This is a genomic window from Bradyrhizobium betae (assembly GCF_008932115.1).
GTDB classification, from domain to species: Bacteria; Pseudomonadota; Alphaproteobacteria; order Rhizobiales; family Xanthobacteraceae; genus Bradyrhizobium; species Bradyrhizobium betae.
The window spans coordinates 112996-170188 of the sequence record NZ_CP044544.1; the positions used below are offsets into that span (position 1 = coordinate 112996).

A 57193-nucleotide genomic window follows, 5' to 3' on the forward strand; every position below is an offset into this window, starting at 1 on the left:
ATATCGGTGCGGCGTTCTTGGGTGAGTTTCGCCGTTTCTATATCAATATTGTGGAGGACCCCTTCAGCAGCCCACATACCTAGCAAGCCTCGCTCCCGAGCGGTGACGTTCTCGACGTAAGCCTTCAATGCTTTCGTGAGCGTGGGCTCCTTCATCCCCGGATGGAAATGGGCTCTCGGCTGTTCGGCGAGAATCCGCCAACTCTCTCGTAAAGCATCGACCGCGTCGGTTGCTGGTCGGATCGGGAAGGCAGAAAGCCAATCATGTCCGGTTGTCACGCGACCTCCGAACGGATCACGGGCGACAACCGGCTCTGAACAGATATCACGATGTGCTCGGCATCGCGAAGCGCTTGCCGTACGGTCCAACTGCGTCGAGACAACGGGCGCACCAGATAGAGCGACCCGTCGATCCAAACATGTGCATCGGGGACAAGTTGAAGCGCATCGCCCGATGAAATCGCCATCAGCCCCGCTGCGCGAAGCTGAGCGAGCGTCGTGATGACCAGATCGTCATTAAGCTGAGCGCTGGAAGTGGCCGGCGCAGTTGTCTCTTTGGCGTAGCTCACCCGAACGATTCCCGACGGGCCTTGGCGAGCCGGATCACTGGCGACAACGGCGACATGAAACCGTCCGCCGCCACCGGTCCGTTCGCGCCAAGTGGTCAAGGAGGCAGCCAGCGCGTCGCCGTATGTCCGAAAATCCTCCAGATGGGCGGTGGCCTGAGCCGGCGTGTCGAGGCTTTTGAAACTTCGCGGCCGGATCGAAGGCATCAGGATGTCGACGGTTTCGCGAACCAGCGCCTGCTCGCTCTCGTGCAGGCCAAAATATTTGAAGACGGCCTTGTCGAGGGCAATCTGGATTTCGCCGTAGCGGCGGCGTTGATCGAGTTCCGGCAAATCGGATAGCTTTTGCATATAAGTGCCGACCCTCGCGAGCGCCGCTTTAGCGGCCTTCGGATCGGGTGCCGCGTCGACGTCAAAGAACGGGAAGGTTTCGACATCTGACAGATGGACGCCATTGCGTTCGCAAAGCATCTTCCAGCCGCGCATCATGAGGAAGTAACGGGCGAGCTTCGATCGCAGATAGACCGCGGCGAACTGGAGCAGCGCCGCATCTTCGCTCGACCCGGAAATGACGCCGATGCTGTGCGTGAAAGTGGCCGGGCCATCGTAATAGACCGCGCGGACTGTATGTTCGAGTTTCGAGAACCCGTCCGGGAAAAGCACGCGGGGACCGTCGAAAACCGCCATCACCTCGTCGTTGAGGCCAACGACTGTCGTCTGCGTCCTCGGCCACGGCTTCAAGAGATCGGGATGCAACACGGGCGACCCCGCGCTGAGCGCGGGCACCGGCACGAACGGCATCTTGCGCAACCGGCCGGCGCTGACTTCCGTGCGGCTCTTGTCGTTAAGATGAATGCCCTTGCGATTGACCCATCGCCGGAATGGTTGCGGCCCCTTCCAGAAGTCGCTGAACGTTCCGCGCGCCGTCAGGCGCGTCCACAGAGTCATATCGTTGGCGTCGCCCCACATCAGCGTGACGAGAAGCTGCGGATCCTGGGCGACGGAGCGGGTTTGCAAAACGTGTCGATCGGCGGACTGCATGGTGAGGCGGCCGAAGGCCAGGCTCATGTCCGCTTTCGGGACGCAGTAATCGAAAGTCTCGCCAAATGGAATTTGCGCCTCGACGGCGCGGCGTTGCCCGAGGAATACATGGCAGGTGTTCTCGGCGGTCGGAAACAGCAGTCCCTGAAGATCACCGAAGTTGATAAGACGCGCAGGCTGGAACAGGCTGAACAGGCGCGCGACGAAGGATGCGCTGGACGGTCCTAAGAACTGTCCAATCGGCAGGATGAGGCAGACGCGCCCTTGCTCGGCAAGAAAGTCGCTCGCTCTCAGCGCGTATGCGCCGGCGATCTGGCGTCGAACGAATGGGGCGCCAGCGCGCTCCGCCCAAACGTCGGCCGACGTGACGTCTTCGCCTTCGGGCTCCGACCATGGCGGATTGGAGATAATGAGGGTGAAGCGCTTGTCCGCAAACCCGTGCTTGGGTCCGAAGAAGTCGGCCGTTGGGCCGTGGCGCAGATTGCTGCCGTCCAGCGGTGGCAGCTTCTCGTTTTCGCGCTCCTGCGCCTCCATGATATCGGCGGGGTTGAGACCTTCCAGCAACGACAGATAGAGGCTGAAGGCCGTGACGCGGCAAGCCATCAGATTGATGTCGGCGCCGAATATGCGTTTGACCAGAAGCTCTCGACGCTGTTTGAAACTGAGTTGGCGGCCGTCGCGCGCCTCCGATAGCGCGATGAGACGGCGGTAGGCCGTGGTAAGCAGAATTCCAGATCCGCAAGCGCCGTCGAAGATCGTCTCGGAAAGAGGATCGGCCGAGGTGACGAACGCTTGATCAACCGCCAGCATCGCGAGGTGACGCGGCGTGTAGTAAGCGCCGTCTTTTGCCTTCTGGTCGGGAGACAGGAAAGATTCGTAGAGGCCGGATAGCAGCTCAACCGGGATATAGCTGAAATCGTAATTCCAGAAATCGCCCTGCCCGGTGGTCATGTCGGTCCGGCGCAGGAATTGATCGAGCAGCGCGAACCCCTCTGTATTCAACGCCGCCCAAGGATCGTGCCGATCGCCCCCTAAGAAATCGCCGTTGAAATCCTGACGAAGCGCGTCGATGAGGCTGCGGACACCACTGCGGTTGGCTTGACCGACGAGCGCATGGAGTTGATCGACCTCACGTCTCTGACGATAGGTCGCACCGACAATGTCGCGATGTTCGAGATATGAGATGAAGAGCACCTGCCCCATCAGCAACTCGGCGTGGCGCCGCCGCAGCGATGCGTCGATGGCTGCCCGGAATCCGACCTTCGACATCTTGAGTACGGTGCTCGAGAGATTGGCGAGCAACTTGCGATCGACACGCGCCTTGATGTCAAACCATTTGGGTGCGCGGCGGGAGAGATTGGCCGAAGCGATGTCGAACGCCGAGAACGGCCCATCGGGACGCGCTTCGCCGAGCGTCAGCCTTTCCTCCGCGTTGCGGAGCTTTCGGGCCGGCACGGCAACTGCCGTCTCGCCCTTGATCTCGATCACCACCGTGGCGAGATTCTGGTTCCATATCCGCTTGCGGATCTCGTCCAAAGCGGCGGCGGTGAGTGGCTCGTCCGTATCGCCGACAAAGACCACCGTCGGGACGCCCTCAACCTCAAAGACGGCCTGGGCGCGAATCACCCCATCCGGCTTGAGAAGGGACTTGATCTCCAGTGCATAGGGGTGAACTTCCGGAACGTCCTCACCCCGGCGATGCAGCACGGCGGGCTCGGCGGCATAGCCGAGCCTTTCAAGCCAGTTCTGCAGGGCCGAAATTGTCACGCTGGTCCCTTCCGATATTCATGCCCCGAGAATGAGAACATATCATGAACATTTGTTGGTGGTGAAGCGGTCTGAGGGCGAGCAACCCGGGTTGTCCCGGTCAATGGCGCGCCTCATGCCGAACGCCTCCGTGCCAGAACGGTCAGTTTGCTCGGGGCTCGCCGCCGCACTTGTTTGACTGGCAAGCCAGCGACGGCCTGGACCGGGAAGAGATCGAATTGGCCGGGAACGGTAGCCGGACTTGGCAATGCGAATCCCGCCGACAACACATCCAGGTGAGCGTTCAGGCGAAGGAGCAGCACGTCGCCTGCCGGAAGTTGATCGGCTGCGTCCTCTACGAATGTCCATCGATCGCCGCCGAGGAGCGCCACGTTCTGTCCCCAGAGGGCGATAAACGACTTGGTGCGCAGCTCCCGTCGCAGGCTGTTGAAAAGGCTCTTATGAGCCTGGAGTTCGATATGAAATTGCTCCCGCAGGGTCACTGCGAGCCTTAGAATAAGGATGGTTTGCCACGTATACTCGGCCGGAGACCCCTTCCGTCTGGGTTTCACGTCGGCTGGAATCAAGGCGCGGCGGCTCGTCCATTCCCGAAGTCTTTCGGTGGAAAGACCGGTGAGCTGGCAGGCGTGAGGCGTTGTGACGTAGCGCAAGATCGCTCCCTCAGATCGGGTAACGTACCCGATCTTGTTTTAAGAAATGGCTATCAGACCTTTCGCCGCGTGTCGATCAAGTGCTCCTTGGAGCGCGCACATCGCGCGTGGGAAACCCATCTCGCCCGCGCGAGCTTCCGTCGCTACAGGATTCCCCAGGCACGATATCTTCCTCTTCCAGTCGCCTCACGCAGGCCGAGCTCAGCGACCAGATTCTGGGCGGCGCGTGGCGTGATCTTCAATTCCTTCGCGATCATGGCCGCTGAGACGATCGGCCGGGTCAGCACATAGTCGATCAGCGCCGGCAGCCGGGAGGTCGAGCGGCGGCCGTCGAGCTTGCGGGCCAGCAGCGTGCGGGCGGTCTGCCAGCGGTCGTGATCCTTGAGCCCGGCCTCGGCGGCGGCCGCAATCGCCTCGAGCTGCATGGCAAGCCGGGAGGCCGCTTCGCGCGGCCGTCGCCGCTCGCGCGGAATGGCTTTGAGTCCGTCATGGATGCAGGCCAGATGCCAACGCGTCTTGGCGCGCTCACGCAGCACGGCGGCCGAAAGCAGGCGTCCGAGCCAGGGCATGTGCTGCAGCGGTTCGATCCGGTCCCAGGCATCGGCGGTGATCGCCGCCGCCAGCGCCGGCGGCAATGTGCGAGTCTGATCGGCGACACGCTGCCAATCCTCGATCCTGGCGTCCTCATCCCAGTCGGGATCGTAGACCAGCGGATCGCGCTCGGGCTGGCGCAGGGTTTCTCCCGCGAGGGTGCGCTCGGTTTGTGCCACGGCCGCGTCGATGGCGGCGAAAGCGTCCGCGAAAAGCGCGTCGGGCGCATCGGCCGGAGCAGTGTCGATGAACTCTTCATCGTCGGCGAGTTCGCTATTCTCGCCAGCGACAGATCCATTTCTTTCCCGGTTGCCCTCCCCGCCCCCGCCGCGCAGGCTATCGAGGCCAGCCGGCGACAGCGCCCAGTCCGGCTTGGCCTCGGCGATCCGGCGCCGCGTTCGCAGCACGGCTGTCGAACTGCCCTTAAATCTGCAACATAGGATCACGTCGTTTCAGCGGGTTACGGTCGCCTGATGCGTACAGCACTGTCCTCGAGGCTGCGACATCGCGAGGGTGGCCTGTCGCGGTTGGGTCACAAGATACCCCAGGCCTTGTAGCGTTCGCGGCCGGTCAGTTCGCGTGGTACCGAGCCGATTTCCCGCATCATGAGGTCGACCGCCCGCGGCGTCACGCGCAAGGCCTTCGCCGCCATGGGTACCGTCACGACCGGGTGCGAGATGAACAGATCGACCAGTTCCCCAAGCCGCGAATTCTTCCGCCTGCCCTTGAGTTTCAGACTCATGACCCGGTGCGCGAGCGCCAGCCGATCGAGCTCCTTGTAGCCGGCGCTGGCGGCGGTCTCGATCCATTCGAGGAATCCGACGATCCGCTCGTAGGGTTGATGATGGGGCGCGCGGCGGTATTTTGCGTACCGTGCGCCGAAATCGACCGCCGCCAGATGATACTTCGTCTTCTCCTTTGAACGCAGAATGAGTGCGGCCATGAGGCCGGCCCGCCAGTGACCGCGCTGGATGGGTTCGAGCCGCAGCCACTGGTCCCAGGCGACGGCGGCCGTGATGAGGGCCGGCAGTTTTTCGACCTCGCTGATGGCGGTGCGCCAGGCGGCAAGTCGCTCGGATTCATTCCAGCCGGGCTCATAGATAAACTCGTCGCGTTGGCGGCTGTCGGCCTCGCCTGCCCGCTCGCCTTCGAGACCCAGGATGCCTTCGTCGGAGAGCGGCCAGTCGATGGCGCGCCGCGCGACCGTGCGCCGGGCCCGCAGCACCATCCAGGCATGGCTCGTGGCTTGATCGACGATCTTGTGGTTGGTGTTGGCGTCGAGCAACACGAGATCTTCGAGATCGACGAGCTCGCCCTGCATCCAGAGGTTGGCGCAGGCTTCGCGGAAGTCGCTGCGGGACTGGTATCCCTCGCGAAACGGCGACGATTTCAGGCGCTCGTCAAGCCGCAGCAGCGCTTCGTTGGCGCGCTCATAGGCCGGGCTGGCCGCAACCTCGGCGCCGATCTTCAACGGGGCAATCATCGCGCCACCCGTATTTCTGTTGATGGGTTGTGACATCCAGATGATTGGGCTCGACTTGCGTGCCCGGTGGGGCGAGCCTGTTGCGGGGGCGTTGACGGCGAGCGACGCCGATGTCCGAGCCCGACAATAAGGTCGATTCGGAGGTCGATTGGCAGGTGGCCTGCGAGCGGGCAGCGATCCTGCGGCGAACCTTCGCGGGCCCCGATGGCCGGTGCGAGCTCAGGCTCTCTGAGGCGGCCCGCCTGCTCGGCGTCGACCGAACCACGCTCTACCGTTGGCGCAAGCGCTATGGTGTCGAGCATCGCGCATCGGCCCTGATGCCGCGCGCCAAGGGCCGGCGGTCGGGCACGCGGATTCTTCCGCGGTGCCTGGAGGAGCTGATCGCGCGCGCCATCAAGACCTTCTATCTGACCGCCGAGGCTCCGAGCCTTGCGGCGCTGGTGTGGCGCATTCAGGCTCAGGCGCGCGAGGCGGGCCTGCGCAAGCCGGCCTGGCGCACGGTGCGGCGCCGGGTCGAGGCCATAGATACAAAAGAGCACCTTCGCCGACGAGAGGGAGCCGCCGCCGCTTCGGCTCGTTGTGAGCCGGTCGTCGCCAGTTTCGACGTCAGTGAGCCACTCGCCGTCGTCCAACTCGATCATACGGTCGTCGATGTCGTTGTTGTCGACGAGGTCGATCGCAAGCCGCTCGGCCGTCCGGTCGTGACCTTCGCCATCGACGTGGCGACCCGCATGGTGACGGGATTCTATCTTGGCTTCGACGAGCCGTCGGTGCTGAGAGCAGGTGTCTGCCTTTCCCAATCGGTGTTCGAGAAGGAAGCGTGGCTGGCGGCGCGCGGCGTCGCCCTGGCCTGGCCGGTTGCCGGCTTGCCGCGCGTGGTTCATGTCGACAATGCCGGAGAATTCCATGCCAGCGCTTTCACCCGTACGCTGCAGGATCACGGCATTCAAATCATCTACCGGCCGATCGGCAAGCCGCGTTTCGGTGGCCATGTGGAAAGGCTGATCGGAACACAGATGGGCGCGGTGCATCTGCTGCCCGGCACGACGTTCTCGAACCCGGTTGCGAAAGGGGTTTATCCGTCCGAGCAACGCGCCGTGATGACGCTCAGGGAGCTCGAGCGCTGGATGCTGCTCGAGATCCTCGGGGTCTATCATCAGCGCATCCACGCCGGCTTGTCGCGACCGCCGATCGCGGTCTGGCAGGAGCGAACCCGCGGGTTGGCGCTGCCGGCGCCCAGGAATCGCATGGCGTTCTTGGTCGGTCTGCTGCCGGCTGAGCGACGCATGGTCCGGCGCGACGGGGTACGGTTGTTCGGCATCCGCTATTGGTCGGATGCGCTCGGCGACCTTCCGGGCCGCGGCTATCAACGGCTGGAAGTCCGCTATGATCCCCGTGACCTGTCGCTGATCTATGTTCGCAGACCGCAAGGGCAGTTTGTCGAGGTGTCCTACCAGAATCTCGGCCGGGCCCCGATCTCGCTCTGGGAACAGCGCCGGGCGGTCGGCCGCTTGCGGGCGCAAGGTCGCGCGGAGGTGGACGAAGCCCTGATCTTCGAGACCATCGCGGCGCAACGGGTGCTTGAGGACGCGGCCCGGCGTGGCTCCAAAGAAGCGCGCCGCCAGATCGTCCGCCGTCCGGCCCCGATCTCGCCGCCGCACGATGAGGCTCGCGGGATCGGCCCGATCGACACCAATGATGCTCGGTTGCGCCTGTTCGACGTGGAGGTCATTCATGATAAGCATCGCCCCTGACGACGCCCTGCGGGCTCGCTTTATTGCGACAGCGAGCGAGGAGGCGCGGATCTGCGACGCCAGAGGCGATCGCTGGATCACCTACCCGAAAGCGGCGGTCGTCCTTGGCCAGATGGAGCGCATCCTGGCGCACCCGCGCAACTGGCGCATGCCGAGCCTGCTGATCCTCGGCGAGGCCGGGATCGGAAAGACCCAGATCGATCGGAAATTTGCCAGGTTGCATCCGCCCGAGATCGGCCGCGAGCGTGGCCGCACCACGATGCCGGTTGTCTCGATCCAGATGCCGCCAGGCGTCACGCAGCGCATTCTCTATCTGACGCTGCTCGAAACGATCGGCGTGCACGGCCCTGCCCGCGCGATGTTCGAGACCAAGACGCAGGTGCTGCGGGCGCTGCGCGATCTGGAAGTGAGGGTCATCGTGTTCGACGAGGTGCACAATTTGCTCGCCGGCGGCTTCCGGGAGCAGCGCAAAATACTCGCCGAACTGCGATACCTGTCGAACGAACTGATGCTCTCCTTTGTCTGCTTCGGCACGCACGATGCGCGAGAGGCCTTCGCCGGGGATCCGCAATTGGCCCGTCGCTTTGGTCTGTCGGAACTCGGCGCTTGGGACCTCGACATGGATTTCGCGGCGTTGATCGCGACCGTGTTGAAGAGCTTGCCGCTGCGCGTCCCGTCGACGCTCGGGGCCGAGGCCCTGAAGGCTGTCATCAGGCTTACGCGCGGCAACACCGCCCGCATTTTCGAGATGATGGGCGATCTGGCCGTCGAAGCCATCCGGTCGGGCGAGGAGCAGATCACGGATCAGCATGTCGAGCGATGGCGTCCGAGCCTGTTCGAGCGCACCATCGTCGCGTGAGGTGGTCTGGTGCCGCATGCTCCCGCTCCGTCGACCGCGTGGCGTTGTTGTTGCACATCAATGGCAGCGCGGGCGATGTTGCGGATTGAAGGACAGCGCGACAGCGATGGCCGCCCAAGGCAGCGGATCAGGAATCTGGTAGCTGGAGTGCAAGGCTTTGATAACCTTAACAGGAATCGATTAAACGGAAGCTATCACGCCTTTCACTTCCGTCATAGCGATGCCTTTTGGCGCATCCTCATCACTATCGATAATTACCTCTTATCGATAGTGTTGGACACCGAATCGCAAATCAGCGATTCTGAGAGCCCAGAGCCCGGAAAATCATCCCCGCCGGGCCTCCGATCGACGCGAGGACGCAACCCTGACAGCCCTCTCCCCTCCTCCGGATGCGCTCGCTTGGCGGCAACGACGGCGCGGCTTTGGCCAACATCCGCGTCGGCCGAGCTCAACTGTCGTCGTAGAGGCTGTCGCGAAACGCCTTGTCGGCCGGCCGCGCCTTGATCCCGTTCCCCCGCTGGCCGAGTTTTTGGACGAACCGGGCGCCCTCCTCCGTCAGCGCGGTCGACTTTGGCTCAAGCTCCGCGTCAAGCTGCTCGAAGCCGGGCGCCATCTCGCTGGCCTCGATCGCCGCAATCTCCTCCCCGGTCAGATCGACGGTGCGAACGGCCCGACGATCATGCCCGGTCGCGCTGGCTTCGTCGGTCGGCGCCGGCGGCGTGTGGTTTTGTTTCGCGTGACCGCCCATGACGCTCCCTCCGTTCGCCTCCGATACTAGCGCAAGGACGTTTTCCCCGCACACCGCCCGTTGAAAGCCGCCGCGATTCGCCATATAGTCACGATAGTCATTATGGTCACAGGAGCAAGTCGTGACAATCCCCCGAAAAACCCCTGCTCACGAATCGGATCACTGGACGGTCGCTGGCGCCAAGGCGCGGCTGTCCGAGGTGATCGAGCGCGCTCAAACCGATCCGCAGATCATTACCCGCCACGGCAAGCCGAGCGTCGTCATGGTCTCGGCCGAGGAATGGGCGCGCAAGACCGTCCGCAAGGGCACGCTGGCCGAGTTCCTGATGGCCTCGCCGCTGCGCGACGCCGATCTCGACCTTGATCGGGTCCGCGATCAGTCGCGCGACCTCGATCTATGAACGTCCTGCTCGACACCAACGTGCTGTCGGAGGTTCGCCGGCCGGCGCCAGACCCCAAGGTGCTCGGCTGGCTCGATACGATCGATGAGGACCGGGCCTTCATCAGCGTGGCGTCGATCGCCGAGCTCCGGCGCGGCATCGTCCTGATGGACGATGGCCGCCGGCGCGCGGCGCTGACCGCCTGGCTCGCGGAGGATCTCCCGGCGCGCTTCGCCGGCCGGATCCTGCCGATCGACCCAGCGATCGCCGAACGCTGGGGCGATCTGATGGCGAAAGCCCGCCAAAACGGCTTTGCGCTTTCGGTCATGGATGGGTTTTTTGCGGCGACGGCGCTGGCCAAAGAACTCGTGCTCGCGACCCGCAACACCAAGGATTTTGTCCCACTGGGCCTGCCGGTGTTCAATCCATGGGACTGAGGCGCGAGACCCCCATGCCCGCTTCTCGGAATCGCGGAAACGGCGCGAAAAAATATGCTAGACTGTTAATCGAGGTGACCCAATGACCGATTTTGCCCGCATCAGCCAAGACCCCGCCGTGATGGGCGGCAAGCCCTGTATTCGTGGCCAGCGTGTAACCGTTGGCATGATTGTCGGCCAAATTGGCGGCGGCCGCACCATCGAAGCGCTGCTCGCCGACTATCCCTACCTTGAGCGCGAGGACGTGCTGGAAGCCCTACGCTATGCGGCCTGGCGCGCCGAAGAGCGGGAGGTCGATCTTCAGCGCGCGTCCTGATGCGGTTCCTCATCGACATGAACCTGTCGCCAAACTGGGTTTCTTTTCTGCAGGAAGCCGGCCTTGAGGCGACGCATTGGTCGAGCGTCGGCGCGGCCAACGCGCCAGATCGCGCGCTAATGCAATGGGCCGCCACGCATGACCATGTCGTCCTGACCAATGATCTCGATTTCTCGACAATCCTGGCGGCCACGGGCCGCCGAAAGCCGAGCGTCATTCAGATTCGCGCTGACCTCCTGACGCCGACGGCGATCGGCAGCGCCCTCCTCCGCGCAATCGCACAGACAGAGCACGAGCTCGCTGAGGGTGCGTTGGTGTCGATCGATCCGCAGCGTGCGCGCGTGCGCATCCTTCCCTTCGGTTCGTGATGGTCGACCTCCTCACCGATCACCACCCCCACTTTGACTCCGCGACTCGTCGCGCGCTGCAACTCGACGCGCTGTCGGCGATCCTGCCGATGGAGCGGCGCGATCGGCTCGCCGAGCTCCTCACCGACGACGACGTCGCAACGCTAAAACATCTCGCGCGCGAGGGCATGGGCGAGAACACGCTGCGCGCGCTCGCCTCCGATCTGGCTTACCTAGAGGGATGGGCGAAGGCGGCAACCGGCTCGCCGCTGCCGTGGCCGGCGCCGGAAAGCCTCACCCTGAAATACGTGGCGCATCACCTGTGGGATCCGGCCGAGCGCGAAACTGATCCGCACCACGGCATGCCGTCCGAAGTCGCGGCCGAGCTACGAGTGGCCCTGCTGCTTCGTACCGATGGGCCGCATGCCCCGTCGACGGTGAAGCGCCGGCTCGCGAATTGGGGCACCCTGCATCGCTGGAAAGGGCAGGAGGGTCCGTTCCATTCGCCCAGTCTTCGCACGGCGGTCAGATTGGCGGTGCGGGCCAGCACCCGACCGCGGCAGCGCAAGAGCAGGCGAGCCGTCACCCGCGACGTGCTCGACCGGCTGCTCGCGACCTGTCGCTCCGATCGTCTCGTCGACACCCGGGATCTCGCGATCCTGTTGCTGGCGTTTGCCTCCGGCGGCCGCCGGCGCAGCGAGGTGGCGCGGCTCCGGGTCGAGCAGATCAGCGAGGAGCCCCCGGTCCCGCTCGATCCCCGAGACCCGCACTCGCCGACCTTGCCATGCGTAGCGATCCAGCTCGGCCGGACCAAGACCGGCATCGCGGACGAGGCGGGCAGGGTGCTCCTGGTCGGGCCGCCGGTCGAGGCGCTGCGCGAATGGCTGGAACGCGGCGACATCTCCAAGGGGCCGATCTTCCGCGCCATCGACCGCTGGGAAGCGCTGGAGGAGCGGGCCCTGACCCCACAGTCGATCAATCTCATTCTCAAGCGGCGCTGCGCGATGGCCGGGTTAGAGCCGAGCGAGTTTTCGGCGCACGGGTTGAGGTCCGGGTATCTGACCGAAGCGGCACGCCAGGGCGTGGCCTTGCCCGAGGCGATGCAGCAGTCGCAGCACCGGTCGGTGCAGCAGGCGGCGAGTTACTACAATGACGCCGAGCGAGCCCAGGGCAGGGCATCTCGCCTATATTCGGTTGAGAAGTGAGGCGCCGGAGGAACCAAAGGACGTTGTCCGCAGACAACGTCCCGTCTGAAGTCGGATGTTGTCTGCGGACAACAAATGCCGTCGACCTCGCGTGGTCTATTGGACGTTAAGTTCTCGTTAACCCTTAATTTGTTGCGGCGACTCGGGATTTGTGTCTTCTCTCAAGACGGACAATTACCGTCTGACGCAGAGAAACCGTCTTGAGTTGCCATGATGAGCATCGTTGACGAGGGAAATGAGACGGCGAGCGCGCGGATCACGCGACACGCGGGCATCCTTTCGGGTCAGCTCCGTTCGCTGAGCACCACGCTGTTCCCTCCAGCAGCCAGCAAATCACTCCGCTCGTTCACCTCAGGCGAGGTCGCCAAAATCGTCCGCGTATCGGACGGATATCTCAGGCAGCTCTCGTTGGACGGCCTAGGCCCGATCCCCTCTACCGGTCATGGCGGGCGGCGGTCTTATACACTGGCGCAAATAAATGAGCTGCGCGCCTACCTTGCCGAGGCGCGTCCGCGGGAACGGCTTGAGTTTTTTCCGCGCCGCCGGGACGGCGAAAAGTTGCAGATCATCACCGTTGCGAACTTCAAGGGTGGCTCAGCGAAGACGACAACAGCCCTGTATCTTTCTCAGTATCTCGCACTGGCGGGCTTTCGGGTCCTGGCTCTCGATCTCGACCCCCAAGCCTCTCTCTCGGCCATGTTCGGCTATCAACCCGAATTCGATATCGGCCCAAACGAGACGATCTACGGGGCCATCCGTTACGACGATCAGCGCCGGCCCCTGCGCGAGGTTGTTCGCCCCACATATTTCGAAGGAATTGGCTTGGTGCCCGGAAATCTCGAACTCATGGAGTTCGAGCACCATACGCCCCGAGCGATGATCGAGCGTCGGGAGCGGGGACATGACCTATTCTTCCGTCGATTGGCTTCCGCGATTGATCAAGTGGCAGACGATTATGATGTCGTCGTGATCGACTGCCCGCCCCAGCTCGGATACCTCACGATGGGCGCGCTGAACGCCGCCACCGCGATGCTCGTAACAATCCATCCCCAAATGGTGGATGTTGCTTCGATGAGCCAATTTCTGCTCATGACCTCCGATCTGATGGCGGTCATCGAGGAAGCGGGCGGCCGCCTCGACCATGATTTCATTCGCTACGTCATCACGCGCCACGATCCAAATGACGTGCCGGAGGCCCAGATCGTGGCGCTCCTGCGAAACTTGTTCGGGGCGGACGTACTGCAAGCGACGGTGTGGAAGTCGACGGCAATCGCCAACGCAGGCCTAACCAAACAGTCACTCTACGAACTCGATCGCGGATCCGTAGGCAGAGGGGCATACGACCGAGCCCTGGAATCGGTGGATGCTGTCAACGGTGAGATCACGCAACTCATGAAGAAGGTGTGGGAGCGATGAGCAAGCGCACTGACACAATCAAAAGCCTCTTCACCGCCCCTCACACGGTCCCGTTGTCTGCTGACAACAAAACTTCCGCAGCGCCAGCGCGAGTCTCAGCCGGCGCCGTGCGGTCGCTGAAGGATTCGTTTTCGGAGGTCGAAAAGGAAAACCAAGAACTCCGGGACAAAATTGCCGCGGGCGCGATGATCATCGAGATCAACCCGCTCCTTGTCGATCCTTCTCCGGTCGCTGATCGTTTTCGAGACGACGACGCCAGCTCCGACGAGGTTCTAAAGCAATCGATTGCACAAAGGGGGCAGGAAGTACCGATCCTCGTCCGTGAGCATCCGACAACGCCCGGGCGATATCAAAGCGCGTATGGCCATCGTCGCGTTCGTATTACGCGTGAGCTAGGCATTCTCGTGAAAGCGATCCTCAAGCCCCTCTCGGATGAAGAGCTCGTGGTAGCCCAGGGCCTTGAGAACGGTCCGCGCGAAGATTTGAGTTTCGTCGAGCGCGCAATGTTTGCGATGCACATCGAAGACGCCGGACACAAGCGCTCGGTGGTTCAAGATGCACTCGCCATCGACAGAGCTGAGGCGTCGAAGCTGATCACCGTTGCGAAGGCGATCCCGCACGACATTGTCGACGCGATTGGCAAGGCTCCGAAAATCGGTCGTGGCCGATGGCAAACCTTTTCGGAACTGCTTGCGGACCCCGCGGCGGTCAAACGCATCAGAGCTGCAATCAGCGACCCGGCATTTGCCGGCCGAGATTCGGATGGGAGATTTCTCGCCGCATTTTCCGCGGCTAGCCGCCCTGCCGCGAAACATGCCTTCCAGACCGAACGCGCAGCTGCGGTACTGGCTGCTAACGGACAGCGTATCGCTCAAGTTCAACGTGCAGACCGCGAATTGAAACTCTCCATCGACAAGAAGGTGCCCGCCTCATTCGCGGACTTTCTCGTCGAACAGCTCCCGCACTTGTTCGACACCTTCTCCAAATCGAGCGAGCGTCAGGAGGCCAACGAGGCGTAACTGCCTCATCCATCAACCACCTACTAGGAGCAACACGGCAAAAGAAAAAAGGCCCCCGAAACGGAGTTCCGGAAGCCTTCTCTTCAAGTTTGGCGACTGAGAGAGAATCACTTTCGCGAATCGCAGTCAAGAGTCTCAACGCGATTTAATCGTCGTTTCGACGAGCAGATTTTCTTTGCCCTAACTGAGGCAAAGACATGCAGTCACACTCTCCAACGACGCCCTTTGGGCGGCGATCGCTGACGCTTGCCCACGTGGCAAGCCAGATGGGCGCAAGCGCGCGGCCGCCTGAGAAGGTCGTGCACAAATGGAAGATCTTCCACGCCATCTGCACGGCGCGGCCGCGTCTTGGCGTGTCCGAGCGTTCGCTCTCGGTTTTGAACGCGCTTCTCACCTTCCACCCTGAGACTGCGCTCACGGGAAAGGACGATCTGATTGTCTTCCCGTCGAATTATCAGCTGTCGTTGCGGGCGCATGGGATGCCGGCATCGACATTGCGGCGTCACCTTGCTGTACTCGTCGACGCCGGCCTGGTCGTTCGGCGCGATAGTCCAAACGGCAAGCGCTATACGCGGAAGGGCAGCGCCGGTGAGATCGAGCTGGCCTTCGGCTTCGATATCTCGCCACTGGTTGTCCGATCGGAGGAGTTCGAGAGCCTGGCAGCCGACATCGCGGCAGAAGCGCGGGCGCTCAAGCTTGTCCGTGAGCGGATCACGCTGTGCCGGCGAGACATTGCCAAGATGATCGCAACCGGTATCGAGGAAGCCGTCCCGACCAGTAGGGGAGGGCAGGGACCCGCCGACTGGCAGGAGGTTCACGGTGCCTTTCGCTCCATCGTTGACCAGATTCCGCGAACGGCGACGAGGCAAGAACTCGAGCCGATCGCCGAAGAGCTGTCACAGCTCGCCGATGACGTTCTCAATCTTCTGGAAACACATATCAAATCCACGAATTCAAGCGCCAATGAGTCCCATTCTGAGCGCCACATACAGAATTCAAATACAGATCCCCTTATTGATCTTGAACCTAGCCTCCGAGAAGGCAGGGCGGCGAGGGCGGAGCCAAAACCTGAAACGCCGAGGGTGGCGGAAGGGACCTATCCGTTGGGAATGGTGCTGAGCGCCTGCCCCGATATTGTCGATTACGCCAAGGGCGGGATTTTGAACTGGCGGGATTTGCTCGCGACCGCCGCGGTAGTCCGATCGATGCTGGGGATTAGTCCAAGCGCCTGGGAGGAGGCGCAAACGGTTCTGGGTGAGACGCCAGCCGCGATTGTCGTCGCGTGCATTTTACAGCGCGGCACCGCGATCAGATCCGCCGGGGGGTATTTGCGCGGTTTGACGCGAAAAGCCGAGGCCGGAGAGTTCTCGCTCGGCCCGATTTTGATGTCTCAGATCAATTCGCGTCTCGACGAAAAGCGCCGGGCATGACGCGATGACGGCCTCATCTCCACATCCCTGTTTTGCCCTGCGTTCTCGAGCTTGGACCATGGGCGCACCTGACTGCGAACGGTTGATCGAGCGCCCCGACGGCCGCGGAAAACTGAAACTGCGCGGCCGTTCCGCACTGTGTGGTCTCGCCGCCGACAAATCGCACGCTGCCTGGGAATCACCGAGCCGATCGTACCAACCCGTGCACGTCCGTGCTTCCTAAATGTCCTCCGCCGGGGATGCGCAAACTGCCGCGATAACGAATGTCCGTGCTTTTTTCTCGCACCGACCAAGGTGCCCGGTGCGGGCGACGATCGCAGGTCTTTCGTCCGGCCGGGCTGTCGCTCCCGGTTGCATGGCTGGAGTCCTATGGCCGTCGACGGCACGTCGGCCCCTGGATGCCCAAGAATTTTCCCCTGCCGTACACCCCGCAAGCGGGGACCCCGACCGGCATTCCTCGCGCACGCGCCTACGGCGCCAAAATTCGTGGGCTCCGGCCGGGGCGCAGCGCTGCGCTTGCCCTCCGCTCCGCCTCTGGCGGGCTCCGGCTCTGTTTCGTCTTCCCGGCCATTACGGAAAAGCCATCGCAACGGGGCACAGCCCCACAAGATGGAGAAAGACAATGCGCAATATCGCCGAATTCACCCTCATCGGTCGGGTCGGAACCATCAAGCAAGTCGGCAAGACCCTTCGCGTCAGCATCTGCGCCAACTACCCCTTCAAGGACGACAAAGGCCAGTGGAAGGACGACGCGCACTGGAACGAGGTCACGATCTTCACGAAGGCGATCCAGTCCTACGTCAACGAGCACGTCAGCAAAGGCGACCTGGTCCACGTGCGGGGACGGCTTCGGCAGAACAGCTTCGAGCGCGACGGCCTGCGGGTGTACACCGTCGATCTCATCGCTCTGGAGCTCGGCCGGTTGGCGCAAGCCAGCGAACGCGCCGCCGCCTAGCGAATAGCGGGGAGGCTTCGGCCTCCCCATCGCTCTCGCGTGTCGGCCGGCGCCGGACGAAAATCTGGATCGCTACGAAGGAAGCTTTCGCGATCGAGTCTGGCGCGCGAGTCCGCGATCGGCCCGATTTTTCTTGCCGATCGCCGAAACCAGCTCGTCGTAATTGACGCCGCTTTTCTTGAGAGCGCGGCGGGCATCTCCAACTTCAAAGCCGAGAAGCTCAAGCACGCTCATGTTCAGGCTCGAGGCGATCCGCTCCATCGTCCTCAGCGTCGGATTCCCGATACCGCGCAGGATCGTGTAGTAGGTGCCGCGCGCCAGTCCCGTCTTTGGCAGGAAAGCTTCCATCCCGCCGTTTTCGATCTCGAGCTGTTGCAGTCGAATCGCCAGCATCTCATTCAGGATCGAATGATCGACGGGCAGCGGCTTGCGAACAGGCGGCATCGTTTGACTGGCTTTCGGGTCCAAGGCGAGGAAACGACCGACAACATACACGAAGCCCGAGGTCCAGTATATTGGACGTTAGAAACTTTAACAGGCAAGTGCTTGAAACGACTCACTTTGCCGGTCGGTCATCCCTGGCTTCAGGGCGACGGGTGGGCCGATCGACGAAGCAATCTCAGCGGATCGACGCCCGCTCGCTCGGCAATGAGCTCGATGTAGTCGAGGCTGGGATTGGCGGCCGCCGTCATCAGATGAAAATAGCTCGACCGTGGTATGCGCAGGTGCTCGGCAAACTCCCGTCGGCTCAAACCTGATTCCAGCCGGAGTGCTTCCAGCCCCGCCTGGAACGACTGTCGCAGTGTGCTGCCTTGCGCCGCGTGAGCTGCCTTTCGGCGGCATTGCATTTCGCTCATCGCTCATTCCTCGCACTTCCCAACGCAGACGGACCCGACGATCCGCTGGCCAAAACCTACACGTTGGACGGCCGGTCAACATTCAATATAATAGACGGATTCGATTCAACCAGCAGAGGTGCGTTCGGACAAAGAAAAACCCGGCAGAGCCGGGTCTCTCGTGAGGATGAGCGGGCTGGCGACGCCAATCGCCAACAATGCCCCAATCGCTTGACGGCATATTAGCCCGCGCCATCCGACAGTTCAAGGAGATCCGCGTTTTTACGCCACGGACTTTGTTTGCCCGCGCTCTCGATAGTGAGAGGACGCGAATGGAGATGCTTGACCAAAACCCCGTAACGCCGTTTGGACGGCGACCGCTATCTCTCAACACCGTCAAGACGCAGCGCGACGTCAAAGAATGCCGCCCGGGCAAACCCGTGCACAAATGGCAAGTGTTCCGAAACGTCTGCGAGGCGCGGGGAGCGCTGCTGGTTTCCGACCGCGCGCTCGCGGTTCTCAATGCGCTTCTCTCTTTCCACCCCGACACGGTGTTGACTGCCGGCGCCACCGATCTGGTCGTATTCCCGTCAAATCGGCTTCTCAGCCTGCGCGCCCATGGAATGGCCGCCTCGACGTTGCGCCGCCACCTTGCGGCGCTCGTCGACGCCGGGATCGTTCTTCGGCGCGACAGCCCCAATGGCAAGCGCTACGCGCGCAAGGCGACCTCAGGCGATATTGAACAGGCCTTCGGTTTTGATCTCGGACCGATCGTGGCCCGGGCCGACGAATTCGCCGCTTTGGCCGAAGCCGCGATCGCCAAACGCCGGGCGCTCGGCATTCTACGCGAGCGGGTGACCCTGGCGCGGCGTGACATCGCCAAGATGATTGCCGCCGGCGTGGAGCAGGACGTCGCCGCCGATTGGGCATCCTATCATCGCATTTTCCGCGACATCATGGCCCGGCTTCCTCGCGTCCCGACGAGCGAAGTCCTTGAGCCCATCGTCGCCGAACTGGCGAGCCTGGCAGCGGCGATCGTCAACGTTTTTGAAAAAGACCTTGATCCGATCGAGCCTGCGCCTCCAAACCCGCCCGCGGATCAGATTCAGAATTCAGCGCCGGAGCGGCCGAGCGCATCCGAACCGGCCCTGGGATCAGCCGACCCCGAGACGGCCGACGCCGAACGTTGCCGATCGGCCGGTGCAATCCCCATTCGTATGGTTGTCGAACTCTGTCCTGACATCGTCGACTACGCACGCGGCGGTATTCGCACCTCTCAGGATCTTGTCAGGACAGCATCAACCGTGCGCCCCTTGCTCGGCATCAGTCCCAGCGCCTGGGACGAAGCCTGCACCGCAATGGGCGACGGACAAGCCAGCGTGGTGCTCGCCGCCATCCTGCAACGTGGCGCCGCCATCAAGAATCCAGGGGGCTATCTGCGCAACCTGGCTCGGCGCGCCGCGGCTGGTGAATTCTCGGCCTGGCCGATGCTGATGGCGTTACGCCGACAAGAGTGCGCGGCGCGTGACCGTGACCGCCTCCCGTCTTCCCTCCCGGACGATTGTTAGTAAAGGCGATCCTGCTCGTCTCGCTGCTATGATTTCGGCCCGCCAGAAGACGTCGCTGTCAAGTTTCGCGTGGAGGCGGCAGGCGGCCGATTCGTTTGAGGTGGTCGTAGACAATGCGGTCGATGATCCGAAGCGGCTGTGTTCGCTCCTCGGCGGCCATCTGACGGATCACAAGGTCGATCGCATCGGGAAAGCGCAACGCATAAGGCCGAGACGACGATCGCTCGCCGTAGGCATCGAATGGGTTTCGATCGCGGGCTTTCTGAACGCGTGGCTGCTTGCGGACGGACCCACTATCCGTGTGGGCGGAGTGGGCCACTGGCGTAGTGACCTGATCTTCATACGCCGGCGTCACGACAACCGGCTTGGCAGGGAGAGTATCTGGCTCCGACGGGTTGACCCGATGGGCGCGAAACGCGTCGCGGGGCAGGGGAGGACGATCCGGTTTCTGTGCAGAAGCGGGATCCGTCATGCCGCGCTATCGCTCTGGTCGGCGCCCTGGCTTGCCGCGAGCAATTCGCGCACGACCTGGTCGGCGTTGTAGCGGGCCTTCCTGATCGATTCGTCCTTGTCGCTCATCTGGTACAAGGTGCCATGTCCGCTGGTCATGGTGCGAAAGGTGACGCGCCGGTACAGCGCATTGGCGCAGACGGGAACCTTTTCCGCATCGAGATAGGCGACAACCTCCTTGAGGGGCCGGGTATTTCTGTCGAGGCCGTCATATTCATTGAACAGAACGCGATGCTGGCTCATCGGTAACTTTGAAGCCGCTGCATGTTGTTCGAGATTGCGGATCGTGCGTACGACCTGCGAAGCATCGAAGGTGTGCACCTTGCAGGGCAAGACGACGAGGTCGGCGCGGAGTGCCGACTGGATCAAGACATCGCCATAGTAGCCGGGAGTGTCGATGACGACGACGTCATAGCCATTCAGCCGATCGATCGCCTGGGCGAGGACTTTCCCGTCAGGCGCGCGCACCAGGTCCACGCCCTGCGGGCTCAAGCCACGCGCGACCGACGACGCATGCCATTGGTAGGATGACCCCTGCGGATCGGCATCCACGATGGCGGCCGAGTAACCGTGTTTGGCGAACTCGCCAGCCAGGATGATCGCGACGGTCGTCTTGCCACTTCCGCCTTTCGGGTTCGCTACGGCGAAGATGCTCGGCAACTGGTTCCTCCGTCGGCGATATCAATGGCCATAGGCGAATGGCAACATACAACATAATGAACATGCGGCAATCCCGCATTGTGCCATTCCGGTAGTCCGCGATCGCGGTCTCGATGCAATACGTTGTTGCGGAGATGCGCGAATGCGGGTGTACAGCATTGCTGCTGTCTTGCGATGCGGTGTTACGAGGTTCCGGCATTGTGATTGTGCGGTGTTGAGGTGTTATCTGCTTGCCGCTTTGCGGCATTCCGTTTGTGCGGCAATCGCGACATGGCGCAACACGGCAATACGGAATTACGGTATTGCCGCAATCAGTTGGTCATGGGAGGCACCTGCGGTGATGCTGTTGAAGAATCCATACGGACAGATCTTTCGGACGCGAGCGCTCTTCATGTGCTGAGCTTCTAACATTCAATGTATTAGATATTAGTTGACAAGATATCGGTTTGTGGGCCAAACCGGGGAACGGCTGCTGGGCGCAGCCGGAGGGCGCTGACGCGCGACGCCGGCGTCCTGTCGGGACGCCGGCGTAGTCGGCTCCGGTCTCACGACCGGCGAGCCGAGCGAACGGGAGGAGGAGGGGAACCTCGATGGTCCGCTCTGCAAGAGCCCTGCGACGCAAGCCGAGGCTTCGGACCGAGCTGTCCGATGCAGATGAGCAGCGTCTGCAGGAGGCTGTCGCGTTGTTCGGCCTGCCGAAAGCGGAGGTGGTGCGGCGATTGATCCGAGCGTCTGTTCAGGCGGGACCGGCCTTGTCGGCCGAGAACACGCGCGCTGTCGTCGAACTCGCGCAGCAGGTCCGGATGGTCGGCCGCAATCTGGCGCAGGTGCTTAGAGCCATCCATCGCGGCCAGGCCGTGCGGATCGAGGACACGGAGCCCGTGTGGCGAGGTCTTCATGAAGTCGTCGCCGCGATTAATGATGAGCTGACCGAAATGACGGTCGCCTACGGGTCGAAGTTGCGGCGAGAGGCCAAGTTGACGTTGCACTTCGTCGCCGATGAGGCCGCCCCATGAGCCGCGCAGCACAGATTGTCTGGTGGCTTGAACAGGTCGAGGCCGCGCGTCGGGCGGTCGCGGAGGCGCGAGCGGAACGTCGGCGGCCCCGCCGGCCCGGCGCGTTGGACGAGGACGTCCGCGCGAGGCGAGCACGGGTGGCGCCGCTTCCCAAGACGCCGCCGGCACAAGACATCATCCGTGGCGCGACCATCACGGGTGAGTGGGATGAGGAACGGGCCCGCTCGATCCCGGCCGCGAGCGGGGGTGGCGGCGCAGGACCTGGGACCGCGCCTCTGCGTGGCGCGCCGAGCCCGATCTCCGGAGGATTCGGCGCTAGCGGGACCGCAATGAGTTCCGGCGGGGCAGGACAGGGCGGACCCCTTGGCCGAGCCCGGCAACTCGCTGCCGGCTACCAGCCTGCTGTCATCAAGGTAGTGTCCTATGCGCGCGGCGTCACGCGCGCCACGGCGACCGGCCAATATGTCCAGCGCGAAGATGTTCCGCTCGAGACCCATGACGGGCGGTTGTTGACGAACCGCGAAGCCGTCGCCGACGAGATCAAGGCCTGGTCGGCAGATTTTTCGAAGCGTGCGGAGAGCCAGGACGTTGGCGCATTCCGTCTGAAGTTTGAAGGTGTCTCAGACAATGCCGAAGGCCGAGCGGCCTACCAGAAGGCGATCGCGGCCGGCTTCTCGGGACATCGCTACGCGGCTCGCGTCGACGTCGACGACAAGGGCGCGCTCGAGGCGCACGTCGTCGCCGCGATGGCCGGGAGCGGCAAGGAACGGTTTCGCATCAGAGAGGCCCAGGCTGCCGATCGGGATCATGACGCCCGACCACGCCGTCTTGATTCAGTGTCCGCCGCCGCTGTCCGCGCCAGGATCGAAGCGGCCTCGGCGATCGACGGGCAGGCGGTGTTAATCCGACCCGGGGCGACCAGCCATGGTCGAGACGGCGTCACCTACAGGCTCAATAAGCTGATCGAGAAGGACGCAGCACTCGACGACCGCGGCAAGAGCTTGTCCAACGTGGCAGATGCGCGGGTCGCCGCGCGCGAATGGGGTCCGTCGCTCCGGTCGCAATCCGCGCGCGATACGATGCACCTGATCATTTCGGCGAAGGCTGGAACGGATGTGGCCGCCTTCACCGATGCAGCGCGTGCGTTCCTGCACGATCGCTTTGCCGATCATAAGTTCATGTTTGGCGTTCATACGGACAAGGAATCGGCCGGGCACATTCACGCTCACGCCGTCATCACCGTGAAGAACGAATCCGGCCAGAAGATCCGTCCCAATCGGGATACGTTCGCGGAATGGCGCGAGGTGTATGCACAGCACGCTCAGGCACAAGGCTTGAAGATCGTCGCGACCACCGCGAAGGAGCGGGCTTCCTCGCAAAGTTACGGCCCGAAGGATAAGGCGATCGTCGAAGCGGCGGATCGGCCGCGTCCGGCGCGAGAAGCCCGAGATCGCGCCTATGCTGCCGATCCCGCCAATCAACGTCTTATCGACAATGCGCGGCAGCGGATCCGGGTGGCGAGGACCAATCCCATCCGCTTGCCGATGTCCGCGCCTGACCGCAAAGTCGTGAACGAGAGCATCGTGGCCTGGAAGGCAGTCACGGTGGAGCAGCCTTCAAACCGGATGGCGAAGGATATGCTTGAGCGGCTGTTGATGGCGCAGACTGTTGGAGCCATTCTTCACACGATCGGCAAACGGGTGGAATTGTTGAGCAAGGAGGGCGACATGCCAATTACATCGGAGCAGATGGTCCAGGATCTGCGACTCATGAACGAAGCGGTTTCGCGAACCAGCGACCTGTTAGATGGGGAGACCAAGCAGCAGTTCCGTGAGACTTCGGCGCGCTACCTTGAAACGCTTGCCAATCGGATTGATCTCCAGCGGATGCAGGAACGCGGTGTGCAGCAGCTCGCCCAGGCGGAGGTCGAAGCCATCGTCGGCGTGAACGCCGATCGGCTTATCGAGCGCGCCCAGGAGATTCGGATCAAGGAAGAGTTTGAGGCGACGTCCGATGAATATCTTGCAAGTAGTGCAATCGATGCGGAGCGACGGCAGGAGGGCCGCGGGGGCATTGATCAAGCCTCGCAGCAGGAATTGCGGGCGGAAAGGGCTATCGTTGCCGGTTCGCAACAATCGGCGGCCCGGGAAGCGCGCGAGGCAGCCGCTGCTGCCGAGGCCGCGAGATCAATCGCCGAACATCCAGCACAGCCACTGCCGGCTGCCTTGATCCAGACCGATGGCTTGGCAAAGCTTCGCGCGGAACAGGAAAAGATCGTGCGTGAGCTCGAGGCGGAAAAGCCAAGCTTGCAATCAATCAAGGGACAAAGGCTTAGATGAGGAGCAAACATCACCAGCGAAATCTAAAAGGTACCGCAAATAGGATTACTGCGCGTTTGAGAATATCGTAACGGCATATTACAATGAAGCTGCTCGCCGAGGATGATTGAATTGTTCCTGGAGCGTGCGAGGGAGATTTTAGCATAAAATCTTTAGACGCATGGCGATTGCAATCGCGTGGGATTTGCTAACAGCATCAAGTTTCTCGCGTGCTGAAGCGATGTGCTTCGTAACTGTTGACCGAGAAATACCGAGAATGACAGATATTTCCCAATCGGTTTTTCCTTCCGCGGCCCAGAGAAGACAGTCAAATTCGCGAGGCGAGAGCGGTTTAGAACGTGTTAAGTTCGGACGGCGCAAATATAACCAATGGCCGATGGCGAAATGTGCGAGAAAAGTAAGTGCTGATCGGTCACGATTGCTGAGGTCGTCCCTCGCGCCGCCGAATGACAATGCCGCCGTCCGCTGGTCTAATGTGGTGATAGGGATCACAAAGCCCTCCACTAGCCCAAAGTCGGCGGCCTCACCTCCGATAATCCGCACATTGTCTGGGTCGGGACAGGATCTATAACCGTCTGACCAGGAAAATGCATTTCGATCTTTTTGGAGCCGAGCTAAAATCGGATCTCGGGGAAGATAATTTTGATCGACGTATCTGGCTCCCCAGCCTTTAGGGAAATATTGTACTACCGCGCGAGCTTGGATTTCGGTCTTTGAATTTCGCATATCACCCGGTGGTACGATTCCGCCAAACACCGAAGCAAATCCGTAAATTTTAGCGATGTTTATAAGACAGTCTTGAATAGCGTTTTGGTCAGCTGCCTGCTCTATCAGCGAGATAATCTCCCAAGTGCTCCAAAATAAGTCTGTCATTCTCAAGCCATTTGCGACTGATTGCATTCCGATTCGATCTGTCTCAAAAACCTGATGAGAGATCGTCGCGCGGGGCGCGCGATTTAGCGGTGCAGAAGTCGTTGGTATAGCGGTCGGGCGGCGCGAGAACCAAGCCAAAAATTCCTGCTGTATTTGGCGAAGGCAGAGTGTGATATTTTCCGTTTATACTCGGCTGTAGAAGCTTGTTCTCGTGCGACTATTTAAGCGGTGACTGTCGGCTCGATGTTTCTGCGGACTTGTGTAAATGGAATTGGAGTCTTCGTTTCAGAACTTAATCTGAGAACGAACGCGACAACTCGAGACCTGAGAACAAAACAATGCGCGTTCTGCCTTTGGAAGACGATGCCATGATCGGCGAGGGCCTCTCCCGGACGCTTGCCATGGAGGGCATGTCGGTGGATTGGGTGCGTCGCAGCCGGTCAAATACCAGAAGAGGAATGGCATAAATTGCCATGGACACATCTATAATACATGCTTATAACTTCTCCAGCCGTGAGTAATAACGTTCCAATCGTCACAGGAATCAATTGCAATCAACAGGCATATGGTCCGAGCACGCGATCTTTGGCCGGGCGAATGCTTGGGTAGCAGCAAACTCGCAGGGAAAAGAACGGGCATGAACTCCAGTGCCTCTGCCAGCAAATTCGATCGAATCGCGGATAGCGTGGGAAAACTGAACGATAAGGGACGCGGTAGCACCGAACACTCACACTTCTCTTCATTTCCATAGAGCCTGGCGTACTATCCAAGCAAAAGTCGCTCACTGTTGAGAGTTCCTAACAATGCCCCACAACTATGCGATCAACGATGACGTCCACCATCAAGTGCAGGCTCCGCAGGGCAGCGCCGTCGTCAAGGAACGCAGCGTTTACACAGTCATCTCCCGTCTGCCGATCGAAGCCGACGGTCGTCCGCGCTACCGGATCAAGAGCAAGACGGAAAAACTTGAACGCGTCGTAACCGAAGAACAACTCAGTCGCCTCAGCAAATAACTGTGTAGGCTATCAGCGTATTGGATGCTCTGGTCTCGCCTCGGCACCGGTTGTGCGCCCGCAATCGGTGGCCTAGCGGAGCGGTAGATCTCGTTTTAGGTGAGTACGCCTGCGATTTCTTTCGCGAGCCATACTCGCCGCTTCTAACGGAGACAGAAAAATGCGTGAAGCCGTTATCGTTTCCTATGCACGTACCGGGCTGGCAAAATCCGGCCGCGGCGGCTTCAACATCACCCCACCGATGTCGATGGCGGCCCATGCCATCAAGCACGCCGTCGAGCGCGCCGGCGTCGACAAGGACTATGTCGAAGATTGCTATCTCGGCAATTGCGCGCATGGCGCGCCCAATATCGGCCGTCAGGCCGCACTGCTGGCCGGTATGCCGAAATCCACCGCCGGCGTCTCGGTCAACCGTTTCTGCTCGTCGGGACTGCAGACCATCGCGATGGCCGCTAACTCGATCCGTTCGGACGGCGCCGATTGCATCGTAGCCGGCGGCGTTGAAAGCATCTCGATCCCCGGTGGCGGCTCGCCCAAGGAATCGATCGACCCGGACCTGCTGAAGGCCGCGCCCGACATTTTCATGGCCATGATCGACACCGCCGATATCGTCGCCGAGCGCTACAAGCTCAGCCGTGAATACCAGGACGAGTATTCGCTGGAATCGCAGCGCCGCATGGCCGCGGCCCAGCAGGCTAACAAGTTCAAGGACGAAATCGTCCCTATGAAGACCAAGATGAAGGTGGTCGACAAGGCGACGAAGGCCGAGAGCATCGTCGACTACACGGTCGATCGCGACGAGTGCAACCGGCCGGAGACCACCATCGAAGGCCTCGCCAAGCTCGAGCCGGTCAAGGGTGTCGGGAAGTTCGTCACCGCCGGCAACGCCAGCCAGCTTTCGGATGGCGCGGCGGCAGTGGTGCTGATGGAAGCCAAGGATGCCGAGAAGCGCGGACTTCAGCCGCTCGGTCGCTTCGTTGCCTGGGCGGCGGCGGGTTGCGAGCCGGACGAAATGGGCATTGGCCCGGTATTCGCGGTGCCGAAGCTGCTGAAGCGCCATGGCCTCAAGGTCGGCGACATCGACCTCTGGGAATTGAATGAAGCCTTCGCCAGCCAGTGTCTGTATTCGCGCGACCAGCTCGGCATCGACCCCGAGAAGTACAACGTCAACGGCGGCGCGATCGCAATCGGCCATCCTTTCGGGATGACGGGCGCGCGGCTCACAGGCCACATCCTGCTAGAAGGTCGTCGGCGCAAGGCGAAGTGGGGGGTCGTGACGATGTGTATCGGCGGCGGCCAGGGCGGCGCTGGCTTGTTCGAAATCTATAGCTGAGCTCGTCCGCATAAACCGACGCGGAGATGCCCCCTTTTACCCGCTGGGATACGCTATGATTGTTATCCGCATAATAGCATGGCTACGCATAAAACTGACAGGAAAGCATCCGACGCTGCCCGAAGCGCCTGTCGATCGGTTGGTGTTAGATCTTGAGGAGTTCGGGAGGCTGTTAAACAGTGGAGATCCGACGGACATGAAGACGATCGCCCGCTCTATGCACGTGCCTATTGACCCCAAGTTTCACACCGTCAAAAAGCTCTGACTGACCGAAAGGTCGCCTATTCATCCTTGTCGCTTGCGAGTTTGCCAGTCTTCCGATTTATGAAATGAAAATTCCTGCAAGCGGGGCATGTTACCATCTCATTTGTCTCCGCATCGGCGTCTTCGGCCAACCGCACTCGCACGGTGAAGCCGGTCCAAGGACATCGATATAATATCAAATTGGCCATTCCAATTTCTGGCATCACCGAAAGCGGACTCCTTGATCTAGATCAAAAGAGATCAAACCGGCTTGAAGCAGCAGCCGGACGTCAGGAGCTGATCGATTCTTGATGTTCGAAACTGCCCCGAGCAGCCTTGAGCTCGGCCCAGGGTTTGCATACGACGAAGACCGTCGGATTGCCGCATGCGCGCGGGCACGGCGAGCTCTATGATGGCGTTGCGTGATGGTCAGGCGGCCTGCTGATCGGCGGGCTTGTCGGCCTGGCGCAGGAGCTTCCATTCCCAGGGCAGCAGTTCGTGCAGACGCGATGCGGGAAGATCGGCGATACGGGCGAGGACGTCGGCGAGCCAGGCCTTGGGATCGACGTCGTTGAGGCGACAGGTGGTGATCATCGTCAGCATGATGGCGGTACGGTCGGCACCACGCTGGCTGCCGGCGAAGGTCCAGTTGCGCCTTCCCAAGGCGATGCCTCTCAATGCGCGCTCGGCACAATTGTTGGTCAAGCAGATCCTGCCATCGTCGAGGAAGCGGGCGAAGTCGTTCCAGCGCCTGAGCATGTAGTTGATCGGCTTCAGGACATCGGAGGATCGCGAGAGGGTTTCGCGCTCACGCAGCAACCAGGCATGCATGTCTTCGAGAAGCGGCTTGCTCTTTTCCTGGCGCACGGCGCGCCGCTCGTCGGCGCCGCGGCCATTGATGGCGCGCTCGATCTCGAACAACGCATCGAGGCGTCTGACCGCCTCCAGCGCGATCGGAGAGACCGGTTTGCCCTTCTGGCCTTCCCGAGCATTCTTCTCGATGTCAGCCAGCTCGAAGAAGCCCCGCCGCGCATGGGCAAAGCAAAACGCCGGCGTAATCGGCAGCATCTTCTTCTGCGGGTCGAACAGCGGCTCGAAGCCGTTGTAGCAATCGGCTTGCAGGATACCGGCGAAGGCGGCCAGATGCTTCTGGGGATGCTCGCCTCGTCGGTCGCCCGAGGCGTAATAGACCGCCGCCGGCGGCGCAGGCCCGGCGAACGGCCGGTCATCCCGCACATAAGTCCAGATCCGCCCGGTCGTGCACTTGCCCTTCGCCAGGATACGGATGGTGGTGTCGTCGCCATGAAGGCGCTCGGCAGCGAGCACATGGCGTTCGATCAAGTGGAAGAGCGGCATGACGGCGAAGGTCCCGTGGCCGACCTGGTCGGCCAGCGTCGACAACGGCAGGTCGATCCCCTCGCACTTGAAGCGCGCACTCTGGCGGTTGAGCGGGATATGCATGCCGAACTTGTCGAACAGGATCGTCGCCAGCAATTGTGGGCCGATGAAGCCGCGCGGCGTGGCATGGAACGGCGCCGGCGGCTGGCTGATCTTCTCGCAATCGCGGCAGGTGAACTTCTCGCGCACCGTCTCGATGACCTTGAAGCGACGCGGGATCTCCTCCAGCGTCTTGGTCACATCCTCGCCGATCTTCGCCAGCCGCGATCCGCCGCAACAGGCGCAGCTCGTCGGAGCCTCGATGACGACGCGCTCGTGTTCGATGTCGTCCGGCCATGGCTTGCGAACCGGCCGCTTGCGCGTGAAGGCGCGGACTTTCTGCGTCTTCGCCGCCGCGGCCTGCGCGGCAAGCTCATCCTCGCTTGCCGTGGTGACGAGTTCTTCAAGTTCCAATTCCAACTGCTCGATCAGCCGTGCCGTGCGCTCGGAGCGCTGCCCATACAGTTCGCGTTTGAGCTTCTCGATCCGCAGCTCGAGATGCGCGATCAGCGCCTCGTTGTCCGACAGCTCCGCCCGCGCACTGGCAGCCACCGCCTCGGCTTGCAGCCGCGCCTCACGCTCGGCCTGCAGCGCCGCTAGGGCACTCACAAGGTCCGATGGAAGATCGTCCGGCTTCGATATTGACCTGACGGATATTTTGGACCAGCGGGATGGAGATTACTGCATCGCCGCGTTCCGTTCCAGATGCAGTATTTCCGGCGATGACGTTTGCGGTGCGGGCGGTCGATAATGCAACGATGAGTGCGGTCGGATCGTGTTATAGTGCTTGCGCCATTGCTCGATGACGACGGTGGCCTCCTTTAAGCTGTAGAAGATTTCTCCGTTGAGGCATTCATCTCGCAGCTTGCCGTTGAAGCTTTCGCAGTAACCGTTTTCCCAGGGGCTGCTAGGTTCGATGTAGAGCGTTTTTACTCCCAGCCCTGCAAACCAACTGCGCACGATCTTGGCCGTCATCTCCGCGCCGTTGTCCGACCGGATGTGGTCGGGGACACCGCGTTCGAGCATCACATCGGCCATCGTGTCGATGACGCCAAAGCTGTTGATCCGGCGCGCCACTCGGATGGCCAGGCACTCGCGGGTGAACTCATCAATCAGGGTCATCAGCCGGACCTTGCGGCCGTCGTGGGTCTGAGCCTCAACGAAGTCATAGCTCCAGACATGGTTGCGATGCTGTGGTCGCAGCCGGATGCAGGATCCGTCGTTGAGCCACAGCCGGCCCCGCGGCTTTTGCTTCCTGGGTACTTTAAGCCCCTCCCGGCGCCAGATCCGTTGAACCCGATCACACCCGACCTGCCAGCCGGCGTCGACAAGCAGGGATGTGATCCGGCGATAGCCATATCGTCCGTATTGGGAGGCTAAGGAGACAATCGCTCTCGTCAGCGCATCTTCATCAGCACGGACAATGGTGGTGTATCGCTGCGTCCCGCGGTACTGGCCGACGATCCGACAGGCATGGCGCTCCGAGAGCCTGTACTTCTCCCGGATGGCTTCTACCGCCTGTCGGCGCCGTTCAGGGCTTACAAGTTTCCCGAGGCAACGTCCTTGAGCACCTGTTTCTCAAGCGATAGATCGGCGACCAGCCGCTTGAGGCGCACGTTCTCGCGCTCGAGATCCTTCATCCGCCTGGCCTGATCAAGCTCCAGCCCACCGTATTCCTTCCGCCAGCGGTAGTAGCTCTGCTGCGAAATCCCGGCTTCCCGACACGCTACCGGCGCTCCTTTGCCCTGCGACATCAACACTTCGATCTGACGGAGTACCACTACGATTTGCTCCGCGCTGAATCTCTTCTTCGGCATAACCAAAGCTCCTTTCCAAGCTCATTTTCTCACAAAGCTTGGTCCAAAAAACCCAGGTCAGGTCAGGTCAGCGAAGGCGGTTCCGCTGTTACACGTAAGTTGACGCGATCGAAGATGCGAGATTTCTTTTCGAAAATCGAGCCTTGCCGCATCGGCCTGGAAGCCTGCGGCTCAGCACATTATTGGGCCCGCGAGCTCCAAGCGATGGGGCACGAGGCATTTTTGATGCCACCGGCTTACACCAAGCCTTACGTCAAACGCGGCAAAAATGACGCCGTCGACGCGGAAGCTATCTGCGAAGCAGTCTCCCGCCCCGGAATGCGCTTTGTACCGATCAAGAGCGCGGAGCAACAAGCGTGCGCATTTCGCTGATCGTGAGCAGCGATTTCAGTCGATGGTGAGCGCTCGTTTCATTTGATCGTGAGCAGGTATTTCAGGCGATCATGAGCAGGCGCCTCGGCCGACATGGTGATTGTGTTCAGGGGTTTAAGTTTGCGTCAAGAGCCTGGTTGCGGGCGTTCTGCTTTCGCATGCTTTCTCCGGTAAGTTGAAGGCGGTGAGCGTTGTGAACGAGACGATCCAGGATGGCGTCGCCCAGGGTGGGGTCGCCGATAACGTCGTGCCAATGTTCGACGGGGATCTGGCTGGTGACGATGGTCGAGGCGCGACCGTGGCGATCATCGAGGATCTCCAGCAGGTCGCGCCGTTCGGGCGGATTGAGAACCGACAGACCCCAATCATCGAGAATGAGGAGCTGAACGCGCCCGAGGGTTTTGAGCATGCGGCCATAGCGGCCGTCGCCCCGAGCCAGGGCGAGGGCCTCGAACAGGCGCGGGACGCGATGATACTGGACCGAACGATTGTCGCGGCACGCCTTGTGGCCGAGGGCGCAGGCAATCCAACTCTTGCCGAGCCCGGTCGAGACAGCGTCACAATGCCGGGTGTCCGGCGTTCGAGGTTTTGATCCTCTATCCGTTCCATCCTCGGGCCGGGCAGATGGTGCAGGTCGAGCACCGCAAGCGCTTCGCCGGCGAGGACCATCTGGTCGTGGTGCAGCCCGACGGGACACTCGCCCTGATCCCGGCCTGGATGAGCGAGGATATTGCTCGCTCTGCAACGCTCACAGCAAGCCCTCGGTTGGCTGTCGAAAGGCTCGTCGAGCTGCGGGCGCGAATCGATGTGCTTATCGCCTCTCAAGGCGGGGCATGGCCCCCGCGTGAAGGAGGGGATCATGCAACCAAGACGCCACTTGCAACGGGGCCTGTTCGAGGAGGATCGCCAGACGCCGGAGATTCCGGCGTCGCAGAGAAGCACTCTCGTCCGCCTGATCGAGGGGCTGCTGGTCGAGGCCCTCGCCGACGGCGCCAATATCGAGACGGGCACGCCAACCACAGAGACGAGGGAGGCCGCTGATGAGCAAGATCACGCCTGAGCACCTCGCCCGTCAGGCCGTCGTCTACATCCGTCAGTCGACGCCTGATCAGGTCGTCCACAACCTGGAAAGTAAGCGCCGTCAGTACAATTTGCCGGAGCGCGCGCGACAGCTGGGCTGGAGCGATGTTGCCGTCATCGATGACGATCTCGGCCGCTCCGGCGGTGGCGTCGCGCGGCCCGGCTTCGAGAAGCTGCTGGCCGCCATCTGTGAGGTCCGCGTCGGGGTCGTGGTCTCGATCGAGGCGTCGCGGCTCGCACGCAACGGTCGTGACTGGCACACGCTGCTTGAGTTCTGCGGTCTCGTCGGCACACTGATCGCCGACGAGGACGGCGTCTACGATCCGCGACAGCCCAACGATCGCCTACTGCTCGGCATGAAGGGCACCATGAGCGAGATGGAGTTGTCGGTACTGCGCCAGCGCTCGCTCGAAGCGCTGAAGCAGAAGGCGCGCCGGGGCGAGCTGTTCATGACGGTCGCCGTCGGCTACGTGCGGGTCGGCCACAACCGCATCGAGAAGGACCCGGATCGGCGCGTCGGCGAGGCGATCGCGCTCGTCTTCGCCAAGTTCACCGAGATGCAGTCGGTGCGTCAGGTGCACCTCTGGTTCAGACACGAGCGCGTTCCGTTGCCCGCCGTCACCTATGGCGCCGAAGGCCGCCTGGTCGAGTGGAAGCTGCCGGTCTACAACACGATCCTGCACATTCTGACCAACCCAATCTATGCCGGCGCGTATGCATTCGGGCGCACCGGCAGCCGCATCAGCATCGAGGCCGGCCGCAAGAAGGTGGTTCGCGGCTTCAAGAAGGAGCGCAAGGATTGGGAGGTGTTGATCCCGAACCATCATGAGGGTTATCTGAGCTGGGCGGACCATGAGAGGAACCTCGGCCTGATTGCGGACAACGCCAACGGCAAGAACCCGATGAGCCGCGGTGCCCTGCGCCGAGGTGAGGCTCTGCTCGCCGGCCTGCTGCGCTGTGGCCATTGTGGGCGCAAACTTCACGTCGCCTACTCCGGCAAGAACGGCAACACCGGTCGCTACCATTGTCGGGGCGGCGCCAACAATCATGGCGGTGACCCTTGCATCTCGTTCGGCGGCATGCGGATCGATCGTGACGTGGCCGCCGAGGTGATCGAGCGCCTGCAGCCGCTCGGTATCGAGGCGGCACTCGCCGCGCAGGCTGCGCGCAGCCGTGCGAACGAAGACAAACGCGGCCAAGTCGAGCTGGCGCTGGAGCAGGCTCGCTATGAGGTGGGGCGCGCGCGCCGCCAATACGATGCCGTCGATCCCGACAACCGCCTCGTCGCCGCCGAGCTGGAAAAGCGATGGAACGACCGGCTGGCGGTCGTGCGCAATCTGGAGACCGAGCTGGAGGGACTGACGGCTTCGCCCGCTGTTGATCTCACACCTGCTGACAGGGAGCGGCTGATGACGCTAGGCGCCGACCTGGAGCGTGCTTGGTCAAGTGCCGGCGTGGCACCCGAGACGCGCAAGCGGATCGTGCGAACGCTGATCGACGAGATCGTCGTCCGCGTCGAGGACAACGCGCTCGATCTGGTGATCCGCTGGCACGGCGGCGACCACTCCGCTCTCAAGGTCAAGAAGAATCGCTCCGGCCAGCACCGCTGGAGCGCAACGGGAGAGACAGTCGATCTCGTGCGCGTGCTGGCGCGGCAGATGCCGGACAAAGCAATCGCGTCGGTGCTCAACCGCTCCGGCAAGACCACGGGGCGCGGCAATGGCTGGACCAAGTCGCGAGTGTGCAGCTTGCGCAGCCACAACGACATCGCAGCCTATCGCGAAGGCGAGCGCCGCGACCGCGGCGAGGTCACTCTGGACGAGGCGGCCGCGGCCCTCTCCGTCAGCCCGTCAACCGTGCGACGTCTGATCAAGGACGGCCAGCTCGCGGCGAGCCAGCTTTGCAAAGGGGCACCTTGGATCATCAAAGCAGCCGATCTTGAGCGTCCTGACGTCAAACGAGCTGCCACCGCGCGGCGCCTCAGACGTCCGCCGTCCGGCAATCCGCTACAAAAAGAACTGGAACTCTAACGAGATAGAAAGGTGAGCATTATGAAGCGGGCTCGGTTGCCCCGGTGATGAGCAAATTCTCGTTGCGGCGGATCCAGTCACCGACGATGAGCCTGGCGAAGACGGCGCGATCGATGCCGCGTGGCGTGCGCCAATCGACATCTTCCACGCATGCGGTCTGGCGCAGCGCGGCGAACTTGAGGCGGGTCGTAAGACGTTTGGTGTCGCGCTCGGCGGCTTCGCGATCGACCAGCAATCCGACGCGCTCCTCGAACGACAGGGCGTCGAGATCAGGTGATCGTCGCTGCTCTTCGAGGGCTTTGGCCATTCCGGTCAAGCCAAGCGTAATCAGCCGTTCATGGGTGGGGTGCGTCAGCATTGAGATCTCCCTGTTCAGTGGAAATAGCCCTGACCGCGGATGTTGCCGTGGCGCAGGGGCTGGTGATCGGACGTCTCGTCGAGGAAACCGCGATCAAGGCCGTTCTTGAGGATCGAACGGATCGAGGCGACGGATCGAGCCTTGATGAGGATGCCGCGTCGGCAGGCCGCATCGAGGCGCGCATTGTCGTAGCTCCTGGCCAGCGACAGGATGCCAAGGCATGTCCGAAAGCCTTGCTCGGGATGCGGCCGGGCATCGATGACGATCTGGAAGAACGCGGCGGTCGAGGGACCGATCTTCTCGCCGGCCGCAATCAGGCCTCCCGGCGTCCACTTGCCGTAGCGGCGATGCGCGCTCGGCATATGATCGGCGATCGTGGTGTGGCCGCGCCGGTTGGGCGCACGGGGGTGGCTCGCGACCCTCTGACCCCTGTGGAAGATCTCGACGGTCTTGTCGGCGATGCGCACATCGACGAGTTCTCGGATCAACCGGTAAGGGGTGGAATACCAATGACCATCGATCTCGACATGATAATCGGGGGCGACGCAGCAACGCTTCCAGCGCGCAAAGACGTAGGGCTGGTCCGGCAGTTTTGCGAGTTTGAGACGATCGATCTCGGCGAACAGTTCGGCGCGGCTGGAGCCAAAACCGCGCATCTGGCGGGCATTGAGTTCGACGAGCAGCACCTGAATTGCGGCATTAAGTTCCGCCAGGGAAAAGAAACGCTGGTTGCGCAGGCGAGCCAGGATCCAGCGCTGCGCGATCTGCACGGCGACCTCAACCTTGGCCTTGTCCTTTGGCCGCCTCGGCCGGGCCGCCAGGATCGCGGTGCCATAATGGGCAGCCATCTCGGCATAGGTGCGGTTGATCCCGGGATCGTAGCGATCGGGGTTGGTCACGGCGGCCTTGAGATTATCGCAGACTACGAACTTCGGCACGCCGCCGAGATACTTGAACAGATTGGTATGCACGCCGATCCAGTCGGACAGGCTCTCGCTTGGGCAGGCCTCGGCGTAGGTGTAGTTCGAGGCTCCCATCGCCGCCACGAACAGCTTCATGGCGCGCACTTCGCCGGTGACGGGATCGAAGATGTCGATGGTGTCGCCGGCGAAATCGACGAACACCTTCTCCCCAGCCACGTGGGTTTGACGCATGCTGGGGCGCGTGCGCTGCTTCCAGGCCTCGAAGGTCGTGCAAAACCAGGTATAGCCAAAGCCGTCCGGATTGGCGGCGCGATACTCTTCCCACAACAGCAGGCGGGTCACGCTGCGCCGGCGCAGTTCCTTCTCCACATAAACCCAATCGGGGGCTGGTCGCCGGTCGCTCTGCGAGGCTGCCGTGGGCGCCGGGAACAGCAACAGCTCCAGCCCCTCGTCGTCCATGCCCTCCGGCAGCGGCCAGCTCAGCCCTGCAAGGCGCGCGCGCCGCACATAACCATGCACGACGCCATTGCTCACCCCCAACATCCGCGCGATGACGCGCTCGGTCAGGCCCTGCTGCCTCAAACGTAGAACTTCTCGGATCCGGCGCATCGACAATCTCTCGGTAGGCATCAGGCTTCCTCATTCGTTGAATGAGAAATCCGTAGCTCGGTTGAGTTGTCGGCCGAAGCGTCCGGCACCGCCAAAAGGTGCTCACGATCGCCTGAAATCGCTGCTCACGATCCTCTGAAATCGTTGCTCACGATCCCGCGAAATCCCTGCTCACGATCGTCTGAAATCCGTGCTCACGATCCTCTGAAACACGCATCAAGCGACGCTGACGTTGCACAAAACGCGAGATCTTCTGGTCAAGCAGCGGACGATGACAGTCAATGCTTTGCGCAGTCATCTGGCGGAGTTCGGGATTATTGTCGCCAAGGGCATCGGGCATGTCAGCGATTTGCTCCAATTGGCTGAAACGGACGCGAGGCTTCCGAGTGTAGCCAATGCAGCGGTGAAGGCCTTGGCGCATCAAATCGACGCGATTGATCAATCGCTCGACGATCTTGAGAAGGAGATCGCCAACGCTCATTCACGAAGCGAGATTAGCCAGTTGCTCGTTGAAATTCCTGGCGTCGGCAAACTCACTGCTACGGTGATCTCCGCCAGCATGCCAGATCCGAATGTCTTCAGATCGGGACGCGATTTTGCCGCTTGGCTTGGCCTTACGCCAAGGCAAAACTCAAGCGGAGGCAAGCCATCGCTCGGGGCCATCACCAAGCAGGGGAATCAATACATAAGGAAACTGCTCGTGCTCGCGGGGACGTCGCTGCTAAATGTCGTGGGCAAACGTAAGGGCGTCTTGCGGGACTGGATCGTCGGGCTGTTGGCGAAAAAGCCCGCGCGCCTCGTGACGGTCGCAATTGCGAACAAGCTCGCTCGGATCATCTGGGCGATGATGAAGACCGGCGAAAGCTTCCGCACCGAGATGTTCATGAAAGCATGAACAATCCACTCGTCTCTGGATGGAGCATTCTAAAGGGAGATCTGTAGTCTCAAGTTTGGTGAGCACGGCGAGACATGATGAATGACACGGTCATTACCGAAGACCAGGAAAAACCCGACCAGTCGTCTGAGCGTAAAGCTCGCATCCTTGATGCGGTTCCCGGTCGTCGGATTTCATCAGGGCCAGCGGAGGCATAATCTCTGCATTAACAGGCCGGACATACGATCGAAGCCGACCAAGTCGTTCAAAATGTCAAAAAGTGCTTGCCATCAGAGGCCGTCCACATACGACGACTGGGGACCCGAACCGCTCACCGCCGACCAGCGCCGCGATCTGCTTGAGATCGTCGATGATCGCTACGACAAGGGATCCTTGTTGATCACAAGTCAGGTCCCCGTGCCGCAATGGCATGACGTCATTGCCGATCCCACCCTCGGCGATGCGATATTGGATCGCATCATTCACAATGCACACCGCATCGAGCTCAAAGGCGACAGCCTGCGCCGTCAGGCCGGCGAAAAGAAAAAACCATGATCGCCTCACGCCCGATCGCCCCGCCGGCCCACAGGCCCCTCCCATGGACCGCCGGGACGATCTCCAAACCAACCCGCCAGCCTTGACCAGGAGGCCATTTCCAGCACACATACACTCGTCAGTCGTGTTCGTCTCCGGACGTGATCGCGATCACTGGAATCCGTGATCACCATCACCTGGAACACCTGATCACCATCCCTGGAATGCGCAGGCATTGCTCGAAGGCCAGGCCGGCAAGGCTCTCCTCGCCGACAAAGCCTATGACAGCAATGCCTTTCGTGCCCTCATCGCCGACATGAATGCCGAGGCGGTGATCCCCTCAAACCGCAGCCGCAAGATCCTGATCCCGCACGATGCCGCGGCTTACAAGCATCGCAACCGCATCGAGCGCTGCTTCAACCACCTCAAGCACTTCCGCCGCTTCGCGACACGGTGCGCTGCTGCGTATCGTTAGACCTAAAATTGTACTCGCTCCAAGTGAGGAATTCTAGTATGTAACAACGTATCTCCAGCGTTGTTACTCGCCGATTGACGATGCCTCCCGTGATCAACCATCCTCCCTCTTTTCCGTTGCTGAACGTCTTGGTTGGCGACGATGAAGCCGGCCGGCTTTTCTGCAACGCTGCGGAAATAGAGGCGATGCTTCGGGTCGAGGCGGCGCTCGCTGGGGCTGAGGCCGACCTGGGCTTGATTGAGAACGAAGCGGCACAACGGATTGCTGACGTTTGCCGGGATTTGAGCGTCGACTGGGACAGCTTGGCAGCGGGTCTCGCGCGGGATGGCGTCGTAGTGCCGGACCTCGTACGACAGTTGCGCGCTGCCGTTGGTGAGAGGTACGCACAAGCGGTCCATCTTGGCGCGACCAGCCAGGACATCGTGGACACCGGCCTCGCATTGCGCCTAAAGGATCTCGCAGCACTCCTGCTCGACCGGCTCGACGCGGTAATCGGTGCGCTTGCCGAGCTAAGGCGGCGCGACGGTGCTGTTCCACTGATCGCCAGAACCCGAATGCAACGGGCTCGACCATTCACTGCGGGTGCTAAGCTTGCTACCTGGATCGCTCCGCTCGAGCATTACCATGCGGCTCTTCGCGACCTCATGCCCCGGCTGCTCGTTATTCAATTCGGTGGGCCGATCGGGACTCGCGAAGACTTGCGGGGACAAGGCGATGCCGTCGCCGACGCCATGGCCTCGCGGCTCATGCTAGGCTCCACCCCACCATGGCACGCGCAGCGTGATCGTATCGGGACATTCGCAAGCTGGCTATCGCTGGTATCTGGAACTCTAGGCAAGATCGGTCAAGACATTGTTCTCATGACGCAGAACGAGGTGGATGAAATTCGTCTCGGTTCATCGGGAGGCGGCTCTTCATCCATTCCGCATAAGTCGAACCCCGTTCAGGCCGAGATGCTAGTGACACTGGCGCGCTTCAATGCAGGCTTGCTCGGCCTTCTTCATCAAGCCCTCGTGCACGAGAACGAGAGATCCGGCTCGGCATGGACGCTTGAATGGCTTGTTCTTCCTCAGATGGCAATCTCGACCGCCGCCTCACTGCGAAAGGCTTGTGCTCTACTGGGAGGGTCTGTCCGTTTCGTCGCATCCTCACCCGACTTCCAACGACCGTCGGAACAAAGACTGAAGGACTGAACCTCGACTCGAATGTACAGGCTGCCGCGCCTAATTGATGTACCTTCAAATGCCGGTCTGGACAAAGGCCTGCCTGCGACAGGCCCTCAACAGCTGTGGGGCAAACCGACATAATTCTCGGCCAGCGAAGCCGCGGCGGCTTGCGAGCCCGTCGCGTGATCAAGTTCGGCGATCTGCATATGAGCTGTGAACGTGTCCTGATCCGGGAAGCGATGGAACATAGAGGTCATCCACCAGCTAAACCGCTGAACCCGCCAGATGCGCGCAAGACAAATTGTGGAATATGCGTTCAGTTTGTCTCGCCGGCCGGCACGATAGTGCTCGATGAAACCGGCTGCCAGGCATTTGATATCGGCGACGGCCAGATTCATACCCTTTGCTCCAGTCGGGGGCACAATATGGGCAGCATCTCCGGCGAGGAACAATGACCCGTACTGCATGGGCTCCACAACGAAGCTGCGCATCCGCGTGATCACACGATCGAGGATCGGGCCGCGGGGAAGCCGCTCGCTGTTATCGGCATTCAACCGGACTTCGAGTTCGTCCCATATCTTATCCGCGGGCCAGCTTTTCGCCGCTCCGTCCGGATCACACTGAAGATTGTGCCGACTCAGTCGCTTGTTTCGCATCGAGTAGATAGCGCCACCGCGCTGGTGATGCGCATAGATCAATTCGTGCGATGCCGATGGCGCCTCGGCCAGTATGCTCAGCCAGGCAAAGGGATATTCACGAGATAGCACCGACAGGACGCCGTCGGGAATGGAGGGCCTCGACACTCCGTAGAAGCCATCGCAGCCGGCAATAAAATCGCAACTAATCTCGATCGGTCCTTCGGCGCCGCGGCCGCGTATGCATGGCGCTCCCTCGTCTATGCCTTCAAGGTGAACATCGTCGATCTCGAAGTGCAGCGGATAGTTCTCCTGTTCGAGCGCGGCAAGAAGATCCTTGACGACTTCCTGCTGTCCGTAGACCGTAATAACCTTTCCGCCCGTCAGTTCTGAAAGGTCGATGCGTCGCCGTTCGTTGGCGAAGCGAATCTCGAATCCCTTGTGCAGCAGACCGTCGCGACAAAGCCGATCACCAAGTCCCAGCTCGATCAGAAGATCGCGCGTCGCCTGCTCCATAACGCCGGCGCGAACGCGACCCAGAATGTAGGAACGGCTCCGCTTTTCGAGAATGACCGAATCGATCCCCGCCCTTCTCAACATATATGCCAGCAAGAGCCCGGCAGGCCCCGCGCCAATTATTCCAACTTGTGTTCGTATTTTCACGGGCATGAGCCGTTCCTCAGGTCTTGGAGTCGAGCCATCATTGCGAAGGCGATAAGTGGGGTGGGGATTTTGAAACCGGTCACAGATCAAAAAACACGGTTTCTGCTACTCCCTGCAGATGGATGTCGAAGGGGTAGATTACCTTGTCGTCTCGCGCCTGACGCGGCGCGATGAGCGTCTGCCGGCGGACCTCCCATTCGATGCTTTGAAGCACGGGATCGGCAGCGTTGGCCGGCGCTTCATCCGCGAAATACATGCGGGTGTGCAGACCAATATTGATGCCGCGCGCCACGATCCAGAGATTGACGTGGGGAGCCATATGATCTCCAAGTCGCCCGCGCACGGCCCCCGGTTTGATGGTATCGAAGGCATAGATACCTGCCTCGGCATCGAAACAGGCCCGACCATATCCAACAAAGCCTTCATCGAGCGCCTTGTCCTGACAATCGCCCGGATGTCGATAGCGTCCGCCGGCATTCGCCTGCCAGAGTTCGATCAACCCATCCAGCACTGGGGTGTTCAAACCATCGAATATCCGCGCCTCGATGCGAATGCGCTCGCCGCGGGTATTGGCGTCCGTAAGGACCGAACCGAACAGCGTCTTGAATGTGGTGATACCGGCATACTGCGGGGCGAGACCGATATGTAGATAAGGTCCGGCCGTTTGCGAGGCGGTTTCGGTCAGAAGCTTGACTGGGTCGATCACGTGTCATCTCCTCGTGCATTTTCGAACCAGGTCGCCCGTCGCCCTCTGAGCACGATATCGAATCGATAGGCACGGCTATCCATCGTCACAAATCGCGCCTCGTCCTGTACGGCGATGAGACGGTCGATCTGCGCCGAGGTCGGAATCGTTCCCACGATGGGACACGATCGGATCAGAGGGTCGCCCTCGAAATACATTTGAGTGATCAGACGTTGGGCCCATCCCGATCCGGAGATCGAGAAGTGGATATGTGCGGGACGCCAGTCCAGGCCGACCGGATAGGCTCCCGGACGGATCGTGCGGAAGCGATAGTGACCTTCGGCATCGGTAAGGGTGCGACCGTTACCCCCGAAGTTGGGATCGAGCGGCGCGAGATACTGATCCTTTTTGTGCCGGTAGCGACCGCTCGCATTGGCCTGCCAAATCTCAATAAGGGCGCCCGGCACGGCTCGCCCCCATTGATCCAGCACATAACCATGAATGATTATCCGCTCCCCAAGCGGAAGCCCGTCCTGGGCTCCATTGAGGATCAGATCATTGTCGGCGCGCTCGAAAGCGACCTGGTCGAAGGTTGGACCCGTTATTTCCGAAAGGGTGCTCGCCAGGGGAATCAGAGATCTCCGGGGTGAGCGCAACTCAGAGAAACGATACTTCGGCGTGTAGGTTGCAGGATGAACATTGAGATCGCGCGGAATAAACTCGCCGAAGCTATCGTGTTTTTTCATTCTATCGTCTCCTCGCAGGCGGCGCGCCCGCCGTCAATTAATGCCGAGCGCTACCGCCGGTTCTTCTCAAGCAATTCACGGGCATCTTGAAGCAGGCGTTTTCCGTCGCCACCCTTTTTTGCAATCTCGGCGAACCAAGCGTCGTAAACCTTCTCGCTTGCCGCCTGCCAGCGCTTTAATTCATCCTGCGACAGGGAGGTCACCTTATCGCCGTTCTCGATGGCCTGCTTTCTGAAAGGCTCGACGACGTCGTCGAAGGCTCGCCGCCCGGCCTGCCCGGACATCTCGATCCCTCCATTTTCATCGATGACCTTCTGCAGGTCGGCTGGGAGGGACTTGTATTTGTTCTCGTTCATGACGAAGGCAAAAATGGAGTTCGAGAACTTTCCCGCGTCCGCCGGCGTCTCCAAAGAGAATTTGGCAATTTCCTGAAATTTCACCGCCGGCACGCCCTCCCAAGGCACCATAGCGCCATCGACGACGCCCTTGGTCATCGATTCAGGTACCTGCGGCAGCGGCATCTGCACGGGAGTTGCGCCAAGCGCTGTCAACATCACCGCATTGACGCGATTGGCGGCACGGATCTTGAGTCCCTTAAGATCCTCCAGCGTCGCTACCGACTTGGAAGTGGAGTGGAGCACCGCGCCATCGTGTACATGCATGAAGATCGGGTGAACGCCTCTCAATTCATCCTTCGAATTCTTCTCCATGTAGGCCCACAAAGCGCGGCTGCCTTCCTCGGCGGAGCGGATGAGGAACGGAAGTTCAAATACCTCCGACTTCGTGAAACGTCCCGCCTGATAGCTGAGGACGGTCCACACGATGTCGACGGCGCCATCGCGCGCCTGATCAAACAACTGGGCAGGCGTCCCGCCAAGTTGCATGGCTGGATAGATCTGGCACTGCAACCGCCCGTTCGAGTCCTTGTTGATCTTATCGCACCATGGCTTGATCAAGTTCGTATGGGCGTTCGAGGTTGCCGGCAGGAAATGATGAACCTTGAGCGTCGTCGTCTGGGCGCTCGCGGACTGAACGGCAACGACAGCAAAGATGCTTGCAAATCCGAGAGCTCGTAGTCTTGTCTTGATCATGATCGCTTCTCCTCCTCGGTGACTTGTTCAGTAGAGATCACTAATGAAATGCACGCACCAGAAACAACGATATGCCCGGTATAAATACCAGCAGGATGAGGCGTATGGCGTCCGACAGCAGGAAAGGCATTACGCCCTTGAAGGTCTGGGTGAGGGGAACGTCCTTGGCGAGACGGTTGATGATGTAGACGTTCATGCCGATAGGCGGATGAACCAGACCGATCTCGACCACCATAAGGGCCAGGATGCCGAACCAGATCGACTTCTCGTCGGGCGACAGGCTAAAGAAGTCGAGACCCATAACCATCGGATAAAAGATCGGAATGGTCAGCAGGATCATCGCGAGCGAGTCCATCACCGATCCAAGAAAGATATAGATCAACAGAATTATGAGCATGATAGTGAGTGGCGGCATGCCGCTGCCTTTCGCCCATTCCGCCAGCGTAACCGGCAATTGGGAAAGAGCGAGAGTATGGTTCATCATGTCGGCGCCGAGCAGCACCAGATAGATCATCGCGGTGGTTTGCGCAGTGCCGAGTACGCTTGCCTTCAGGCCCGGTAGTCGCATTCCGCCCGTCGTGACCGCCAAGAAGCCGCATGCCGCCGCGCCCAGCGCGGCCGCTTCCGTTGGCGTCGCCCAGCCGCCATAGATGCCCACAACCACCACCAGGAAGACAAAAAGAACGGGAGAGACTTGCAGAAGGGCTTGAATGCGCTCGGAATTGGAGGCACGTGGGCCCGCAGGCCCCGCGGCAGGATCGAAAGCTACGATGATGCGGATGACCAGCATGTAGCCGAACATCGCAAGCAATCCTGGGACGGCCGCCGCCATGAAGAGCTTGCCGATCGATTCCTGCGTCAAGACCGCGTAGATGATCAACGGAACGGAGGGCGGGATCATGATGCCGAGCGTGCCTCCGGCCGCCAGCGCTCCGGTCGCCAAGCTTCCCGAATAGCCGTATCGGCGCAGTTCGGGTAGAGCCACTTGCCCCATCGTTGCCGCCGTGGCGAGCGAAGAACCGCAGATCGCACCGAAGCCCGCACAGGCGCCCACGGCCGCCATCGCCATGCCGCCGCGCCGGTGGCCGAGAAATGCCCTGACGAATCCGAATAAAAGCCGGCTCAGTCCGCCATGAGTCGCGAATTGCCCCATGAGAAGAAACAACGGGATAACCGCAAGGTCATAGTTCGAGAGCCGTGCGAACGGCAGGTAGTTCAGATTGACGAGGAAGGTTGCGATGCTGCCGTCGGTGAGCAGAAGATATCCCGCCGCACCGGCGACGAACATTGCTACTCCGATCGGCACGCGGAGCGCGAGGAGAAGCATCAATCCGCCGAAAACGAGAAAGGCGGTTTGCGTCCCGCTCATCGTACGCTCCTGTCCAAAGAGCCGTACGCGTTGCGGAGTGATAATGCGGCCATATAAAATCCGGAGGCGGCGAGCAAAACGAAGCCCGGTACCATCAGGATCTGGGGAATCCAGACCGGCCAGGCAAGAATGGTCGAAGTCTCGCCATAGAGCCGCACCGACAAAGCCCCGACAGTGGCGCGCCATCCAAGTAACAGCGCCATTCCCGCCAGCAATAACGATCCGACGCCGTCAAGCATATCAATGGCCCAGCGAGGCAGCGAATTGGTAAAGAAGTCGACCTTGACGTCGCCGCGAGTAAGATGGCACCAAGCAAAAAAGGTCGACACAGAGGAGGCCGCACTGAGCTGCAAAACTTCGACGTCGCCGGGCACCGGAGCTGACCAGAGCTTGCGACCAACGATCGAGACCACCGACATCACGACAAGCGCGACGAGTACGATCCCGCCCGCGATCGCGAGCCATTTGCTGGCAACCATTAACATCTTGCCGATAGGTCCGAACTCTTCACTCGGGCAGGTCCCGATATCGATGCCGGGGTCGTGCATGGCGCCCTCCATAATGCAACTAGTCGAGGCAGAGAGGCGGGATCGTAGCCTCTCCGAGCAGTCTCAGAGGGTTGTCAACGAGGATCGCCGTCCTTACCCGCTCTTCCGGGACGAAAGCCGCGAACGCGTCGAGAAGCTTTCCCGCGTCGGGGAACCGGCCGGCGTCGAAGTACCCCGTGTGGGGCCAATCGCTTCCCCAAAGAAGGCGCTCCGGCGCCACCGCCACGAGCCGGTGCGCGAACGGCACGACATCGGTATAGGGCTGGCCTTGATGGGAAATTCGGTCCGCGCCGCTGATCTTGACCCAGATGTTGTCACGCCCGGCGAGCGAAACCAACACTTCAAAGGAAGGATCATAGAGTCCATGCCGCGGGTCGATGCGGCCGAAATGATCGATGACAACGGGAATGGGGATCGACGCAATCCATGATTCCAGTTCAGGCAACGCGGATCCGGCGAAATGCAGTTCAACGAACCATCCTAGATCGCCAATGCAATGAAGAACATGATCGAACACTGCGCGGTCTAGCGTCCCTCCATGTTGAGGATTGAAGGCAAAGCGCACCCCACGCGCTCCTGCGCGATGCAGAGCGCGACAGCTTTCCGGGGTCGCCGTACCGTCAAGCCGGACCACGGCGAGATATTGGCCCTCCGAACGCGCGGTCGCGTCGAGATCGACGGTGTTGTCGAACCCGTGCGTATTGGCGTGCACGACGAAGCCACGCTCGATGCCCAAGGCCTGATGAAAACTGCGGCAGGCCTCGAACGAGGCGTCAGGTGGGGTGTATTTACGGTTCGCGGCAAAGGGAAACCTATTCTGCGGCCCGAGAACGTGGAAATGAGTATCCCAGCTGCCTGCGGGCAACGACCACGTCGGGCGAGATACCCTCGCCGGAGGTCCGAGACAGTCCCTTATTACAACTTCGGTGTCCATCAGATCAGCATCTCTCTCCCAAGCGTTGTTTGTAAGTATGCATACTATGATATAAGATGGCAAGCCATGAGCAAAGCCCCTGTCAAACTCCGCCACTCTCCGCCCGATCTTCATGAACGACCGGGCTTTCTGGTACGACGCGCGAACCAGATCCTGATGAGTCTCGCCGAGCAAGAAACCGCGAAGATTGGCCTCACGCCGCCTCAGCATGTCCACCTGCTGGCGCTCGGACGATGGGGCGCACTCGATCAGATCACCCTCGGCAAAGCGCTCGGCATCGACCGTGCGACTGTCGGGCAAGTCGTCGGCCGTCTCGAAGCGCGCGGCTTACTGCAGAGAAAGCTCGACCCGAAAGACGGCCGGCGACGAATCGTCGCGCTAACCTCGCGCGGCCGGGATTTGCTCAAGCCTGCAAACGCGGCGGCTCTCAACGTCTCCGAGCGCCTTCTTGCCGCTCTCGACCAGAGGGAGCGAAAAGAGATTGTACGGCTTCTCACCAAACTCGTGACGGCGTTGGCCGATGAAGCTCCGACGATCGCCGAGCCCGTGGCGGCCACCTCTCGGACTGGGACTGGTACGCGCGCATCGACCGGCGCGCTAAGGGCGCGGAGGCCGCGAAAATTTGCGGGTTTAACCCGAGACTGAAACGGATATCCAAATGCTCCAGTCATTTACATTCGATAGCGCCATCCCACGGGTGGTTTTTGGCGTCGTCGGCCTCGACGTGCTGGCGGCCGAGACTGCTTCGCTCGGCGTGTGCGCCCCACTTCTGGTGACGACACGCCGAGGTGCCGCGAAATGGACCTCGTTTCCGGATTCTTCGCCCTTCGCCATCGCCGGCCTGTACGATGGGGCGGAGGTCCACACTCCTGTCAATGTGACTGAAGATGCACTTCGTTATGCACGATCCGTTAGAGCGGATGGTTTCGTCTCATTCGGAGGCGGCTCATCGATCGGTCTCGGCAAGGCATTGAGCCTACGCACGGGCCTGCCACATCTTGCGATCCCCACCACCTATTCGGGCTCGGAGATGACCTCCATCCTCGGCGAAACCAGCCAGGGCAAGAAACAGACGCACCGCAACCGGGCCATTCTACCAGCGACCGTCCTGTATGATGTATCGAATACCCGAGATTTGCCCACTCCAGTCTCGGTAATGTCGGGCTTGAACGCGATCGCCCATGCAGTCGAGGCGATGTATGCCCAGAATGGAAGCCCGCTGATTTCCGACATCGCCGAACGCGCGATCAGTGCAATGGCGAGAGCCATCCCGAACATCGTTGAAACACCGTCCGATCTCGTTGCCCGCCAGGACGCGCTCTATGGAGCCTGGCTCGCCGGCATATGCCTCAATGCGGCAGGAATGGGGCTTCACCACAAGCTTTGTCACGAATTGGGCGGCGCCTTCGATTTACCTCATGCCGAACTTCACGCGATTCTTCTTCCTCACACGCTTGCGTACAACCAGATCGCAATGGCAGAAGCGTACGGGCGCCTTCAAGCCGCGCTCGGTGATCCCTCGCCGCAGCACCGCTTGTTCGAATTTGCTAGAGTGGACGGAATTCCCCGCTCCCTGGCCACCCTCAAAATGCCGCGAGAGGGCATCGATTCGACAGTCGCACGGGTATTATCGAATCCATATTGGAATCCGCGTCCGCTGGAGGCAGCTCCTCTCCGCGACCTTATCGAACGCGCCTGGAATGGCGCGGTTCCCGACTCGCCAATGTAGAGACAACCGAACTTTTGCAAGAAGCATCGCCGCCAGTGGCGCCATGCGGCGATATCGATCCAACCTCGGCGATCAAGCCGAAAGGCGCAATCATCCGGCTCGTCGCGCGATACCCTACAATCGCTATCGTCCGAAATGCGATTTAACCGCAAAAGCCGCAATCATGGCAACGAGTTGCACCTCGCAACGCCTGTAATGGCAATCGCTGACTGGATGGTTGCGTCGTCGAGCTGTATCGCCAAGCTCGTCCAAATATCAGGCAGGGCGAATATAGGACCCAGCCGCTACCGCGAAGCCGCCTGCCTCGCCGCCGCAGTTGCGCGATTCGTTGAATCAGAAGTATAGGATTTGTATGGGTTAGAAATCTCGCGCCGGTAAGGATTGTCTGGTTATGATCTGAGATCGTTGAATGTGATTGCAAGCGCATCAGGCGCTCGACCCGGTGCTGACCGCAATCGATACACAAGCAAGCTCATCGCAGACCAGCAGGCCCGTACCATCGCCGATGTGTTGAATAACGACGCATCCGCGCGCGTTGGATGGTCGCTGGCTGCGGGATCCGGCTATCTCGAATTTTCGATGCGCAGATTTCTCGTGAATAGTTCGGATTTGACTTTCAATGGACTTGCGGGTGTGACGCCGATCGCCGGTTTTCCCCCTGAAAGCCTCGAACGAATCGAAGCCCTCAAAGGTCCAAGCGCCATGCTTAATGGCGCCAGCCTTCATGGAAGCCTGGGAGGGGCGATCAACGCCGTGCCCAAGCGCGCGCTCGACACGCCGGTGACACAACTGACGGCGACATACGACTCGAGAAGCCAGCTCGGCACCCATATCGATTTCGGACGGCGGTTTGGTGACGCGAAAGAGTTCGGCATGCGGTTCAACGGCGTCTATCGAAACGGAGGCACTCCGCTCGACAGACAGTGCGCTCTCGCTCTGGACTATTGCGGCGAGCGATTCCGAATGTCAGTGGACCTCGGCTATCATGATCAAACGCGAGATCAGCCTCTAAACAAGATGAGCGTACGGCCCGGATTCTCCATCCCTGCGCCACCCGCTCCGGGGTCCAATTTCCAGCAGCCTTGGGGATACATGGGAATTACGGACCGCTATGGCATCGTCCGAGCCGAATACGGCCTTGCGCCAAGCTGGACAGTTTTCGCTGCCATTGGGCGAAGAACCTCCCAGAGCGAAACGCTCGACTCGATTAGCTCTCTTATCAACGCGAGGGGCGATATCGCGCAGACCTTTGCTTAAGGGAAGCTAGTAGAAGAGGATAGAAGCTGGATCTGGATCGATAATTTCAAAGATTCGCGTGTCGCCCGCAGTTTCATTAGCCATAAGTATGACGCAGCGCTCAAATCTGAGATCGCGCTCCTCGTTGGCGAGAATGCGTGATGGCCAAGAAAACCACACGCCGCGATCGCGTTGTCGCCGCCGGTCAGTTGTTGTTCGGCGAGACGCGTTGGCAAAGCCCGCTGGCGCGTCTTTCCGGCTTGTCGCCGGCGCTGATGCAAAAGATCGCCGACGGCACCCGCGAGGTGACGGATGACGTCTACAGCAAGGTTGCGCAGGCCCTGCTCGGGGAGATCGAGCGCATGAATAAGGCGACCAACCGCGTCGGTGAAATCGCCGGCGCGATGCTGGCAGATCTGGATGGCGAGAAATGACCAAAATTCTTGACATGATGGCCCGCGAACACGCTGCAGCAGAGTCTGCGCGGCGGCTATTCTCCGCGTCCAGATAGGTCCGCGCAGCCGCGTCGAGGCCAAGGCGTTGGCGCAGCAACTCGCCACGCTGTGCCAAACGATCTGTGCCGCAGCTGCCGATATCAGGAACGCAATGCCCATGAGCTCGCCGCCGCCCAGTGAAACCGCTCTCGTCCGGCACGTCATCGATGCCTGTCAAAATGCCATCAAGCAGGCGGTGACCCAGCCGTCGCGCGTCAACGGTCTCGCCAATGGGCTTGGTGCGGCGCTGAGGTCGCTGCAACTTATCCAAAGCGAGGTTGCCAAGGGCAGCGCCGGCGCTTCGGTCATCATCGACAACGCCGATGCGCTGACTCGTAACGCCCTTAGCGATGTTCTGCGTATTGCGTCGCAGCCAGATGACGCACTGGCTGCGCTGGCGGCAGTGAGCGACGTGGCACCGCCTGCGCCGTCCCCGGCTTTCGATCCGACAAGTCGGCCGCGGGGCAGACCCGCTCCAGCCACTCATTGCTGCCGCTTTTCAGTGAAATCTCGCAGGCCTACATCGACATGCGCATCGAGCGCGACGGTGAAAATCATGCGGACATTTCCATCCTAAAGCTTCGCCGACAAGCGTTTCTGGATGTGGTTGGTGACCGCACGCCCGACAAATACTTCCCGTCCCATCTTCAGGCCTTCGTCAGCAGGATGCAGTACTGGCCGGCGAACGTCACCAAACGTGCGGATATGGAAGGCAAGTCAACTCGCGATGTCTTGGAGGAAAACAAGACCTTCGCGTTGAAGACCATGAAAGATAGCTACGTCGCCAATGTGCGCACGATGATGCGGTATAGCATGCAGGATAATCACTATCGCGATCCATTCGCCGGAGTGAAGATAGCGTATCCGCAGACACTGATACCATCCAAGCCACGCGAAGGGGTGGCCATGGATGTTACCAATCGGGTTTTCCGCAACGGTGTCGCGTCCGGCTTTCTCGACGAGGCCATGCTGCCGCTGCTCGCCAAGCTCACGTCGCGTCGTCTTGGACTTCTCACGTTCCTACGCGCTGACGACATCCGCCAGAAAGACGATGTCTGGATCGCGCAAACCGACGGCATCGTGGAGGTCAAGGACGAGAAAACGGGCAAGAAGTCGTGGCGGCGCGTTCCGATCAAGACCTCGGAATCGATGACATTCTACGTCCTGCACAACTACCTCGATGAGATCGGTTTCGTTGCATGGATGCGCTCGCGCAAGGGCTTCATCTTTGAGGCGGCGCGCGAACACCCCGACCCCTCGAAATACATGTCGAAAACGATGCAGAATCATATGAAACGCTGCGGTGCCAAGGGAGGTGAGGTTTTCCATTCGCTGCGTGGTGACGCGATCGACGAGATGCGGGGGGCGGACATCGAGGGTCGTGCGCGCCGGCTGCAGTCAGGACATGAACAGTGCACGACAACTACGGTTTCCGCGCGCTCACGGCCAAACAATGCCAGTACCTCGCCAGTAGGCCGCTTCAGGAGGGAATCGACTGGTCTGTATTCAGGGGGCTTGATTTCGATGCGAGGTGCCGTCGCGGAGTTGGTAGGAATTGAGGGTGGCGTAGTCTCCGGGGTGATCAACCTCGAATCATCCGGCGTTGAAGCGTCGGACTGGAGACTACGCCATGACCAAGCTTACCACGAAGCCTGATTCCATGCAGCCTGCGACTGAGATGGCTGTTGATCCTTTCGATAACTGGTTCGACCCGATCGAGACCGAGGTACGGGCTCGGGCGCGTCAATTCATCGAAGAGCTGATCCGCGGCGAGCTCGATACCGCGCTGGCCCGGCCGCGTTACGAACGAAGCAAGATGGCCGGCAACGAAGCAGGAGCCTGCGTCACGGGCCACCGTCATGGCAGCCGGACGCGCTCGCTGACGGGCACGTTCGGGCCGATCGAGATCGCGGTGCCGCGGGCCCGGCTGACCACTTCGGAAGGCAAGACGACGGAATGGAAGAGCCAGGCGCTGCGGGCCTATCAGCGGCGCACGCTTGCCGCCGATGCGCTGATCGCGAGCACCTATCTCGCCGGCACCAATACCCGGCGGGTGCGTCGCGCGCTGGCGGCGTTGTTCGGCGGGACAGTCGGCAAGGACACGGTGAGCCGGACGTGGCGCAAGGTGAAGAGCGACTGGGATGCCTGGAACACCCGCTCACTGGCCGAGGATCCGATCGTGCGCCTGATCCTCGACGGCACCGTCGTTCGCGTGCGGCTCGACCGCAAGGCGACCTCGATCTCGCTCCTCGTTGTCCTGGGCGTGCGCGCCGACGGCCAGAAGGTGCTGCTCGCGATCAAGAGCATGGGCGGAGAGAGCGCCGAGGCGTGGCGCACTGTCCTCGACGATCTAATTAGGCGCGGGCTACGGCGGCCCGAGTTCCTCATCGTCGATGGCGCGCCGGGGCTCGACAAGGCCATTGCCTCGGTCTGGGACGGAGTGCCGGTCCAGCGCTGCACGGTCCACAAGCACAGGAACCTTTTCGCGCATGCACCCGAGCGCCTGCATGACGAGATCACCGCGGATTACAACGACATGATCTACGCGACGACACCTGAGGAGATAGAGGTCCGCCGCAAGGCCTTCATTCGCAAATGGAGGCTCAAGCACCGCGCTGTCGCCGACAGCCTGGAAGAGGCAGGGGAACGCTTGTTCACCTTCACTCGCTTGCCGCCGAGCCAATGGCGCAGTGTACGCACCACGGATGAGATCGACAAGTCTTTTCTGCGCGATCTGTTACGGATGAGATCGACAAGTCTTTTCTGCGCGATCTGTTAAGCTGGAATGACACGTGTGACGCTTGGCAAGAGCCTGGCTCGAGAATGTCAGCCCGGCTGCGCAGCTCTCCTCATTGGCGCTCATCTCTGGCGGCGCCCGTGCGCCGCTTTCCAGGACCACGCCGCTGCCATCGGCTGACGAACTGTTCGTAGACCTGTTCAGCATGGCGCGCGACATCGATCTCCCGATCCCGCAACTCCTTGATGTTATAAGCGTAGGCTGCGCCACGCTTGTTTCCCTTTCTTGCCGGTTGGCCGGCCTGCAGCTCCATCGCGCGGAGTTTGTTGGCAACCAGCGCTGGACGCGCCCATTGGTAATCTGCATCCCTGGTCAGCAGATGCCAGCAGAGCACCGCGAGCTTGCGTGCGACGGCGACTGCTGCGACCTGATGACCACGCCGGGCTCGGATCCGGAGGAAGAATGACCGCAGCGGGCCTGGTGCCTTGGAGGCGGCCCAGGCTGCCTCCACCAGCATGGCGCGCGCGTGACTGCGGCCGCGCTTGCTGATGCGGCCATGCTGCGCCAGCCCAAGGCCCGATTGGCGCACCCGCGGATTGAGCCCGACATAGCTGACAAGCTTCTGCGGCGAGCAAAAGCGGCCGATGTCGCCGATCGCCGCGACGAGACCTGCGGCTACGATGATGTTGACGCCAGTAATGGTCAGGAGGCGTTTGACGGCCGGATCTTCGATCACTTTCTCGGCGATTTCGCGGTCGAGAAGCTCGAGGTCTTCGGCGAGCCGGTCAAGCTCACGCAGATGCCGATCGATGGCGGCCTTCTCATCGTCCGGCAGTGCTTGGCGTCCGAGCCAGCTCCGACCCAACCGACCAAACAAATCGGCATGAGGGCACGGCGGGATAAGGTGCGCCTGCAGGATGGCATGTATCTCGTTCTTGATTCGGGTTCGATGCCGAACGATCTGATTGCGACGTGCCACCAGGCGACGCAGACGTTCGGTATCCGCATCGGGTATCCAGACCTCAGGCAGGAACCCCGCTGCCCGCAGCGACGCCAGAACGCCCGCGTCAATCTTGTCTGTCTTGACGTGAGCATGCGCGATCGCCTTCACTTGCAGCGGGTTGGCGATGATCACGCGCGCGACATACGGACCGAGCACCCGCACCACCGCCATGGCATTGCCGGTCGCCTCGATGACGACTTCGTCTTCTTTGCTTAGACTGCGGCCGAACCCTTCAAGCCCCGAACGGGTCATATCGATCCGCCCGGCGGGACGAAGCCGGCCTGCTTCCCAGAACACCACCTCCGCAAAAGTGCGGTGGATGTCCATGCCGAGTACACGTTGCATCTTCTGCTCCTCTCATTTGGTTCGACGGGAGCAGTGGGCCACACGACAACTACGGATCCGCGCTCACAGCGCAACCGGGTGGGTCGCAGGGGCGGCCAGCTACTAACACGAGCTCACGGCTCATCGTACAGATCGGCCTGCCCACTGACGTGCTCCCGGTGCCCCTCGTCCCGGATGGTCACACCATACGCCAGGATCAACGCGATCCAAGCCAGATGAGCGGGCACCGGGATCCTCATACCGGTTACGAATGCAATCGAGCGTCTGCACGAAGAATTCAAGCGACGGATCAAGACTCAAACCGTTCTGCCATCCGCCGACACCGCCGCGATGTTGTTCTGGGCGCTGCTCGCTTCAGGACAGATCAACATGCGCAAGGTGGATGGGTGGCAGACGCTTTCCACAAAACCCATTGATCAGCCGATTGACCTTGCCGCCTGAAACGATACCTTCATGTTACCGGAGAACGCGCCACTGAATTCCAACCGCATTCCGGACGGCACCCGATGCGATGGCGGCTCGCCGCGCGTGCCCGCGGCCGTCGGCCGAAGCTGGAGGATTGATCACATGGTAGCAGGTCAGCTCAAGCACCCTGCTGGCTATGTCGTGCCTCCTTCAAACGAGGGCACGATCTCCTCACCCGAGTCGTTGAGACATTCTGCGTCTGGGACACGGATACGCTCCTCATCTATCGCCGGGTCTCCGCTTCAAGCGGTTATTGCTTTTGTTGGCAAGGGCGGGCTGGCAAATCCACGACGCTCACAAACCTTGCCGTCGTCGCCGCGCAGAAAAACTATAAAGTTGGTGTCATCGATTGCGATCCGCAGCTATCGAGCTTCGAATGGCGACGCGTCCGAAACAAATCGGATATTCGAGTTTGCCGCTGCAGTGAGAACGAGATCGAGCAGAGTATCGCGCTGGCACAGCGCTGCGGGATTGAAATCCTGCTCATCGATATGCCGCCCGGCGCACGGCATGCTCTCGTAGCGGCGCGTTACGCCGCCTTGGTAATCGTTCCGACGCGTCCGACGTTGTTCGATCTGCGTGTCACCCGAAGCATCGTCCAACTGCTGAAGTCAACGCAGGCGGCCTATGCGATCATCATCAATGCGGCACCGCCTCGGCGGCGCGATGGAGATGCGCCAGCGGTGCGTGAAACCCGCGAGGTTCTAGCTCCAGTAGCAAGGCGTGTCTGGTCACGGCAGATCACGCACAGACTGTCGGTGGTCTGTCCGTCGTCAGGTAATTTGAGACAGATGGCAGGCTGATTTAGGAGAGTTGGAGTCCAGTTTAATGATGCTTGGGCGACATTGCCAAATGGCTTGGGCAAGTTGATTTTTGTGAGTTTTTTGTTTTAGGGTCGCGGCTGTTCGGACAAGGACTGCTGGGATATGCCCATCGAACATGATCCGACGCTGGTTGCCCTGTCACTGCTCGTGGCAATACAGGCAAGCTACGTCGGTTTGAATCTGGCGCTTCGCGTTTCGCAGGCGTTCGCGCTGAATCGCCGCCTGCTGATCGCCGGTGCTGCGCTGTCCTTTGCGATCGGCATCTGGGCGATGCATTTCGTCGGCATGCTGGCGGCGCGGCTGCCCGTCACCGTCGACTACGTGGTGCTTCCGACGCTGCTGTCGTTCCTCGTTTGCGTGCTGGTGGTCGGAATCGCGGTTTACCTCGCGACATTGCGCTCGCAGCGGCTGCTGTTCATCGCGGCCACGGTGATGGGCGTCGGGATCGCCTCGATGCATTACATCGGGATGCTGGCGCTCCATGCCAGCGCCCACATGATGCACAATCCCGTTTATGTGCTGGCGAGCGTGCTGATCGCCGTTCTGGCGTCGGGCCTCGCGCTGTGGCTGGCATTCGCGTCCGAGACGAGGCCGCCCTTGCTGGTTTGCGCGGCGGTTCTGGGCTGCGCGATTTCGGGAATGCACTACACCGCGATGGCCGGGCTGACGCTGCATCCGATTGTCGGCGCATTGCCGCCGGGCACGCCGGCCATATCCGGCGATCTGCTGGCGGTGATCGTCAGTGTCGTCGCGTTTCTGGTGTCCGGTGTTTTCATGCTGGCGCTGGTTCCGGATCAGCGCGAATCCGCGGCGGACCCGGTGATCGTGCCCGAGGCGAACGAGCCGGATCCCATTCCGGCCCCGATTACGGCGGACAGCGTGACGCCTGTCTCTGGTTCGGTCGCGGAACTCACGGTCGCCGATGCGCCCACGCAGGCGACATCGGATGCTCCCATCTACGAGGCCACCCTGCCGGTGGAGAAGTATCGCGGCAGCCAGACCATCAACACCGCCGACATTTTCTCGGTCCACGCCAACGCACATTATACTTATGTGTTCAACGGCCGGGAGGACATCTTCTGTCCGCTCTCGATCGGCGAGATCATCGCGCGGCTGCCGCCCGATATTTTCTTTCGCGTCCACCGCAGCTACATCGTCAATATTCAGCGCGTCGCGCGTCTGAAGCGCGCGGGCGACAACGGAATTGCCGATCTCGATTCGCCGGTGCGCCGCTCGGTGCCGGTGAGCCGCAGCCGGTTGCCGCAATTGCGCGAGCAGCTCACCGAATATCTGCGAACCAGGGACAATTAAGACAGCGTTGCTGACGCAGTTCGTGCGCAGCTGCCGCTTTTGGTGCCGAAAACCGATCTCTGGTGCTCCTGTTCTTGAATGTTTCTAAACGGCTTGGCCTCCTAGGCAACGCGCTGATGTAAACCGGACCCAACAGAGGTCTGGGGCGTGGGTAACCTGGGGAGGTAACCGTGATTCCTGGTTCATTTGACTACCATCGTCCGAAATCCGTCGCCGATGCCGTCGCGCTTCTGGTGAAGCTCGGCGAAGACGCCCGGCCCCTGGCCGGCGGCCACAGCCTGATCCCGATGATGAAAACCCGGCTGGCCACGCCAGAGCATCTGGTCGATTTGCGCGCCATCGGAGACCTCAAGGGGATCCGGGAAGAGGGCGGCGACATCGTTATCGGAGCGATGACCACCCAGCACACGCTGATCGGTTCCGATCTGCTGGCGGCGAAATTGCCGATCATTCGCGAGACGTCGCTGCTGATCGCCGATCCTCAAATCCGCTACATGGGCACCATCGGCGGCAACGCCGCCAACGGCGATCCGGGCAACGACATGCCCGCGCTGATGCAGTGTCTGGGCGCAAGCTACGAACTCACCGGCCCGAATGGCGTGCGCCGGGTTGCAGCGCGTGAGTTTTATCAGGCGGCGTATTTCACCGCCCTTGAGACCGGCGAAATCCTGACCGCGATTCGCATTCCGGTGCCGCCGGTTGGACATGGCTATGCCTACGAGAAACTGAAACGGAAAATCGGCGACTATGCCACCGCCGCGGCCGCGGTCGTTCTCACCATGAGTGGCGGCAAGTGCACCTCGGCTTCGATCGGGCTGACCAACGTGGCCGATACGCCGCTGTGGGCTGAAGAAGCCGCCAACGCACTGGTCGGCACCGCGCTCGACAAGGCGGCGCTCGACAAGGCCGTCGCGTTGGCCGAGGCGATCACCAGTCCGGCGGCGGATGGCCGCGGTCCTGCCGAATACCGCACCAAGATGGCTGGCGTGATGCTGCGCCGCGCCGCCGAGCGGGCGAAGTCCCGCGCGAAAAACTAGAAATTCAGGGAGAGACCCAACATGGCGAAAGCCCATATCGAGCTGACGATCAACGGGCAGCCGGTGGAGGCGCTGGTCGAGCCGCGCACCCTGCTGATCCATTTCATCCGCGAACAACAAAATCTCACTGGTGCGCACATCGGCTGCGACACCAGCCATTGTGGTGCTTGCACCGTCGATCTCGACGGCATGTCGGTAAAAAGCTGCACGACATTCGCCATTCAGGCCAATGGTTCGTCGATTACGACCGTCGAGGGCATGGCGGCCGCAGACGGCACGCTGAGCGCGTTGCAGGAAGGCTTCCGCATGATGC

Annotated in this window: 52 protein-coding genes and 7 pseudogenes (2 of these 59 running past the window's edge); 35 read left to right on the forward strand and 24 right to left on the reverse strand. The window is 61.2% G+C overall.

The features are described 5' to 3' along the window. From F8237_RS34995 to F8237_RS35015, 5 genes and pseudogenes are all read right to left on the reverse strand, one after another. A protein-coding gene (locus F8237_RS34995; protein ID WP_002719007.1) for a hypothetical protein crosses the window boundary here: on the reverse strand, positions 1-278 show its start. It extends 436 nt beyond the left edge of the window; the window shows 278 of its 714 coding nt (coding positions 1-278); it begins with the start codon at positions 276-278; the stop codon falls past the left edge of the window. Then, entirely contained in the window at positions 275-3373 is a 3099-nt protein-coding gene (locus F8237_RS35000) for an N-6 DNA methylase (protein ID WP_002719008.1), read from the reverse strand. Before F8237_RS35000 ends, F8237_RS34995 begins: the two co-directional genes overlap by 4 nt. 113 nt (positions 3374-3486) lie before the next feature. Continuing rightward, the gene (locus tag F8237_RS35005) at positions 3487-4023 is read right to left on the reverse strand and encodes a MerR family transcriptional regulator (protein ID WP_002719009.1); all 537 of its coding nucleotides are present in this window, start codon (positions 4021-4023) and stop codon (positions 3487-3489) included. Positions 4024-4166: 143 nt separating this feature from the next. Beyond that, positions 4167-5024, reverse strand: a pseudogene (locus tag F8237_RS35010) (RHE_PE00001 family protein); the annotation flags it as partial. Positions 5025-5146: 122 nt separating this feature from the next. After that, entirely contained in the window at positions 5147-6085 is a 939-nt protein-coding gene (locus tag F8237_RS35015) for a DUF1612 and helix-turn-helix domain-containing protein (protein ID WP_244626190.1), read from the reverse strand. A gap of 122 nt (positions 6086-6207) precedes the next feature. Between F8237_RS35015 and F8237_RS35020 the strand changes: the two genes are divergently transcribed. Continuing rightward, on the forward strand, positions 6208-7851 hold the full coding sequence (locus F8237_RS35020; protein ID WP_151650809.1) for a Mu transposase C-terminal domain-containing protein: 1644 nt from the start codon (positions 6208-6210) through the stop codon (positions 7849-7851). Beyond that, positions 7832-8710: a TniB family NTP-binding protein gene (locus F8237_RS35025; RefSeq protein WP_162006441.1), complete on the forward strand. Its 879-nt coding sequence runs from the start codon at positions 7832-7834 to the stop codon at positions 8708-8710. The genes F8237_RS35020 and F8237_RS35025 overlap by 20 nt, the downstream gene beginning before the upstream one ends. A 448-nt stretch (positions 8711-9158) precedes the next feature. Here the strand turns inward: F8237_RS35025 and F8237_RS35030 are convergent, their stop codons facing one another. Next, positions 9159-9458 (reverse strand): prevent-host-death protein, encoded by a 300-nt coding sequence (locus F8237_RS35030; protein WP_151650811.1) that lies wholly within the window; start codon positions 9456-9458, stop codon positions 9159-9161. 121 nt (positions 9459-9579) lie between these two features. Here F8237_RS35030 and F8237_RS35035 point away from each other — a divergent pair, with 121 nt between their 5' ends. From F8237_RS35035 to F8237_RS35080, 9 genes are all read left to right on the forward strand, one after another. Next, positions 9580-9858, forward strand: coding sequence for a type II toxin-antitoxin system Phd/YefM family antitoxin (locus F8237_RS35035; RefSeq protein WP_151650812.1), 279 nt, complete (start codon positions 9580-9582; stop codon positions 9856-9858). Further along, positions 9855-10274, forward strand: coding sequence for a type II toxin-antitoxin system VapC family toxin (locus F8237_RS35040; RefSeq protein WP_151650813.1), 420 nt, complete (start codon positions 9855-9857; stop codon positions 10272-10274). The genes F8237_RS35035 and F8237_RS35040 overlap by 4 nt, the downstream gene beginning before the upstream one ends. Before the next feature lie 82 nt (positions 10275-10356). Then, positions 10357-10590: a DUF433 domain-containing protein gene (locus F8237_RS35045; protein WP_048758120.1), complete on the forward strand. Its 234-nt coding sequence runs from the start codon at positions 10357-10359 to the stop codon at positions 10588-10590. Further along, positions 10590-10958 (forward strand): DUF5615 family PIN-like protein, encoded by a 369-nt coding sequence (locus F8237_RS35050; protein WP_048758121.1) that lies wholly within the window; start codon positions 10590-10592, stop codon positions 10956-10958. Before F8237_RS35045 ends, F8237_RS35050 begins: the two co-directional genes overlap by 1 nt. Beyond that, on the forward strand, positions 10958-12142 hold the full coding sequence (locus tag F8237_RS35055; RefSeq protein WP_151650814.1) for a site-specific integrase: 1185 nt from the start codon (positions 10958-10960) through the stop codon (positions 12140-12142). Before F8237_RS35050 ends, F8237_RS35055 begins: the two co-directional genes overlap by 1 nt. Positions 12143-12355: 213 nt before the next feature. After that, positions 12356-13558 carry a plasmid partitioning protein RepA gene (repA, locus tag F8237_RS35060; protein ID WP_151650834.1) on the forward strand — a complete coding sequence of 401 codons (1203 nt, stop codon included), beginning with the start codon at positions 12356-12358 and terminating at the stop codon, positions 13556-13558. Further along, the gene (gene repB / locus F8237_RS35065; protein WP_151650815.1) at positions 13555-14577 is read left to right on the forward strand and encodes a plasmid partitioning protein RepB; all 1023 of its coding nucleotides are present in this window, start codon (positions 13555-13557) and stop codon (positions 14575-14577) included. The genes repA and repB overlap by 4 nt, the downstream gene beginning before the upstream one ends. A 197-nt stretch (positions 14578-14774) precedes the next feature. Continuing rightward, entirely contained in the window at positions 14775-16007 is a 1233-nt protein-coding gene (gene repC / locus F8237_RS35070; protein WP_151650816.1) for a plasmid replication protein RepC, read from the forward strand. A gap of 622 nt (positions 16008-16629) precedes the next feature. After that, the gene (locus F8237_RS35080; protein WP_151650817.1) at positions 16630-16962 is read left to right on the forward strand and encodes a single-stranded DNA-binding protein; all 333 of its coding nucleotides are present in this window, start codon (positions 16630-16632) and stop codon (positions 16960-16962) included. Positions 16963-17034: 72 nt separating this feature from the next. Here F8237_RS35080 and F8237_RS35085 read toward each other — a convergent pair whose 3' ends face one another. Next, complete coding sequence (locus tag F8237_RS35085) at positions 17035-17406, reverse strand: helix-turn-helix domain-containing protein (protein WP_011505045.1); 372 nt, start codon at positions 17404-17406, stop codon at positions 17035-17037. Positions 17407-17546: 140 nt separating this feature from the next. Then, positions 17547-17819, reverse strand: coding sequence for a helix-turn-helix domain-containing protein (locus F8237_RS35090; protein WP_151650818.1), 273 nt, complete (start codon positions 17817-17819; stop codon positions 17547-17549). 317 nt (positions 17820-18136) lie between these two features. Here F8237_RS35090 and repC (F8237_RS35095) point away from each other — a divergent pair, with 317 nt between their 5' ends. Continuing rightward, the gene (gene repC / locus F8237_RS35095; RefSeq protein ID WP_151650835.1) at positions 18137-19366 is read left to right on the forward strand and encodes a plasmid replication protein RepC; all 1230 of its coding nucleotides are present in this window, start codon (positions 18137-18139) and stop codon (positions 19364-19366) included. Positions 19367-19424: 58 nt separating this feature from the next. On the opposite strand, the gene F8237_RS35100 is transcribed toward repC (F8237_RS35095), so the two are convergent. Both F8237_RS35100 and F8237_RS35105 read right to left on the reverse strand, forming a co-directional pair. Continuing rightward, positions 19425-19838, reverse strand: coding sequence for a hypothetical protein (locus F8237_RS35100; RefSeq protein WP_151650819.1), 414 nt, complete (start codon positions 19836-19838; stop codon positions 19425-19427). Beyond that, the gene (locus tag F8237_RS35105; protein ID WP_151650820.1) at positions 19835-20536 is read right to left on the reverse strand and encodes a ParA family protein; all 702 of its coding nucleotides are present in this window, start codon (positions 20534-20536) and stop codon (positions 19835-19837) included. The genes F8237_RS35100 and F8237_RS35105 overlap by 4 nt, the downstream gene beginning before the upstream one ends. A 590-nt stretch (positions 20537-21126) precedes the next feature. Between F8237_RS35105 and F8237_RS35110 the strand changes: the two genes are divergently transcribed. Together F8237_RS35110 and F8237_RS35115 are read left to right on the forward strand one after the other, a co-directional pair. Further along, positions 21127-21552 (forward strand): hypothetical protein, encoded by a 426-nt coding sequence (locus F8237_RS35110; protein WP_040427759.1) that lies wholly within the window; start codon positions 21127-21129, stop codon positions 21550-21552. Beyond that, entirely contained in the window at positions 21549-23891 is a 2343-nt protein-coding gene (locus tag F8237_RS35115; RefSeq protein ID WP_100957211.1) for a relaxase/mobilization nuclease domain-containing protein, read from the forward strand. The genes F8237_RS35110 and F8237_RS35115 overlap by 4 nt, the downstream gene beginning before the upstream one ends. 138 nt (positions 23892-24029) lie before the next feature. On the opposite strand, the gene F8237_RS35120 is transcribed toward F8237_RS35115, so the two are convergent. Continuing rightward, positions 24030-24791 (reverse strand): helix-turn-helix transcriptional regulator, encoded by a 762-nt coding sequence (locus F8237_RS35120; RefSeq protein ID WP_244626176.1) that lies wholly within the window; start codon positions 24789-24791, stop codon positions 24030-24032. Positions 24792-25567: 776 nt separating this feature from the next. On the opposite strand from F8237_RS35120, the gene F8237_RS35130 reads away from it, so the two are divergent. Together F8237_RS35130 and F8237_RS35135 are read left to right on the forward strand one after the other, a co-directional pair. Next, positions 25568-25777: a hypothetical protein gene (locus F8237_RS35130; RefSeq protein WP_100957209.1), complete on the forward strand. Its 210-nt coding sequence runs from the start codon at positions 25568-25570 to the stop codon at positions 25775-25777. A gap of 160 nt (positions 25778-25937) precedes the next feature. After that, complete coding sequence (locus tag F8237_RS35135) at positions 25938-27110, forward strand: acetyl-CoA C-acyltransferase (protein WP_100957207.1); 1173 nt, start codon at positions 25938-25940, stop codon at positions 27108-27110. Positions 27111-27782: 672 nt separating this feature from the next. On the opposite strand, the gene tnpC is transcribed toward F8237_RS35135, so the two are convergent. Further along, positions 27783-29432, reverse strand: a complete 1650-nt coding sequence (tnpC, locus tag F8237_RS35145) for an IS66 family transposase (protein WP_100957203.1) — start codon at positions 29430-29432, stop codon at positions 27783-27785. A gap of 36 nt (positions 29433-29468) precedes the next feature. Continuing rightward, positions 29469-30607, reverse strand: a protein-coding gene (locus F8237_RS35150; protein WP_100957201.1) for an IS3 family transposase whose coding sequence is annotated in 2 segments (ribosomal slippage) — positions 29469-30343 and positions 30343-30607 — 1140 coding nt in all. Because the reading frame shifts where the segments join, the coding sequence is not laid out codon by codon here. A 75-nt stretch (positions 30608-30682) separates the two neighbouring features. Between F8237_RS35150 and F8237_RS35155 the strand changes: the two are divergent. Beyond that, positions 30683-30964: pseudogene (locus tag F8237_RS35155) on the forward strand (IS110 family transposase); the annotation flags it as partial. 121 nt (positions 30965-31085) lie between these two features. Here F8237_RS35155 and F8237_RS35160 read toward each other — a convergent pair. After that, positions 31086-31526, reverse strand: a pseudogene (locus F8237_RS35160) (ATP-binding protein); the annotation flags it as partial. Positions 31527-31838: 312 nt separating this feature from the next. Between F8237_RS35160 and F8237_RS35165 the strand changes: the two are divergent. Together F8237_RS35165 and F8237_RS35170 are read left to right on the forward strand one after the other, a co-directional pair. Further along, complete coding sequence (locus tag F8237_RS35165; RefSeq protein WP_151650822.1) at positions 31839-32039, forward strand: hypothetical protein; 201 nt, start codon at positions 31839-31841, stop codon at positions 32037-32039. Beyond that, positions 32020-34089, forward strand: coding sequence for a recombinase family protein (locus F8237_RS35170; RefSeq protein ID WP_100951630.1), 2070 nt, complete (start codon positions 32020-32022; stop codon positions 34087-34089). The genes F8237_RS35165 and F8237_RS35170 overlap by 20 nt, the downstream gene beginning before the upstream one ends. 34 nt (positions 34090-34123) lie before the next feature. Here F8237_RS35170 and F8237_RS35175 read toward each other — a convergent pair. Both F8237_RS35175 and istA read right to left on the reverse strand, forming a co-directional pair. Beyond that, positions 34124-34447 (reverse strand): annotated as a pseudogene (locus F8237_RS35175) (ATP-binding protein); the annotation flags it as partial. Positions 34448-34461: 14 nt separating this feature from the next. Continuing rightward, positions 34462-36000, reverse strand: coding sequence for an IS21 family transposase (gene istA / locus F8237_RS35180; RefSeq protein ID WP_100957199.1), 1539 nt, complete (start codon positions 35998-36000; stop codon positions 34462-34464). A gap of 250 nt (positions 36001-36250) precedes the next feature. Between istA and F8237_RS35185 the strand changes: the two genes are divergently transcribed. The 4 genes and pseudogenes from F8237_RS35185 to F8237_RS35200 all read left to right on the forward strand — a co-directional run bounded on the left by F8237_RS35185 (position 36251) and on the right by F8237_RS35200 (position 39055). After that, a complete protein-coding gene (locus F8237_RS35185; RefSeq protein ID WP_100957197.1) occupies positions 36251-36874 on the forward strand; it encodes an IS110 family RNA-guided transposase in 624 nt (207 codons plus the stop codon). Positions 36875-37162: 288 nt separating this feature from the next. Next, positions 37163-37408, forward strand: a pseudogene (locus F8237_RS35190) (ATP-binding protein); the annotation flags it as partial. Positions 37409-37622: 214 nt separating this feature from the next. Next, the gene (locus tag F8237_RS35195; RefSeq protein ID WP_051404400.1) at positions 37623-37862 is read left to right on the forward strand and encodes an IS5 family transposase; all 240 of its coding nucleotides are present in this window, start codon (positions 37623-37625) and stop codon (positions 37860-37862) included. Between the two features lie 80 nt (positions 37863-37942). Further along, positions 37943-39055, forward strand: coding sequence for a 3-carboxy-cis,cis-muconate cycloisomerase (locus F8237_RS35200; RefSeq protein WP_024585202.1), 1113 nt, complete (start codon positions 37943-37945; stop codon positions 39053-39055). Positions 39056-39141: 86 nt separating this feature from the next. On the opposite strand, the gene F8237_RS35205 is transcribed toward F8237_RS35200, so the two are convergent. From F8237_RS35205 to F8237_RS35235, 7 genes are all read right to left on the reverse strand, one after another. Then, positions 39142-40332 (reverse strand): 4-hydroxybenzoate 3-monooxygenase, encoded by a 1191-nt coding sequence (locus tag F8237_RS35205; RefSeq protein ID WP_244626177.1) that lies wholly within the window; start codon positions 40330-40332, stop codon positions 39142-39144. Positions 40333-40405: 73 nt separating this feature from the next. Continuing rightward, positions 40406-41032, reverse strand: coding sequence for a protocatechuate 3,4-dioxygenase subunit alpha (pcaG, locus tag F8237_RS35210; protein WP_024585204.1), 627 nt, complete (start codon positions 41030-41032; stop codon positions 40406-40408). Then, the gene (pcaH, locus tag F8237_RS35215; protein ID WP_024585205.1) at positions 41029-41757 is read right to left on the reverse strand and encodes a protocatechuate 3,4-dioxygenase subunit beta; all 729 of its coding nucleotides are present in this window, start codon (positions 41755-41757) and stop codon (positions 41029-41031) included. Before pcaH ends, pcaG begins: the two co-directional genes overlap by 4 nt. Positions 41758-41807: 50 nt before the next feature. After that, positions 41808-42848, reverse strand: coding sequence for a TRAP transporter substrate-binding protein (locus tag F8237_RS35220; RefSeq protein ID WP_029880289.1), 1041 nt, complete (start codon positions 42846-42848; stop codon positions 41808-41810). Positions 42849-42888: 40 nt separating this feature from the next. After that, positions 42889-44217: a TRAP transporter large permease gene (locus F8237_RS35225; RefSeq protein ID WP_024585207.1), complete on the reverse strand. Its 1329-nt coding sequence runs from the start codon at positions 44215-44217 to the stop codon at positions 42889-42891. Then, positions 44214-44765: a TRAP transporter small permease gene (locus F8237_RS35230; RefSeq protein ID WP_024585208.1), complete on the reverse strand. Its 552-nt coding sequence runs from the start codon at positions 44763-44765 to the stop codon at positions 44214-44216. Before F8237_RS35230 ends, F8237_RS35225 begins: the two co-directional genes overlap by 4 nt. A gap of 19 nt (positions 44766-44784) precedes the next feature. After that, positions 44785-45630 (reverse strand): amidohydrolase family protein, encoded by an 846-nt coding sequence (locus tag F8237_RS35235; protein ID WP_157817367.1) that lies wholly within the window; start codon positions 45628-45630, stop codon positions 44785-44787. Positions 45631-45765: 135 nt separating this feature from the next. Between F8237_RS35235 and F8237_RS35240 the strand changes: the two genes are divergently transcribed. The 7 genes and pseudogenes from F8237_RS35240 to F8237_RS35270 all read left to right on the forward strand — a co-directional run. Beyond that, complete coding sequence (locus F8237_RS35240) at positions 45766-46344, forward strand: MarR family winged helix-turn-helix transcriptional regulator (protein WP_024585210.1); 579 nt, start codon at positions 45766-45768, stop codon at positions 46342-46344. Between the two features lie 13 nt (positions 46345-46357). Beyond that, the gene (locus tag F8237_RS35245) at positions 46358-47428 is read left to right on the forward strand and encodes a maleylacetate reductase (protein ID WP_024585211.1); all 1071 of its coding nucleotides are present in this window, start codon (positions 46358-46360) and stop codon (positions 47426-47428) included. Between the two features lie 411 nt (positions 47429-47839). Further along, positions 47840-48685 carry a TonB-dependent receptor plug domain-containing protein gene (locus tag F8237_RS35250; protein ID WP_244626193.1) on the forward strand — a complete coding sequence of 282 codons (846 nt, stop codon included), beginning with the start codon at positions 47840-47842 and terminating at the stop codon, positions 48683-48685. Between the two features lie 140 nt (positions 48686-48825). Further along, positions 48826-49098 (forward strand): hypothetical protein, encoded by a 273-nt coding sequence (locus tag F8237_RS35255; protein ID WP_024585213.1) that lies wholly within the window; start codon positions 48826-48828, stop codon positions 49096-49098. 106 nt (positions 49099-49204) lie between these two features. Then, on the forward strand, positions 49205-49735 hold the full coding sequence (locus tag F8237_RS35260; protein WP_145987137.1) for a hypothetical protein: 531 nt from the start codon (positions 49205-49207) through the stop codon (positions 49733-49735). Beyond that, on the forward strand, positions 49687-50814 hold the full coding sequence (locus F8237_RS35265) for a site-specific integrase (protein ID WP_151650824.1): 1128 nt from the start codon (positions 49687-49689) through the stop codon (positions 50812-50814). Before F8237_RS35260 ends, F8237_RS35265 begins: the two co-directional genes overlap by 49 nt. A 4-nt stretch (positions 50815-50818) precedes the next feature. After that, positions 50819-51877: pseudogene (locus F8237_RS35270) on the forward strand (IS256 family transposase); the annotation flags it as partial. A gap of 130 nt (positions 51878-52007) precedes the next feature. On the opposite strand, the gene F8237_RS35275 reads toward F8237_RS35270, so the two are convergent. Beyond that, complete coding sequence (locus F8237_RS35275; protein WP_371682890.1) at positions 52008-53225, reverse strand: IS110 family RNA-guided transposase; 1218 nt, start codon at positions 53223-53225, stop codon at positions 52008-52010. Positions 53226-53489: 264 nt separating this feature from the next. Between F8237_RS35275 and F8237_RS35280 the strand changes: the two are divergent. The 5 genes and pseudogenes from F8237_RS35280 to F8237_RS35300 all read left to right on the forward strand — a co-directional run. Further along, positions 53490-53684: pseudogene (locus tag F8237_RS35280) on the forward strand (IS256 family transposase); the annotation flags it as partial. Positions 53685-53929: 245 nt separating this feature from the next. Next, positions 53930-54511: a ParA family protein gene (locus F8237_RS37520; RefSeq protein WP_080890817.1), complete on the forward strand. Its 582-nt coding sequence runs from the start codon at positions 53930-53932 to the stop codon at positions 54509-54511. Positions 54512-54634: 123 nt separating this feature from the next. After that, positions 54635-55843, forward strand: a complete 1209-nt coding sequence (locus F8237_RS35290; RefSeq protein WP_019200219.1) for an MHYT domain-containing protein — start codon at positions 54635-54637, stop codon at positions 55841-55843. Positions 55844-56013: 170 nt separating this feature from the next. Beyond that, positions 56014-56880: an FAD binding domain-containing protein gene (locus tag F8237_RS35295; RefSeq protein WP_019200218.1), complete on the forward strand. Its 867-nt coding sequence runs from the start codon at positions 56014-56016 to the stop codon at positions 56878-56880. Between the two features lie 21 nt (positions 56881-56901). Beyond that, positions 56902-57193, forward strand: the 5' portion of a protein-coding gene (locus F8237_RS35300; protein WP_019200217.1) for a (2Fe-2S)-binding protein. Its footprint extends 209 nt past the window's final position; only the first 292 of its 501 coding nucleotides appear in the window; it begins with the start codon at positions 56902-56904; the stop codon falls past the right edge of the window.

Excerpts from the sequence above, each read along its gene's own strand:
- F8237_RS35020 (WP_151650809.1), top strand. The coding sequence starts at position 6,208 with ATGTCCGAGCCCGACAATAAGGTCGATTCGGAGGTCGATTGGCAGGTG.
- F8237_RS35025 (WP_162006441.1), top strand. The coding sequence starts at position 7,832 with ATGATAAGCATCGCCCCTGACGACGCCCTGCGGGCTCGCTTTATTGCG.
- F8237_RS35030 (WP_151650811.1), bottom strand. The coding sequence starts at position 9,458 with ATGGGCGGTCACGCGAAACAAAACCACACGCCGCCGGCGCCGACCGAC.
- F8237_RS35040 (WP_151650813.1), top strand. The coding sequence starts at position 9,855 with ATGAACGTCCTGCTCGACACCAACGTGCTGTCGGAGGTTCGCCGGCCG.
- F8237_RS35045 (WP_048758120.1), top strand. The coding sequence starts at position 10,357 with ATGACCGATTTTGCCCGCATCAGCCAAGACCCCGCCGTGATGGGCGGC.
- F8237_RS35050 (WP_048758121.1), top strand. The coding sequence starts at position 10,590 with ATGCGGTTCCTCATCGACATGAACCTGTCGCCAAACTGGGTTTCTTTT.
- F8237_RS35055 (WP_151650814.1), top strand. The coding sequence starts at position 10,958 with ATGGTCGACCTCCTCACCGATCACCACCCCCACTTTGACTCCGCGACT.
- repA (WP_151650834.1), top strand. The coding sequence starts at position 12,356 with ATGAGCATCGTTGACGAGGGAAATGAGACGGCGAGCGCGCGGATCACG.
- repB (WP_151650815.1), top strand. The coding sequence starts at position 13,555 with ATGAGCAAGCGCACTGACACAATCAAAAGCCTCTTCACCGCCCCTCAC.
- repC (WP_151650816.1), top strand. The coding sequence starts at position 14,775 with ATGCAGTCACACTCTCCAACGACGCCCTTTGGGCGGCGATCGCTGACG.
- F8237_RS35080 (WP_151650817.1), top strand. The coding sequence starts at position 16,630 with ATGCGCAATATCGCCGAATTCACCCTCATCGGTCGGGTCGGAACCATC.
- F8237_RS35085 (WP_011505045.1), bottom strand. The coding sequence starts at position 17,406 with ATGCCGCCTGTTCGCAAGCCGCTGCCCGTCGATCATTCGATCCTGAAT.
- F8237_RS35090 (WP_151650818.1), bottom strand. The coding sequence starts at position 17,819 with ATGAGCGAAATGCAATGCCGCCGAAAGGCAGCTCACGCGGCGCAAGGC.
- repC (WP_151650835.1), top strand. The coding sequence starts at position 18,137 with ATGCTTGACCAAAACCCCGTAACGCCGTTTGGACGGCGACCGCTATCT.
- F8237_RS35100 (WP_151650819.1), bottom strand. The coding sequence starts at position 19,838 with ATGACGGATCCCGCTTCTGCACAGAAACCGGATCGTCCTCCCCTGCCC.
- F8237_RS35110 (WP_040427759.1), top strand. The coding sequence starts at position 21,127 with ATGGTCCGCTCTGCAAGAGCCCTGCGACGCAAGCCGAGGCTTCGGACC.
- F8237_RS35115 (WP_100957211.1), top strand. The coding sequence starts at position 21,549 with ATGAGCCGCGCAGCACAGATTGTCTGGTGGCTTGAACAGGTCGAGGCC.
- F8237_RS35120 (WP_244626176.1), bottom strand. The coding sequence starts at position 24,791 with ATGCAATCAGTCGCAAATGGCTTGAGAATGACAGACTTATTTTGGAGC.
- F8237_RS35130 (WP_100957209.1), top strand. The coding sequence starts at position 25,568 with ATGCCCCACAACTATGCGATCAACGATGACGTCCACCATCAAGTGCAG.
- F8237_RS35135 (WP_100957207.1), top strand. The coding sequence starts at position 25,938 with ATGCGTGAAGCCGTTATCGTTTCCTATGCACGTACCGGGCTGGCAAAA.
- F8237_RS35165 (WP_151650822.1), top strand. The coding sequence starts at position 31,839 with ATGCAACCAAGACGCCACTTGCAACGGGGCCTGTTCGAGGAGGATCGC.
- F8237_RS35170 (WP_100951630.1), top strand. The coding sequence starts at position 32,020 with ATGAGCAAGATCACGCCTGAGCACCTCGCCCGTCAGGCCGTCGTCTAC.
- istA (WP_100957199.1), bottom strand. The coding sequence starts at position 36,000 with ATGCCTACCGAGAGATTGTCGATGCGCCGGATCCGAGAAGTTCTACGT.
- F8237_RS35185 (WP_100957197.1), top strand. The coding sequence starts at position 36,251 with ATGACAGTCAATGCTTTGCGCAGTCATCTGGCGGAGTTCGGGATTATT.
- F8237_RS35200 (WP_024585202.1), top strand. The coding sequence starts at position 37,943 with ATGCCTCCCGTGATCAACCATCCTCCCTCTTTTCCGTTGCTGAACGTC.
- F8237_RS35205 (WP_244626177.1), bottom strand. The coding sequence starts at position 40,332 with ATGCCCGTGAAAATACGAACACAAGTTGGAATAATTGGCGCGGGGCCT.
- pcaH (WP_024585205.1), bottom strand. The coding sequence starts at position 41,757 with ATGAAAAAACACGATAGCTTCGGCGAGTTTATTCCGCGCGATCTCAAT.
- F8237_RS35220 (WP_029880289.1), bottom strand. The coding sequence starts at position 42,848 with ATGATCAAGACAAGACTACGAGCTCTCGGATTTGCAAGCATCTTTGCT.
- F8237_RS35225 (WP_024585207.1), bottom strand. The coding sequence starts at position 44,217 with ATGAGCGGGACGCAAACCGCCTTTCTCGTTTTCGGCGGATTGATGCTT.
- F8237_RS35230 (WP_024585208.1), bottom strand. The coding sequence starts at position 44,765 with ATGCACGACCCCGGCATCGATATCGGGACCTGCCCGAGTGAAGAGTTC.
- F8237_RS35240 (WP_024585210.1), top strand. The coding sequence starts at position 45,766 with ATGAGCAAAGCCCCTGTCAAACTCCGCCACTCTCCGCCCGATCTTCAT.
- F8237_RS35245 (WP_024585211.1), top strand. The coding sequence starts at position 46,358 with ATGCTCCAGTCATTTACATTCGATAGCGCCATCCCACGGGTGGTTTTT.
- F8237_RS35255 (WP_024585213.1), top strand. The coding sequence starts at position 48,826 with ATGGCCAAGAAAACCACACGCCGCGATCGCGTTGTCGCCGCCGGTCAG.
- F8237_RS35265 (WP_151650824.1), top strand. The coding sequence starts at position 49,687 with ATGCGCATCGAGCGCGACGGTGAAAATCATGCGGACATTTCCATCCTA.
- F8237_RS35275 (WP_371682890.1), bottom strand. The coding sequence starts at position 53,225 with ATGGACATCCACCGCACTTTTGCGGAGGTGGTGTTCTGGGAAGCAGGC.
- F8237_RS35290 (WP_019200219.1), top strand. The coding sequence starts at position 54,635 with ATGCCCATCGAACATGATCCGACGCTGGTTGCCCTGTCACTGCTCGTG.